Genomic DNA, 56,604 nt, shown 5'->3' on the forward strand with positions numbered 1-56,604 from the left:
CGCGACATCATCATCGCCATCGATGCCGGGCACGGAGGGGAAGACCCCGGTGCCATCGGGCCTGCCGGTACTCGGGAGAAGGACGTGGTGCTGGAGATTTCCCGCCGCCTGGCCGCAGAGGTCAATCGAACCGAAGGCTTCAAGGCGGTGCTGATTCGTGACGGTGACTACTATCTTGGCCTGCGCCAGCGTACCCAGCTGGCCCGAGAGCAGAAAGCCGATTTCTTCGTCTCCATTCATGCGGATGCTTTCACTAGCCCTCGGCCGCAAGGCAGCTCGGTGTATGCGCTTTCCCAGCGGGGGGCCACGTCGGAAACCGCTCAGTGGCTGGCCGACAGCGAAAACCGCGCCGACCTGATAGGCGGTGTCGACGGCAGTCTGTCGCTGCGCGACAAGGACCAAGTGCTGCGTGGCGTACTGCTCGACTTGACCATGACGGCCACGCTCAACGACTCGCTCTCCATCGGTGGGCAGGTGCTGGAGCAGTTGGGCCGGGTGAACCGCCTCCACAAGAGTCGCGTGGAGCAGGCCGGTTTCATGGTGCTCAAGTCGCCGGACATTCCGTCGCTGTTGATCGAGGTGGGCTTCATTTCCAATCCCGACGAAGAGCGACGGCTACGCGACCCGGTGCATCAGCAAGGCCTGTCGACGGCGATTTTCAGCGGCCTGCGCGAGCATTTTCAGAGCAACCCGCCACCGGCCAGCCTGCTGGCCTGGCAGCGCGACAATCAGCGCCGCCCCACGGGCAACGAGTATCGTATCCAGTCTGGCGATACCCTGTCGGCCATCGCGATTCGCCATGGCGTGCCGGTGAACCAGCTCAAGCAGGCCAATGACCTGAACGGCGACGTGATTCGTGTGGGTCAGGTGCTGCGTATTCCCAGCTCTTGAAACGGATGACGAGCAGGCCGAGGCAACAGCGCTATGGAAACGAAGCAACGAAAACAGGTGAGGTGAAGGTTGGCTGAATTGACTTCTGCCGCTGGGCGGATACAGGTACTGGACCCCCGTCTGGCGAACCAGATTGCGGCCGGAGAAGTAGTCGAGCGGCCTTCGTCGGTGGCCAAGGAGTTGATCGAAAACGCCATCGATGCGGGCAGCCAGCGCATCGAGGTGGATATCGAGCAGGGCGGCGCCCGCTTGATCAAGATTCGCGACGACGGCATCGGTATCGGCGAGCAGGACCTGCCGCTGGCCCTGGCGCGTCATGCCACCAGCAAGATCACCAGCCTGGAAGATCTCGAAGGCGTCAGTTCGCTGGGGTTTCGTGGGGAGGCGCTGGCCTCCATCAGCTCGGTCTCCCGGCTGGAGCTGGTATCCAATGCTGAAGACGATCCTCGCCAAGGGTGGCGGGTGGTGGCGGAAGGGCGTGGCATGGAGGCCAGAGTGACGCCTGCGCCGCACCCGCGTGGTACTAGCGTGGCGGTGCGTGATTTGTTCTTCAACACGCCGGCCAGACGCAAGTTTCTGCGCACCGAGAAGACCGAGTTCGCCCATGTGGAAGAGGCGTTCCGCCGCCAGGCCTTGTCGCGTTACGATATTGGCTGGGTGCTGCGCCATAATCAGAAAGTGGTGCATCAACTGCCGCCCGGGGATACCGCCGCCGCGCGAGAGCGGCGCATCGCTTCGCTGCTGGGCAAGAACTTCATCGAGCATGCCCGCTACATCGAGCGGGAAGCCGGGGGGCTAAGGCTCAGTGGCTGGGTGGGCCTGCCGACGCACTCGCGCTCCCAGGCGGACCAGCAGTACTTCTTCGTCAATGGGCGCGTCGTGCGTGATCGGCTGGTGGCCCACGCGGTGCGTCAGGCCTACCGAGACGTGCTCTACAACGGTCGGCATCCGGTCTTCGTGCTCTACCTGGAGCTGGACCCGGACGTGGTGGACGTCAACGTGCACCCCACCAAGCATGAAGTGCGCTTTCGCGATGGGCGCATGGTGCACGATTTTCTCTACTCCAGCCTGCATCACTGCCTGGCGGTGTCGCGGCCAAGTGAAGGTGTCGGGCCCGAGGCTGACCAAGCCCCGCGAGCCGAGTCGATTCCGTCTGATGCCGAGCCGCCTGCGGCCCCGACGCCCCGCTGGCAGCAGCAGGGCATGGCGTTGGCGGAGAGTGAGGGTCGTCATCCCGGCGCCGAGCGGGTGCGGCGGTTCATGCAGGGCTACCAGGCGCTTCACCCCGACCATGAAGAGACGCTACTGACGCCTCAGCCCAGCCCGCCATCGGCAACGATGCCTGACGCCCATCAGGTGCGCGAGGCGCCGCCCGTCATGCCCCAGCAGGATGCCACGGCCGCGCCGCCGCTCGGGTTCGCGCTGGGTCAGCTGCATGGTGTTTATATTCTGGCTCAGAACGCCCACGGGTTGGTGCTGGTGGATATGCATGCGGCCCATGAGCGCATCGTCTATGAGCGCATGAAGCAGCAGTGGTCTGCCGCGCAGGGGATCGATGCTCAGCCGCTGCTGGTGCCGGTGTCGCTGGCCGCCAGCCGCAGCGAAGTGGCGACGGCCGAAAGCGAGCGCGAGGCCATTGCGCAGCTAGGTATCGAGCTGGACGTGGCAGGGCCGGAAACGCTGCTGGTTCGCCAGTTGCCAGCCCTGCTGGCCCAGGCAGACCCCGAGGCACTGGTGCGAGAAATGTTGGAGGAGCTGTCGCGCTTTGGCCGCACTCATCAGGTAGAGGCGCGCATTCACGAGCTGCTCTCCACCATGGCTTGCCATGGCAGCGTGCGCGCCAATCGCCGCCTGACGCTGGATGAAATGAATGCGCTGCTGCGCGACATGGAGCGCACCGAGCGTAGCGACCAGTGTAACCATGGTCGCCCCACCTGGACGCAAATGAACATGAAGGCGCTCGATCGCCTGTTCTTGCGTGGCCAGTAGCCTTGAGACACCCCCTATGAACCTATTCCGTGAAGCAGGCCAGACCGATGGTTGACCAGCGCCCTTTGGCGATTTTCTTGATGGGGCCTACCGCAGCAGGCAAGACCGATGCGGCCATTGCGCTGCACGAAACCCTGGGGCACGAACTGATCAGCGTCGATTCGGCCATGGTTTACCGTGGCATGGATATCGGCAGCGCCAAACCGAGTGCTGCCGAGCTGGCCCGCGCCCCTCATCGGCTGATCGACCTGCGGGACCCGGCAGACCCCTATTCCGCCGCTGATTTTCGTGAAGATGCACTGCGCGAGATGCGGCAAATCAGCGCGGCAGGCAAAGTCCCCCTATTGGTGGGCGGTACCATGCTCTACTTCAAACGCCTGGTGGAAGGGGTGGCCAATCTGCCCGCCGCAGACCCACTCATTCGTGAGCGGCTGGCGGCCATGCAGGCAGAGCAAGGGCTGGCAGCGCTGCATCGCGAACTGGCCAGCGTGGATCCGGTCTCGGCGGCGCGCATTCATCCCAACGACCCGCAGCGGCTGATGCGTGCTCTGGAAGTGTTCCATGCCAGCGGCAGGCCGATGAGCGAGCTGTGGGCTGAACAGGAAACGGAAACCTTTCCCTGGCGGGTGCTGTCGATAGCCTTGTCGCCGCTCGATCGCTCGGTATTGCACCGGCGCATTGCCCAGCGATTTGACGCCATGCTGGATGAGGGCTTGATTGATGAGGTCGCCGCCCTCACAAAGCGTAAAGATATTCATGCGGGCTTGCCCTCCATGAAAAGTGTTGGCTACCGTCAAGTATGGGAATATCTGAATGGTGAGTATGACCGGGACGAGCTGGTGTCTCGGGGAGTGATCGCTACACGTCAACTGGCCAAGCGGCAGCTGACGTGGCTGCGTAGCTGGCCAGCACTGCGCTGGATAGATACGCAGCAGCCGGATGCGCTGGATAAGCTGCTGAAATTCGTGCGTGAAAGCGGTGCTTAGCGTAAGATAGTGATTTCGTAACAAGTGTTTTAGAGTGATTGTTTTAGAGTGGCCTTTGGCGCTCGAATCGACACTAGGCCTTTCGGGCAACAAGATTGCGGCGCAGCACCAGTAGGGCGCGCCATTTGATAACCAACCCCAACGACAGTTTAGGGAGAACAACATGTCCAAAGGGCAGTCCCTTCAAGACCCGTACCTGAATATTTTGCGCAAGGAGCGCATCCCGGTCTCTATTTTCCTGGTAAACGGCATTAAGCTACAGGGCCAGATTGAATCGTTTGACCAGTTTGTCATCTTGTTGCGCAATACCGTCAGTCAGATGGTTTATAAACACGCCATTTCCACCGTCGTGCCCTCGCGCAATGTGCGCCTGCCAGCACAGGATCCCTCAGCGGCAGACGCTGACATCTGAGACGGCTGGATGGCAAGAGAGTCCATGAGGTATTGATTGTTTTTTGAACGCCCTGAAGCCGGTGAAACGGCAGTCCTTGTTCACGTAGATTTCTATGATGAACAGGCACGAGAAGACCCGGGTGAGTTCCTGGAACTTGTGCGCTCTGCCGGTGCAGAGCCCGCGACATTGCTCACAGCCAGCCGCCAGCGACCCGATTCCCGAACCTTCATCGGAACCGGGAAGCTGGAGGAGCTGCGGGCAATGCTCGCAGCCCATGAAGCAGAACTGGTGATCTTCAACCACAGTTTAAGCCCTTCCCAGCAGCGTAATCTTGAGAAGGAACTCAAGTGCCGTGTGTTGGATCGCACTGGGCTGATTCTCGATATTTTTGCTCAGCGGGCACGAACCCATGAGGGCAAGCTGCAAGTCGAACTTGCCCAGCTAGAATACATGTCCACCCGCCTGATACGCGGATGGACCCACCTTGAGCGTCAAAAAGGTGGCATTGGCTTGCGCGGTCCTGGCGAAACACAGCTGGAGACCGACCGGCGTTTGCTGCGTGGCCGCATCAAGTCCATCCACAAGCGTCTGGACAAGGTGCGCAGCCAGCGTGAGCAGAATCGCCGCGCCCGAGCCAGGGCCGAAATCCATAGCGTGTCGCTGGTGGGGTACACCAACGCGGGTAAATCGACGCTATTCAACGCGCTGACCAGCGCAGAGGTGTATGCCGCCGATCAGCTGTTCGCGACGCTGGACCCGACGCTCAGACGGTTGGAAATAGAAGATGTCGGCCCCGTCGTGCTGGCCGATACCGTAGGCTTCATCCGTCACCTGCCGCACAAGCTGGTGGAGGCGTTCCAGGCGACCCTGCAAGAGGCTTCCGAAGCCACGTTGCTGGTCCACGTCATCGACGCCGCCGACCCGGATCGCGAATTGAACGTGGCGCAGGTGGACGAGGTGCTCAAGGAAATTGGTGCCGACAGCGTGCCGGTGCTCAAGGTCATGAACAAGATCGACAAGCTGGATAGCGCACCGCGCATCGAGTACGACGGTCATGGCGTGCCGAGCGTGGTATGGCTATCTGCTCAGCAGGGGCAGGGTCTGGAGCTGCTGCACAAAGCGCTGTCAGAGCGTCTGGCCAATGACGTGATCGGTTTTTCGCTGACCCTGGCGCCAGAACAGGGCAGGCTGCGCGCTGGCCTGCATGAGCTGAATGCCGTACGCGAAGAGAGTTTCGACGAGCAGGGGCGCTCCGTGCTGGACGTGCGCCTGCCGCGGCGTGATTTCAACCAGCTGATGGCGCAGCTGGGCGAGCGCGCCAATACCTATTTACCAGAAGCATTACGCGAATCTGACGAATGGTAGCCCTTCAAGTGCCAGCTGCCCATGGTGCAGTGTTGTGGGGGTATGGTACAAGATTGATATAGCAATAATATCAAAAGCACTCGGCCTTGCCTGAGCGTAAGGTACGGTGCAGGTGAACACCTTAGTGGAGACGAAGTATGGCCTGGAATGAGCCCGGTGGTGGCAACCAGCACGACCCCTGGAGCAGTGGGGGGCGTCGTGGTAGCAATAACGGCGGTAACAACGGCGGAGGCAATGGTGGGAACGGCGGTAACAATCAGGGGCCTCCCGATCTTGATGAAGCGCTCAAGAAGTTTCAAGACAAGCTGAACGGCATGCTGGGCGGCGGCAAGAAGAGCGGTAGCGGTGGCAACAAGGGCGGCGGCAAGCCGCGCAACTCGTTTGCACTGCCCGGGCTGCTGCTGATCGTGGCGCTGGCCATTTGGGGTGCGTCCGGTTTCTATCTGGTCGATCAGTCCGAGCGTGGCGTCGTGCTGCGTTTTGGTGAGTTCCAGGGCATCGTTAGTCCCGGTCTGCAGTGGAATCCGCCGCTGATCGACGATGTGCGTATGGTGAACGTCACCCGCGTTCGCTCCGTTGCACAGACCCAGTCGATGCTGACTCGCGATGAAAACATCGTCGAAGTCGAAATCTCGGCCCAGTATCAGGTGGCCAATCCACGTGATTTCGTACTGAACGTGCGCGACCCGGCACTCTCCATCGAGAATGCGCTGGACTCGGCTCTGCGCCATGTGGTGGGTGGCACCGACATGATCGATATTCTGACCTCGGGTCGTGAAATTCTCGGTAGCTCGGTGGCCAGCCGTCTGCAGGCCTATCTGGATGCCTATGGTGCCGGTATTCGTCTGCAGACCATCAACATCGAGTCCACCTCGGCGCCCGCGCCAGTGATCGATGCTTTCGATGATGTTATCCGTGCCCGCGAAGATCGCCAGCGGACCATCAACGAAGGTATGGCCTATGCCAACGCGATCATCCCGGCTGCACAAGGTCAGGCTCAGCGTGTGGTAGAGCAGGGGCAGGGTTATCGTGAGTCGGTCGTTGCCGAAGCACAGGGTCAGGCCAACCGCTTCAATGCGCTGTTGACCGAATACCGGAACTCACCGGAAGTGATGCGCGAGCGTATGTACCTGGATGCCATCGAAGAAGTCTTTGGGAACACGCCCAAGGTGCTGCTGGATATCAGCGACAATGCGCCCTTGATGTACCTGCCACTGGATCAGATGCGTAGTGGAAGCAGCGGCGGTTCGAGCAGCTCCAGCAGCAACGACAGCAGCGGTAACAGCAGTGACGCCCTCGACCCGCGTGTGCTCGATTCGCTGCGTACCAGTCAGGGTGGCGTTTCGTCATCATCCAGTAGTTCGTCCATTCGCAGGGAGGGTCGCTAAATGATTAATAACCGTTCCCTGCTGATCGTGGGTGGCCTGGCCGCAGTGGCCTGGCTGGCCAGCAACAGCCTGTACGTGGTGGATGAGACCGAGCGTGCCGTCAAGCTGCGCTTTGGTGAAGTCATCGAAGAGAACATTCAGCCTGGGCTTCACGTCAAGATTCCGATTGCCCAGACCGTGCGCAAGTTCGACGTGCGTCTGCTGACCCTCGATACCGATACCAGCCGTTATCTGACCCTCGAGCAGAAAGCGGTCATCGTCGACTCCTACGTCAAGTGGCAGGTGGTCAACCCCACCCGTTACTACGAGGCCACTGCGGGTGACGAGATGATGGCGGTACGCCTGATTCAGCCCCGTGTCGACGAAAGCCTGCGTAATGAGTTCGGTCGTCTCAATCTTCAGGAAATCATTGCCGAGCGCCGTGATGACCTGATGACCGGACCCACCGGCGAACTCGACGAGCTGATGCGTGAAGAGTTGGGCGTGGCGATTCGTGATATTCGTATCAAGCGGATCGACCTGCCGGAAGACGTATCCGCTGCCGTCTTCGAGCGGATGCGCTCAGAACGTGAGCGTGAAGCGCGCGAGTGGCGTGCCCAGGGTCAGGAAGAGGCCGAGCGTATTCGCGCCAACGCCGACCGCCGCCGTCAGGTTCTGTTGGCGCAAGCCAACGAGCGTTCCGAGACCCTGCGTGGTGAAGGGGATGCCGAAGCCGCCGCGATCTTCTCCCAGGCTTACAGCCAGGATCAGGAATTCTTCGCCTTCTGGCGTAGCCTGAACGCCTATCGCCAGAGCTTTTCCGGCGACGGCAACCTGCTGGTACTGGAGCCAGACAGCGACTTCTTCCGCTACCTGCGCAGCGCCATGCCGGCCAGCGACGAGTAAGCGAAGGATGCTGGTTTCCCGCTGGGCGATGCGCCCGGCGGGGTTCAACTGGGCTCCAAACGTGGTAGACTTTATCAACCGGGCGTCGCCCGGTTTTTTTGTGGCCCCATGTTACGTGCGTTATCAGGCCGGGCAGGTCAAGATGCCCACCTGGTGCCGTCGGCCGGGCCTTCATCGTCTTGCAGGATTGTTCACATGACCATCGCTGACCGCTGGCTACTGCCCGACGGCATGGATGAGGTGCTGCCGCCTCAGGCAAGCCGCATGGAAGAGCTGCGCCGTGCGCTGCTCGATCTTTATCACGCCTGGGGCTATGACCAGGTAATGCCGCCACCGGTAGAATTTCTCGACTCGCTGCTGACCGGTACCGGTACCGACCTCGACCTCCAAACCTTCAAGCTGACCGACCAGCTGACGGGTCGCATGATGGGCGCCTCGGCAGACGTCACGCCCCAGGTAGCGCGAATGGATGCGCACTCGCTGAAGCGTCAGGGGCCGGTACGCCTGTGCTATTGCACCAACGTGCTGCGTGCCAAGGCCGACCAGCACCAAGGGGGGCGCAGCCCCGTGCAGGTGGGTGTCGAGCTGTTTGGCCATGCGGGGCTTGAAGCCGACAGCGAAATCATTCACCTGGCGCTTGCCAGCCTGCATGCCGCCGGTGCCAGTGAGATCCACTTGGCGCTGGGGCATATCGGTATTTATCGCAGCCTGGTCGAAGCCGCTGCGCTCAGCGAAGAGCAGGAGCGGGCGCTGTTCGAGGCGCTGGCGCTCAAATCGCCTGGGCAGTTGGCCGAGCAAGTGGCGGCCAGCGTCAAGGATCCGGTATTGGCGGATATGCTGATGGCGCTTGGCGAACTGCACGGCAATGCCGAGGTGCTGAGCGAAGCGCGTGAGCGGTTTGCAGGCGCACCGGCGCCGGTCAATGCCGCGTTGGATCAGCTGGAAGCGCTGTACAAAGGGGTGTTGGCGCGTTTCGACGTGGCCCTGTACTTCGACCTGGCCGAGCTGCGTGGCTATCAGTACCACACCGGCATGATGTTTGCGGCTTACGTTCCCGGTTATGGCTACGCATTGGCCAAAGGGGGGCGCTATGATGATACTGGGCGTGCCTTTGGGCGTGCCCGCCCGGCGACGGGCTTCTCGATGGATCTGAAACAGCTGGCCTCCCTGGCGCCAGCGTCTCCTGACCGCAAAGCGGTGTGGGCGCCAGCCCAGCAGGATGAGTCGCTCAATGCTGCCATCGTGGCACTGCGCGAGCAGGGTGAACGCGTTATTCAAGCGCTGCCTGGGCAGCGTACTGGGCCGGCGGAGCACAACTGTGACCGCCGTCTTGAGTTTATCGACGGCCGTTGGCAGACAGCGGCCCTGACACAAGAGACGAGTGCATAATGGGTAAGAATGTCGTAGTCCTGGGGACTCAGTGGGGCGATGAAGGCAAAGGCAAGATCGTTGATCTGTTGACCGAGTCCGCTTCTGCCGTGGTTCGCTTTCAAGGTGGCCACAATGCTGGCCACACGCTGGTCATTGATGGTGAGAAAACCGTTCTTCACCTGATTCCGTCCGGCGTGCTGCGTCCGGGCAAGACCTGCGTCATCGGCAATGGCGTCGTGCTCTCTCCGGAAGCCTTGATCAAGGAGATTCGTGAGCTGGAAGCCAAGGGCGTGCCGGTGCGTGAGCGTCTGCGCCTGTCGCCAGCCTGCCCGCTGATCCTGCCGTACCACGTGCGCCTGGATCAGGCGCGTGAGAAGGCCCGCGGCGTGGCCAAGATCGGCACTACCGGTCGTGGCATCGGCCCGGCTTATGAAGACAAGGTCGCCCGTCGTGGCCTGCGCCTGGGCGATATGCTGCATCGCGAGCGTTTTGCCTCCAAGCTGGGCGAAGTTCTCGATTACCACAACTTCGTCCTGGTGAATTACCACGGCGAACCGGCGGTGGATTTCCAGGAAGTGCTCGATAGCGCCATGCAGATGGCCGAAGAGCTGCGCCCCATGGTCAGCGATACCGTCAGCATGGTCCACGACCTGCGCAAGGCCGGTGAGAACATTCTGTTCGAAGGGGCTCAAGGCTCGCTGCTGGATATCGACCACGGTACCTACCCCTACGTGACCAGCTCCAACACCACGGCCGGTGGTACCGCCACCGGCTCTGGCGTGGGTCCGCTGTACCTGGATTACGTGCTGGGTATCACCAAGGCGTACACCACGCGTGTAGGCTCTGGCCCGTTCCCCACTGAGCTGTTCGACGACCACGGCCGCCACCTGGCCGAGCGCGGTCATGAGTTCGGCGCTACCACCGGGCGTCCGCGTCGCTGTGGCTGGTTCGACGCCGTAGCGCTGCGCCACGCCGTGCAGATCAACTCGGTCTCGGGTATCTGCTTGACCAAGCTGGACGTGCTCGATGGCCTGGAGAACATTCGCGTCTGTGTCGGCTATCGCAGCAAGGACGGCGAAGTGCTCGACAATCCGGTGGACTCAGAGGGCTACGAAGCCATCGAGCCGGTCTATCACGACCTGCCGGGTTGGAAAGAGTCGACCCTGGGCGCCAAGAAGGTCGAAGATCTGCCCGCCAACGCTCGTGCCTACATCAGCTACCTGGAAGAGCAGGTAGGCACCAGCATTGATATCATCTCTACCGGCCCTGACCGCGTGGAAACCATCGTGCTGCGCAATCCCTTCGACAGCTAATACCTGCCGATGCCAGCCAAACGGGGCGACGGTGACGTCGCCCCGTTTTGTTTGCAGCCCTGGCGCGCACTCAAAAGTCGATGCCGCGCCGCGCCTGCAGGCCGTTATTGAAGGCGTGACGCAGCTCCTGCATTTCTGTCACCGTGTCGGCCATGGCCACCAGCTCGCGATGGGCATTGCGCCCCGTGATGATGACGGTTTGCTCCCTCGGTCGATTGGCCAAGGCCTGTTTGACCGTGGCGATGTCGAGATAGCCGAACTTGAGCATGTAGGTGATTTCATCGAGCACCACCAGGTAGGTGTCGGGGTCGCTCAGCATGGCCTCGGCCTGCTGCCATACGGCCTGGCAGGCAGCGGTGTCGGCCTCGCGGTTTTGGGTATCCCAGGTGAAGCCGGTGGCCATGATGGCAACGCTCAAGTGCGGGTCTTCTTCCAGGCGATTGCGCTCGCCACACTCCCATAGCCCCTTGATGAACTGCACGACGCCGACTTTATAGCCGTAGCCCAGCGCCCGGGTTACGGTGCCCCAGGCAGCCGTGGTCTTGCCTTTGCCGTTGCCCGTATTGACCAGCAGCAGGCCACGCTGCTCGGTGGCCTTGGCGACTTTCTCGTCCACGTGGGCCTTGAGTTTTTCCATGGCCGCCCTGTGGCGCGTCTCGCGATCGCTCATCAGATTTTGCGCGAGAAACCCGGTGCTTTAGCGCCGGGAGGGATAGCGCGTCGCCCGCAGGGCGACTGGGTTACGCCACCGCCTGTCCCGCTCCTCCTGTTAGGTGGGTGAAGGGTGTAAAGTGATAGCCGTAGCCATCACTCCGTTGGATGAGGGTGCAGTATTTGTGCGAGATGCCTTGCACGGCCCCCTGTTCGGTCTGGATGTTAAAACTGCCGGTTTTGCGTACCGCGACACGCCCCGTATGGGTACCTGCTTTCTTGCCAGTCGGTACCATCGCACGCACCATGTCGCCGGTTTGAAAGCCGTGCACCTGCTTCTGGCGCATCAGATAGCCACGCGGAAACCCGTGTTTCGTTAAGCGGGTGCGCTGATAGCTGCCACGCCCCATCGCCTTGATGGTTAATGTGGGCACCTGCCAAGCATGTAGTGCGTCGAACGCACCGACACAGGCCGCGTCTAGGGCATGGGTTTTAGGAATGCCCAGTCGCTGGCGGTTGTACTTGGTGCGACCGCCGGTGCCGACAGCCACCGGCAAGCTAGTCGCTTTGAGCGCATTAAACAGCGCCCAGCGCGTGGCATTGACCGCGCTGGCATCGCGCAGCGGTTGCTTGAGCTGGCGCTGCACACGCTCAAGCCGAGCGTTAGCGGTGTGGCCGTTGGCTTTCAGGCGCTTTTTCAGGCCTTTGTCAGTGGCGAAAAAATCCACCAGTGACAGTGCATCCTTGCTCTGGTTGCAGGGGTGGCAGCTTAGGGTCAAATTGCTGACACGATTCGAGCCGCCGCATGAACGCGGCACCACATGCTCGATCTCCAGCGGCGTATCGGCGGTGCCGCAATAGGCACATTCACGGCCCCATTTTTCCAGCAGGTACTCGCGTACTTCGTAGCCCAGCAGCGTGCCTTGCTGGTACTCGACGCCGTTGATCTCGGGGTTATTCAGCTTCTGCGTATCAAAGCGCACCAACTCTTGGCTGATGGCTGTTACAGGAGCCAAACGACTCAACCGGTTCACCCAGGCCATGACGGTATCGACGCGATGCTGCAGCGACGGTGCCAGCCAGCCCTTAGGTTTGATGCGATTATTGAAGCGCGGGGCGCGGTAGCGCAGGTTGGCACTGCGGCGCCGACGCCGAAAGGCGGCGCGTTGTTGTAATGCCTTTTTGATCTGAAAGCCGCGATGGATCAGTTCAAACAGGCACAGCACATGCCGCTGTTCGCTATCTGTTTCACGCATCAGCGCCAGCCCGGTCGTTTTGCTGCCAGGGTCGACGCCCAGGCTTAGTGGCTGCGTGCTACCGCCCACTCGATCTTTCAGCCGGATCGTGAACGGGTAACGCTTATGCACCACGGCACGACCACGCGCCAGCAGCAACCGAGCACGCTTTTCACTGCACGGCATCAACGGACGCTTCTGTTTGTCCAATACGAAAACCGCCATGCGATCTTCTCCTAATCAATGCCCTTACGGGCCTGGTGTCGCGGGGCTTGCGCCTCGTCTCCCCTCGGGAATGTCGATAACCGGCTCCTGCCTTGTGGCAGCGGTCAAGACCTTCGGCGTTTTACCCTGCGCCAGCATGATCTTGGCCTTTCAGCGCCACGGACTGAGGAAGCATCCGTGGGTGAGTCTTAGCGACCTGTTATCAACGTAGCGGGTTGGCTACCGCTCTCCCTGGTCAACCTAGCTTGTGGTCACAAGCTCCCGCCTTCAGGCGGGGGTAGTTGACCGAATCTCCTCGTGATGGGGTGTCGTGCCCTGTCGAATTTACGCTGAGTAAAAACTTCGGGTAACAGAATTGGCCGCTGAGTGCCTTGCTGCTCTAGAATAGGAGGCTATGTCTCGATAGGAAACAGGTCATGCCATCTTTTGATATTGTGTCAGAGTTCGATCAACACGAAGCCGCCAATGCGGTGGACCAGGCGAACCGCGAAGTGCAGTCGCGCTTTGATTTTAAAGGCGTGGACGCCAGTTTTGCACTGGAAGGCGACAAGGTACAGCTGGAAGCCGAAGTCGACTTCCAGCTCAAGCAGATGCTCGATGTGATGCGCAGTCGGCTGATCGCACGGGGTATCGATGCGCGCTGCATGGACGTCAAGGACCCGGTGCTTTCTGGAGTGAAAGCTCGTCAGGAAGTAGTGCTCAAGCAGGGGCTCGACCAGGCAGAAGCCAAGGACGTCGTCAAGCGTATCAAGGCCAGCAAGCTCAAGGTGCAGGCCCAGATTCAGGGTGAAAAGGTGCGCGTGACGGGCAAGAAGCGCGACGACCTGCAAAGCGTAATGGCCCTGCTGCGCGGCGAAGAGGGGCCCGACCTGCCGCTTCAGTTCGATAATTTCCGCGACTGATCACAACCGCATAGCCGCGTCGTGCAGCCGAAGGCTGCCATGGCGCGTTCACTTTATTGCCCACAGGAGTCACGAATCATGTCTGATCCGCAGCCGGTCTATTTAAGCGACTACCAGCCGCCCGACTATCAGGTCACCCATACCGAGCTGACGTTTGATCTTGACCCCACCGCGACCCGTGTCAAGGCACGTTTGACCATTGAGCGCCATGCCCAGGCCGCGCCGCAGGCGCCGCTAGTGCTCAATGGCGAGCATTTGACCCTGCGCTCGCTCGAACTCGACGGTCGCTCGCTGGCAGAGAGCGAGTACCAGTTGAGCGATACCCAGCTCACCATTGGTGAGGTGCCCAAGGCGTTCGTGTTGGAGAGTGAGGTCGAGATTTCACCCAGCACCAACACCGCTCTGGAAGGGCTCTATCAATCCAACGGCATGTACTGTACCCAGTGCGAGGCTGAGGGGTTTAGGCGTATCACCTTTTATCCTGACCGCCCCGACGTCATGGCCACTTACAAGGTCACGGTGGTGGGCGATGCCGAAAGCGAGCCGGTGCTGCTGGCCAACGGCAACCCCGTCGAGCGTGGCGAGTTGCCTGGCGGGCGTCACTTCGTCACCTGGCAAGACCCGCATCCCAAACCCTGCTACCTGTTTGCCCTGGTGGCGGGCAATCTGCACAAGGTCGAGGATCACTTCACGACCCTGAGCGGTCGTCGCGTGACCCTGCAGCTTTGGGTGGAGCAGGAAAACCTGAACAAGACCGATCACGCCATGGCATCGCTGAAGCGCTCCATGGCCTGGGATGAGCAGACCTACGGGCGTGAGTATGACCTGGACCTGTTCATGATCGTGGCGGTGAACGATTTCAACATGGGGGCCATGGAGAACAAGGGGCTGAACATCTTCAATTCGGCAGCCGTGTTGACCCACCCGGATACGGCTACCGACGCGGCTTTCCAGAACGTGGAAGGCATCGTGGCCCACGAATACTTCCACAACTGGTCGGGTAACCGGGTCACTTGTCGGGACTGGTTTCAGCTGTCGCTGAAAGAGGGCTTCACGGTCTTCCGGGACCAGTGCTTTTCGGCGGACGTCAACTCGGCGCCGGTCAAGCGTATTCAGGACGTATCGTTTTTCCGTACGGCGCAGTTTGCCGAAGATGCTGGCCCCACGGCTCACCCCGTACGCCCAGACCACTATATCGAAATCACCAATTTCTACACCCTGACCATTTACGAAAAGGGTGCTGAAATCGTACGCATGCTGCGCAACCTGCTGGGCTGGGAGGCGTTCCGTCGCGGTGCCGACCGCTACTTCGAGCGCTTCGACGGTCAGGCCGTGACCATCGAAGACTTCGTCGGCTGCATGGCCGAGGTCTCGGGGCTGGATCTGGAGCAGTTCATGCGCTGGTACGCCCAGGCAGGCACCCCCGAGATAGACGCCAACGGCGAATACGACTATGCCAATGCGGTGTACCGCCTGACGCTGCGCCAGCGTACCCCGGCGACACCCGGCCAGCCGGTGAAGCAGCCGCTGCACATCCCCGTGCGTATGGGGTTGGTCGGCACCAAGTCGGGCCACGACCTGCCCCTGACGCTGAACGGCGAGTCGCTGGGCAAGGATGCCGTGGTGCACTTGACCGACGATGAGCAGACGTTTGTGTTCACCGACGTTCCTGAAGCGCCAGTACCTTCGCTGTTGCGCGATTTCTCGGCCCCGGTGAAGCTGCACTTCCCCTACTCACGGGAAGAGCTGGCGTTCTTGCTGACCCACGACAGCGATGGCTTCAATCGTTGGGATGCCGGTCAGCGGCTGGCCATGCTGGCGCTGGACGATCTGATCGCTGCTCATCGCAACGGGGTCGAAAAAGTCATGGACGGTCGCGTGGTGGAGGCCTTCAGAACCCTGTTGACGGGCCCCATGCAGGACAAGGCCGTGCTGGCCGAGATGCTCACGCTGCCCTCCGAGGCCTACATTGCCGAGCTGCAGCCGATCGTCGATGTGGATGCCATCCATGCGGCGCGAGAATTCGTTCGCCAGTCGTTGGCGCTGGCCCTGCGCGAGGAGTTCCTGGCGGTCTACCAGGATAATCTCAGTGATGCGGCCTATGCACCTTCGGCTGAACAAATTGCCCAGCGCAGCCTCAAAAACGTGGCGCTCTCCTATCTGATGTCGATCGAGGATGACGAGGCCGTGGCGCTGTGCGAAGCGCAGTTTACGGCGGGACACAACATGACCGATGTGCGGCACGCCCTGACGCTGCTGGCGCACAGCGACCGTGACGACCTGGCGGCGCCTGCCCTGAAAACGTTTGGCGAAAAGTGGGCCCACGACCCGCTGGTCATGGACCAGTGGTTTACCATCCAGGTTACCCGGCCTCAGGCGGATGTGCTGGAGCGGGTACGCTACTTGATGCAGCACCCGGCCTTCTCGATCAAGAACCCCAACAAGGTGCGTGCGCTGGTGGGGGCATTTGCTCAGAATCGGGTGAACTTCCATCGCCTGGACGGGCAGGGCTATGCATTGCTGGCCGATGTGGTGATCGAGTTGAATCGACTCAACCCGGAAATTGCTGCGCGGCTGGTCACGCCGTTGACCCGCTGGCAGCGCTTTGACGAGGCTCGCCAGCAGTTGATGCGCCAGGAGCTGATGCGCATTCGCCAGGAGCCGCTCTCGGCGAACGTCTACGAAGTGGTCGAAAAAGCGTTGGCTTAAGATCGTTCTTGCGGTTTAACCAGGGAAAGGAAACGCGCCAGTGACAGATCCGAACAAGCACTATCTACTGATCATCAACGGAAAATCAGCGGGCAACCCTGAGCTGCGCGAGGCGGTAGCCGCCCAGCGCAAGGCAGGGGTTGCCATCACGGTACGCGCGACCTGGGAAGGGGGCGATGCCGCCGACTTTGCGGCCGACGCAGAGGCTTTGGGGGCGACCCACGTGGTGGCCTGTGGCGGTGATGGCACGGTCAACGAGGTGGTCAATGGATTGATGCGCCTGCCCCATGACCACCGCCCCCCGCTGGGCATCGTTCCTCTGGGCAGTGCCAATGATTTCGCCACGTCGGTAGGGCTGCCCCTGGAGCCCGGACCTGCGCTGCAAGCGGCTGTGTCGCTTGCAGCGGCGCCCATCGACGTGATTCGCATGACGGCGGAAGCCAACGGTGAGCAGTCGATCAACTACTACGTCAACATGATGACGGGGGGCTTTGGGGCCGAAATTACCTCTTCGACCCCGAAAACCCTCAAGCGCATGTTGGGCGGGGGTGCCTACTCGCTGATGGGCGCGCTCAAGGCGTGGCGACACCGCAGTTATCGCGGCACGCTGCATTGGGCCGACAGCGAACAGGCCGCTTCGCTGCTGCTGCTGGCGCTGGGCAATGGGCGTCAATCGGGGGGCGGTCAGGTATTGGCACCCAGGGCCCGATTGGATGATGGGCGTCTGGATGTCCTGCTGGTCAAGGATTTCCGTTCGGTGCTGGAACTGCCTGCCTTGTTAGGCGAGCTGCAGCATTTTCCGCCGGACGGCCGCTACGTGCGCTACTTCACGGCCAGCCAATTGACCGTGACCACCAGACCGGAGGATGACCCCTGGCCGCTGACCCTGGATGGCGAAGCGAAGCGCTACGAGCGCTTCACGGCCGAGGTAGTGCCGTTGGCGCTCCAGGTACTGCTGCCCGAAGGGTGTGCGCTGTTGTCGGCCAATGAACGCCCCTAGCCGGTCATTATTGAGCCATTGACTACGAATTTAAGGAGCTATACGCGATGGTGAATCGACTCTGGATCCCTGTGCTGGCCAGCTTGGCGCTGTTACTCAGTGCCTGTGGCGACAGCCAGGAAGAAGCCAACGTTGCCCCGGAAGAGCCCCCTGCCACGCTGACTGACGAGGAGGGGGCTGCCACCTCGGAGGCGGCGCAGGACGACGGGGAGGACGAGGTGCCGGACCCGCAGGAGGTCGAGGACGATATTGAAGCGCGTCAGGCCGCGGAGCAGTTGGAAGCCGCCGAAGCGATGCGCGAGGGCGATGAGCAAGAACCCGGCGTGCCGGAAGCCAGCGAGCTGCAGGCCGGTGAAGAGACGCTGGGGGCCGACCCCGACGACGCTCTGGACGAGGCCAGTGCCATGCCGGGGGAAACCACGCGTTCTGACGTAGACGACATGATCGCCGAAACCGAGCGCCGCTTCGAAGAGGCCCAGCGCCAGCTCGAAGAGCAGTTTCAGGAAGTGGAGCAGCAGCGTCCCGAGCTGGAGCCCATGGAGAGCGAGACCTCATCGAGCGACTGGGAAACGGACAGCGCCATTACGGAGGGAGCGCCGCTGGACGATGGTCTGGAAGTGACCGACGTGGATGCCCTGATCGAAGATACCGAGCGCCGTTTTGAAGAAGCCCAGCGCCGCCTGGAAGAGCAGTTCGAAGAGCTGGAGCGGGAACGGCTGGAGACATCAGGCGCTGGCAACGATACCACGTCGCCCTGATACTACCTCTGATCAAGCTGGCTTCATGGCAGCGCATAAAAGAAGGCCCGCCGGAGCGGGCCTTCTACATTGGCCTGGGTTATACCGGGCGAATGTTGGACGCCTGAAGGCCTTTCTTACCCTGAGTCACTTCGAAGCTGACCTTTTGACCATCCTGCAAGGTCTTGAAGCCTTCAGCCTGAATTTCGGAGAAGTGGGCAAAGAGATCGTCACCGCCGTCATCGGGAGAGATGAAGCCGTAACCTTTCGTATCGTTGAACCACTTGACAGTACCAGTTGCCATCATTCATATCCTTAACGTGCTTGATGATAAGACGGGCATTCACGGTGTTTGCCCGCCAAATTCACTTTAGAAGCAAATAGCCGGGTCGTCCAGTGGCCCTAAGCCCTTCCCGATAACGCCTTTTGCGAGCCTGATACGCATGCCTTTTACCTTGATCGACGCGCAGTTCATCCCGTTTCTGGTGGCCATTACGCTGCTCTCTATCAGCCCCGGGGTGGATACCCTGCTGGTGATTCGCAATACGGCACGCGGTGGCCTGCGCGACGGTATTGCCACCAGCGTGGCCATCTGCTGCGGCCTCTTCGTGCACGCAACGGTGTCGGCGCTGGGCATTTCGCTGATTCTTCTGCAATCGGCTTGGGCATTCAATGCGCTCAAGCTGGCCGGGGCGGCCTATCTGATCTGGCTGGGGGTTTCCAGTTTGATGGCCGCCCGCAGAGGAACGCCGCTGCCCGTCAAAGGCGTCATGCAGAACGCTGCGCCTGTCCCGCTCTGGCAGCCCATCAAGGAAGGGTTGCTGTCGAACGTGCTGAACCCCAAGACCGTGGTGTTTTACATGGCCTTTCTGCCGCAGTTCATCGCGCCCACCGACCCCGCCCTGCTGAAGTCGCTGTGGCTGGCAAGCATTCACTTCGTGATTGCCAACGTCTGGCAGATCAGCGTGGTATTGATGGTCGGGGGTGCCAGCAAATGGCTGGCCAGCGCGCGCTTTGCACAAACCCTGAATGCGGCCACGGGGGCGGTGCTGGTCATGTTCGGGCTGCGGCTAGCGCTGGAGCAGCGCCCGGTGTGACCGGGCGCGGGAGGGGAGCGGAGACAGGCTTAGCGTTGAACCAGCGCGCGGTCGTAGCGAACGCTCTGCTCGCTGTCGTTTAATAGCGAGACACCTTCGCTGCTACCGCCGTTGGCCAGGCTCTCGAAGATGACCCGATAGCTCAGCACGGCCTGCACGTAATCGCGGGTTTCGCGGAAGGGGATGCTCTCCACGAACAGGTCGAACGACTCCATGCTGTTACTGCCCAGCCACTGGTCTACGCGACCAGGGCCGGCATTGTAAGCTGCCGTCGCGGCAAGGCGGTTGCCACGGTAACGGTCGAGCTTGTCACGCAGGTAGGTGCTGCCCAGGCGAATGTTCAGTTCGGGGTCGAGCACGCCGTAAGGCCCGGGGTCGCTGAGTCCCAGTTGGCGACTGACCTGCGTGGCGGTGCCGGGCATCAGCTGCATCAGGCCGCGTGCGCCAGCCGGCGACAGCGCCACGGGGTTGTAGGCGCTCTCCCGACGGGTGATCGCCATCAGCAGGAAGGGGTCTACCCCCGTCATGCGGCCCCAATGCAGAAAACTGTCCCGGTAGGCGGGTGGGAAGCGCCACTCCAGGGCATCCCACATCTCACCGGCAATCGTGGTTTGTACCAGCCGGGCATGCCACTGCTGCTGGGCAGCGTAGTCGGCGAGGGCGCGAGCCTGGTAAGGCGACGCTTCGCGCACGGCATGCAGCCACTCGCTGTTGGCCAGGCCCTCTTCACCAATGCGCAGCAGCGCTTGCGTGCGCTGTACGGCGGGCAGTCGCGCGATATCCTCGCGGGTGGCTTCGTCGAAGTGGTGGCGCTCGTGGTTGAGTCGGTACGGCTGGCCGATTTTTTCAGCGGCGGCAAAGCCATAGAAGCTACGGTCCAGAGCGGCCTGCTGGTAGCGCGCCTGAGCAGCTTCCTGATTACCCAGCTGTTCGTTGGCGCGTCCCAGCCAGTACTGCCAGCGGCTGCTCTCCTGCTGGCTGGCGGGCATCTCTGCAATCCAGTGGATGACATCGGTCCATTGGCGCTCCGCCAGGGCGCGGCGCACCCGAAGCTCCAGCACCCGTTCGCTCTGCAAGGAAGGCAGCACGCTGTCTACCCAGCTCAGCGTGCCGGGCACGTCGCGCACCAGGGCGTAGAAGGCCAGCTCCTCCTCGATGACCTGCTGGTCGCTGGGCGCCAGCGTCAGGCGCGGGGCGATCTGTTGCCAGGCGGCAAAGGCACGGGGCGTGTCTTCGCGGGTATAGCGCTGCATGGCCGCCTGATAGAACGCTGCCGTGGCGGCGCATTCAGGCCCCAGGCAAGTGGGGGCCGTGGTCAGGCTGTTGAGGCTTGTGTTGGCCCGCTCCGCCGTATCGATGGCCGTTTGCCACTGGCCGCTGAGCAATCCTCCCAGGTAAGTGCTCAGGCGCTGCTCGCCTGCTTGCCAGGCCAGCATCTTGCGCTCCCAGATGGCGGTGGCATCGATGGTGCCATCCGCGCGCAGGCGGCTGAACAGGGCGTTGCAGGCGTCCGGCTGTGAGCTGCCCACGCGCCACAGCGCCAGGCCCGCCGTGCGTGCCTGTTCGGGGGCGCGGTCGAGGAGTGCCGTGTAGTAGTAGCACTGCCGTGCCGTACCGGCGGGTTCGCCATCGGCGACGGCCAGCAGGTCGCTGAAACGGCCCGCATAGCCGTAGTTGGCAATGGCCTGGCCGCGCAGCCACTCGCCCAAGGGGGAGTCACCGTGCTGCTCGATGAACTGCAGTACCTGGCTGACAGAGACGTTGGGCAACTGCTGGCGTAGCCGGTGATACTCCACATAGCCGCTGAGGATATGCCCGTCGATGGCGCTCTGGTCGATTTGTTGCCACTGCTGCTGGCGGGCGGCGTTCAATGCATCGCGCATGGCCTCGTCCGAGGCGGCCCAGGACGCAGATGGCAGGCCGATCAGTGCCGCGGCACACAGCGTGCGAAGGGTAGAACGAAATGGCGTTGCCTGCATGGCACTCCCTCTTTAACTGGAACTGGCTGATATGACGGTCGAGTAGGTGATGGCCACCGTCGCGTGGCCGTCGCGATCATGAACTATTTGGCCAAATGACGTTCTGACCATTGTACCCTGAGAGGATTCCCTGACGATGGCACGATTATCTAGCTGGTGGTTGTTTCGTCGCTTGAAAGGTCGGGCCTGGGCCATCAAACGAGTAGCCCGTGCACTCACGCTTTTCCTGCCCATGACCCGCGACGTACTGCGTGGCAGTTTCAGGCCGGTGCCTTGGGCCGCCTTCGGTACCATGGCTCTGGCACTGGCCTATCTGGTCATGCCCTTTGATCTCATCCCTGATTTCCTGGTCATCATTGGCCTGGTCGACGATGTGCTGATCGTCGGTTGGCTGTTGAACCGTGTGGATCGCCACCTGGCCGAATATCGCGCCTGGAAGGCCGAGAACGAGGCAGCGTCGACGGCTGCCTGATCGGCGCGGCTGGTTGGCTAGCGCTTGAAATCCCATCACTTATCCCCATATTGCCTTCATCCTGTTTGACGCCTCTGCCTGGCTGGCAGAGGCGACACGCCACACGAAATAGATGAGGGCTAAGCGCATGACCACGGCGAACCACGAAGAAACCCTTGGCTTTCAAACCGAAGTCAAGCAGCTTCTGAACCTGATGATCCACTCCCTGTACTCCAACCGGGAGATATTCCTGCGTGAGCTGATTTCCAACGCAGCGGATGCGTGCGACAAGCTGCGCTATGCAGCCCTGGACAACGACGCCCTGTACGAAGGTGACAGCGAGCTGCGCATCGAAATCGAGCACGACCGTGATGCCAACACCATTACCTTGCGTGACAACGGTATCGGCATGAATCGCGAAGATGTCATCGCCAACCTGGGGACCATCGCCCGTTCAGGCACCGCCGAGTTTCTCAAGCAGCTTTCCGGTGAACAGCAGAAGGATGCCAAGCTGATCGGTCAGTTCGGTGTCGGTTTCTATTCTGGCTTCATTGTGGCAGACGAAGTCACCGTGCGCACTCGCAAGGCGGGCACCGCCGCGTCGGAAGGCGTCGAGTGGCGCTCGCGGGGCGAAGGTGAGTTCACCGTGGCCGATATCGAGCGCGAGGTGCACGGCACCGAGATCACCCTGCACCTGAAAGAAGATGCCAAGGAGTTTGCCGACGACTACCGCCTGCAAAGCCTGGTGCGCAAGTACTCCGATCACATCGAAGTGCCGGTGCGCATGCCCAAGGTCGAGACCGCCCGTGACGACGAGGGCAACGAGATCGAAGGCAGTGAAGTCACCACCTGGGAAGCCGTCAACGAAGCCACGGCGCTGTGGGCACGTCCCAAGAGCGACGTGTCGGACGACGAATACAAGGCATTCTACAAGCACGTGGCCCACGACTTCAGCGACCCGCTGACCTGGAGCCACAACAAGGTCGAGGGCAAGCTGGAGTACACCAGCCTGCTCTACGTGCCGGGCCGTGCACCGTTCGACATGTTCGACCGTGACGGTTCCCGAGGCGTCAAGCTGTACGTTCAGCGGGTATTCATCATGGATGACGCCGAACAGTTCCTGCCGCTCTACCTGCGTTTCATCAAGGGCGTGCTGGACACCCGCGACTTGTCGCTGAACGTCTCTCGTGAGCTGCTGCAGCAGGATCCCAAGGTCGACAAGATCAAGGGCGCCTTGACCAAGCGTGCCCTGGACATGCTCAAGAAGCTTTCCAAGGATAGCGAACAGTACCAGACGTTCTGGAACACCTTTGGCAGCGTGCTTAAAGAAGGGCCGGGTGAAGACTTCGCCAACCGGGAGAAGATCGCCGGTCTGCTGCGCTTTGCTTCCACGCATACCGACACGTCCGCCCAGGAGCATTCTCTGGCCGAATACGTCGAGCGCATGAAGGAAGGTCAGAAGAAGATCTATTACGTGGTGGCCGACAGCTTCAATGCCGCGAAGAACAGCCCTCACCTGGAGATCTTCCGCAAGAAAGGCATCGAGGTGCTGCTACTCTCCGATCGTATCGATGAGTGGCTGATGAGCCACCTGACCGAGTTCGATGGCAAGTCTTTCGCCGACGTGGCCAAAGGCGAGCTGGACCTGGGCGATGTCGAAGACGAAGCCGAGAAGCAGGCTCAAGAAGAGACCGCCAAGGCAAAAGAGGCGCTGGTCAAGCGCGTTCAGGAAGCGCTGGGCGAGCACGTGCAGTCGGTGAAGGTCACTCACCGCCTGACCGACTCGCCTGCCTGTGTGGTGCTGCCGGAGCATGAAATGGGCTATCAGATGCGGCGCATCATGGAGGCCGCGGGGCAGAAGCTGCCCGACGTGAAGCCCATTCTCGAGCTCAACCCCGATCATCCGCTGGTGGCAAGACTCGAAGGCAGCGAAGGCGAGCTGTTTGCCCAGCTGGCGCATATTCTGCTCGATCAGGCGATCATCGCCGAAGGTGGCCACCTGGACGACCCGGCGGCTTACGTGAAGCGGCTGAACAGCGTGCTGACCGCGTGATGCCCATCCGTTGAGGGATGCGGCCCGCCTGGCCTGCCAGGCGGGCCGTTTGTTTTTCGGCCTGTTTTGAACGGCGCAGGCGGCCGTTGGTGATAAAGTAGGTGATCACTATGAATGCTAAACGATCAGGATATCCTCATGGCGGATGAGCAACAGATTAAGGTCGCCGTGCTGGGCGGGGGGAGTTTTGGTACCGCCCTGGCCAGCATTGCGGCAGACAACGGTGCCCAGGTGCGCCAGTGGATGCGTGACGAAGCGCTGGTGGCGCAGATCAATCAGGAGCACCGTAATGGCCGCTACCTGCCCGATTATCCGATCAACCCTGCCGTCGAGGCGTCCACTGACCTGGAAGCCGTCCTGGTGGGCGCGGAGCTGGTGCTGATCGCCATTCCCTCCAAGGCGTTTCGCAGCGTGGTGCAGGCGGCCAAACCGTGGCTGACCGCCCAGCAGATTCTCGTCAGTACCACCAAGGGGATCGAGCAGGAGAGTTTTCTGCTGATGAGCCAAGTGCTGGAGCAGGAGACCGGCTTTAGCCATATTGGCGTGATTGCGGGCCCTAATCTGGCCTCCGAGATTGCCGATAAACAGCTGACCGCGACCGTGATTGCCAGCGCCGATGCCCTGACGCGTACCCGGGTGCAGCAGGTGCTGGGGTGTCGCTATTTCCGCGTTTACGCCAGTAATGACCGGCACGGCGTCGAACTGGGCGGGGCACTCAAGAATATCTATGCCATCGCCGCAGGCATGGCAGCGGCACTGGGCATGGGTGAAAACACCCGCAGCATGCTGATGACCCGTGCTCTGGCGGAGATGAGCCGGTTTGCCGTGGCCCAGGGGGCCAATCCGATGACGTTTCTGGGGTTGGCGGGAGTAGGTGACTTGATCGTGACCTGCTCCTCGAACCTGTCGCGTAACTATCGGGTGGGGTATGCGCTGGGCGAGGGGCGTGACCTGGAGGCTGCGGTAGAAGCGTTGGGGCAGGTCGCGGAAGGGGTCAATACCGTCAAGCTGGTGTGCGCCAAGGCTGAGGAGTTGGGCGTTTACATGCCGCTGGCGGAAGGGCTGAAGCGGGTGCTGTTCGATGGCGTGCCCGCCCAGGAAATGGCGCGCACGCTGATGCTGGGTGAGCAAAGCAGCGACGTCGAATTCATTCTGCCCCGTGAGGCCGTACAGCAGGCGCACCGGGAACAGACATCGCCCCCTCGGGTGGCGGTCAGCAAAGGAGATGTTCATGAGTGACCAGGAAAATCAGGCGCTGCGCCATGGCGGCGCGAGCCCTCTGCTGATCATGCGGCATGGTGAGGCCGCTCCTGGCTTTCCAGACCCGGTGCGTGCGCTGACTCGCCGCGGCGAACAGGAGGCGGGCGCCATGGCGCGCTGGCTGGCCGCGCGGGTCAGTGAAGGAGAGCTTGCCACCCCGTGCTGTATGCCAGCCCGTATGTGCGTGCGCAGCAAACCGCTGAGCATATCCGTGATGTCCTTGGGCATTCCCTTGAATACCTTGCCGTTCATCACGCCAGACGATTCCGCCAGCGACGTGGCCGAGTGGCTGATGGCACAACAGCCCCAAGGGCCCATCATGCTGGTCAGCCATATGCCGCTGGTGGGCGAGTTGGCAGGGTTGTTGATCGAAGGCTCGCCGAGCCAAGGGCTGGGTTTCCCCACGGCGGCCATTGCCGAGCTGGAGGCCGATGTCTGGGCGGCAGGATGCGCTCAGCTGCAGCGCTTCACCCAGCCCAGCCAGCTGTAGCGGCTGGTTGTAGAGAGTAGCTGTAGAGAATAGCTGTTGAAAATAGCTGAGCGAGTCCCTCGCCACGCAAAGCGGCTGCCGAAGCAGCCGCTCATGTTGATGCGCTGGCAATGGGCGTGCGTTACAGCAGAGCGTCCAGCTTGGTCTTGAGCAGGTCGTTCACTTGTTGAGGATTGGCGGTGCCGCGAGAGGCCTTCATGACCTGGCCCACGAAGTAGCCGATCATCTTGCCGCGCTTCTCGGGCTCCGAATCGCGGTACTGGGCGACTTGGGCCGGGCTCTCGGCGATGACCTGATCGATCATGCCTTCGATGGCGCCAGTGTCGGTCACCTGCTTCAGCCCTTTGGCATCGATGATGGCATCGGCGCTCTCCCCCTGGCCATTCCACAGTGCCTGGAAGACCTGCTTGGCGGCCTTGCCGTTGATGGTCCCATCGAGCACGCGGCGTACCACTTCGCCCAGCTGCTGGGCCGAGACGGGGCTGTTCTGAATGCTCAGGTTTTCCCGGTTCAAGGCGCCGGACAGCTCGCCCTGAACCCAGTTGGCCGCCTGTTTGGCATCGCCGCACACCCGGTGGACTTCCTCGAAGAACTCCGCCATTTCGCGGCTGGCCGAGAGTACGCTGGCATCGTAAGCCGATAGCCCCAGCGCGTCCTGGAAACGAGCGCGCTTGTCGGCAGGCAGTTCCGGCAACTGGCTGCGCAGATGCTCCAGGTACGCTTCATCGAGGACCACGGGCAGCAGGTCGGGGCAGGGGAAGTAGCGGTAATCGTTGGCTTCTTCCTTGGTGCGCATGCTGCGGGTCTCATCGCGCTCCGGGTCGTACAGGCGGGTTTCCTGCACCACGCTGCCGCCATCTTCGATCAGCTCGATCTGACGCTCGACTTCGAAGGCAATGGCGCGCTCCACGAAGCGGAACGAGTTGACATTCTTGATTTCCGCACGCGTGCCGAACGCTTCCTGGCCTTTGGGGCGCACCGAGACGTTGACATCACAGCGCATCGAGCCTTCGGCCATGTTGCCGTCGGAAATGCCCAGGTAGGTCACGATGGAGTGGATGGCCTTCAGATAGGCCGCCGCTTCCTTGGCGCTGCGCATGTCCGGTTCGGAGACGATCTCCAGCAGCGGGGTGCCTGCGCGGTTCAGGTCGATGCCGGTCATGCCGTGGAAGTCTTCGTGCAGCGACTTGCCTGCGTCCTCTTCCAGGTGGGCATGGTGGATGCGGATGCGCTTGGTGGTGTCGTCGTCCAGGGTGATTTCCACCTCGCCAGCGCCCACGATGGGGTGATACATCTGGCTGGTCTGGTAACCCTTGGGCAAGTCAGGGTAGAAGTAGTTCTTGCGGTCGAAGACCGATACTTCCGGGATCTCGGCATGGACGGCCAGGCCGAACTGAACGGCCATGGCGACCGCCTGTTCGTTCAAGACGGGCAGTACGCCAGGTAGGCCCAGATCAACGGCGCAGGCCTGGGTGTTCGGCTCGGCGCCAAACGCCGTCGAGGCGCCGGAAAATATCTTGGAACGCGTTGCAAGCTGAACGTGGACCTCGAGCCCAATCACGGTTTCCCATTGCATCAGGCGTTCTCCTCGGCAAAGGCAGGCAGTTTGAGATGCCAGTCGGTGGCTTGCTGGAACTGGTGAGCGACGTTGAGCAGCTGCGCTTCGGCAAAGTGCGTGCCGAGAATTTGCAGGCCCACCGGGCGGCCGCCCGCAAAGCCCGCCGGAACGCTGATGCCGGGAATGCCCGCCAGGTTCACGGCAATGGTGTAGATATCCTGCAGGTACATCGACACCGGGTCCTTCTTCGCGCCCAGGTCGAAGGCGGGCGTGGGCGATGCGGGTCCCATCAGCACATCGACATCTTCGAAGGCGTCGAGGAAGTCCTGACGAATCAGGCGACGCACCTTCTGGGCCTTGGTGTAATAAGCGTCGAAGAAGCCTTCCGACAGAGTGTGGGTGCCAATCAGGATACGCCGCTTGACCTCCTCGCCAAACCCTTCGGCCCGCGAGCGGGTGTAAAGATCGATCAGGTCGGCAGGCGCCTTGCAGCGGTGGCCAAAGCGCACGCCGTCGAAGCGCGACAGGTTGGAGGAAGCTTCGGCGGGGGCAATCACGTAATAGGCCGGGATGGCGTAGTGCGTGTGCGGCAGGCTGACTTCGCGCACCGTGGCACCCAGCGATTCGTAGACCTTGATGGCGTCACGCACGGCTTGCTCGACGCCCGGGTCGAGGCCGTCGCCAAAATACTCCCTGGGCAGACCGATTTTCAGGCCTGACAGCGGCGCGTTGAGGGTTTCGGTGTAGTCAGGCACGCCACGGGCGACGCTGGTGGAGTCGCGCAGGTCGTGCCCGGCAATCACGTTGAGCAGCAGGGCACAATCTTCAGCCGTGCGTGCCATCGGGCCTGCCTGGTCGAGGCTGGAGGCGTAGGCAATCATGCCGTAACGGGAGACGCGCCCATAGGTGGGCTTCAATCCGGTGATGCCGCAGAACGCGGCCGGCTGACGAATGGAGCCGCCGGTGTCGGTGCCCATGGCCGCAGGTACTAGCCCTGCCGCTACCGCCGCCGCGCTACCGCCGGAGCTGCCGCCGGGGACTGCCGTCAGGTCCCAGGGGTTCTTGACCGCGCCATAGTGGCTGTTTTCGTTGGACGAGCCCATGGCGAACTCGTCCATATTGGTCTTGCCGAGACTGATGGTGCCAGCGGCCGCCAGCTTTTCCACCACGGTGGCATCGTAAGGCGCGATGAAATTATCGAGCATTTTGGAGCCGCAGGTGGTCTTGACGCCCTGGGTGCAGAAAATGTCTTTCAGCGCCAAGGGGATACCAGCCAGCTTGCTCGCCTTGCCTGCCGCGCGTGCCTGGTCGGCGGCTTCGGCCTGGTTCAGCGCCTGCTCGGCGGTCACCGTGATGAAGCTGTTGAGCTTGCCATCGGCTTTTTCGATGCGCTGCAGAAAGTGGGAGGTCAGCTCTCGGCTGGAGAGTTCACCGCTGTCCAGGGCGGCGGCGAGCTGCGTTACGGTTTTATCGTGCATGACCCGGAAGCTCCGTTCGGGGGCGAATGAAATAAGCAGAAACGAGCGGGGTGCGGCGGTTATTCAACCACGCGAGGCACCAGATACAGGCCGTTTTCCACTGCCGGAGCACAGCGCTGAAAAGCGTCGCGCTGATTGGTTTCGGTGACTTCGTCGGCGCGCAGGCGCTGCGTGGCATCCAGCGGGTGGGCCAGTGGCGCCACGCCTTCGGTATCCACGCTCTGGAGCTGGTCGACCATGTCCAGAATGCGGCTGAGATCGTCGACGAAGCCACTGGCTTGGTCATCGCTGACGGCGAGTCGGGCCAGATGTGCGGCCCGGCGCACATGAGATTCTTCAAGCGCCATGATCGAGGTTTCCTCGCAAACGTGATGGAACATATTCCGCTTTGAGCGGTATACATACGGTCATCTTAAATTCGTCTTGTGGAACAGACGTGGAAAATAGCCGCAAAAGGTACCACATATTGCCCCCCTCGGGCACTATTGGGCACGACTCGTGCTTGCTGCCAAGGGGTTGCGGTGATACCGTTTGCATCCGCACAGGGTTCCCGGTCTGCACTAGGTAACAACATCCATGTTCAAACGTTTGAGGGGGCTGTTTTCCAGCGATCTGTCGATCGACTTGGGTACGGCCAACACACTGATTTATGTACGCGGTCGTGGCATCGTGCTCGATGAACCGTCCGTAGTCGCCATCCGCCAATCCGGTAGCATGCGCAGCGTGGCTTCGGTCGGCGCCGACGCGAAGCGTATGCTCGGTCGCACGCCTGGCAATATCACGGCCATTCGACCCATGAAGGACGGCGTCATTGCCGACTTTACCGTTACCGAGCAGATGCTCCAGCACTTCATTCGCAAGGTGCATCAGAGCACGTTTCTGACGCCCAGCCCGCGTGTGCTGGTCTGCGTGCCTTGCATGTCGACCCAGGTGGAGCGCCGCGCCATCCGTGAGTCCGCCGAAGGGGCGGGTGCCCGGGAAGTCTTCCTGATCGAAGAACCCATGGCTGCGGCCATCGGCGCAGGCCTGCCGGTAGAAGAAGCGCAGGGGTCGATGGTGGTGGACATTGGTGGCGGTACCACCGAGATCGCCATCATCTCACTCAACGGGGTAGTCTATTCCGAATCGATCCGCGTAGGCGGTGACCGTTTTGACGAGGCGATCACCGCGTACGTGCGCCGCCATTACGGTAGCCTGATCGGCGAAGCCACGGCCGAGCGCATCAAGGAAGAGATCGGGTGTGCCTACCCGGGTGGCGAGCTGCGCGAGATCGACGTGCGCGGCCGTAACCTGGCAGAGGGCATCCCGCGAAGCTTCACGCTCAACTCCCACGAGATTCTCGAGGCGCTCCAGGAAACGCTGGGCTCTATCGTATCTGCCGTCAAGAGCGCGCTGGAGCAGTCGCCCCCCGAGCTTGCCTCGGACATCGCTGAACGCGGCCTGGTGCTGACCGGCGGTGGCGCGCTGCTGCGTGACCTCGACAAGCTGATCGCCGAAGAGACGGGCCTGCCGGTCATCGTGGCCGAAGATCCGCTGACCTGCGTGGCGCGTGGCGGTGGCAAGGCGCTGGAGATGATTGACCAGCATACCTTTGAGTTACTGTCGAGCGATTGATCGCAGCGGTTTGACGCGGGGGATTGCCTATTAAACCGCTGTTTTCACACGGGCCGTTACCCGGTTACCGGCTTTTCTTCTGTGTGCTGGCGGCAAGCGTGCTGATGTTTGTCGACCAGCGTTTCACGCGCATGGAAGATATTCGCGCCCAGATGACCATGGTCGTTGCCCCCATTCAGTGGGTGGTGAGCGTGCCCAGCGACGTCTTGAACTGGGGGGCGCTGGCGCTCTCTGACCAGCAAGCACTGGTGGATGAGAATCGCCGCCTGCGTGAGCAGATCCTGACGCTGTCCCATCGTGGGCAGCGGCTCGCCAACCTGACCGCCGAAAACGCCGAACTGCGCACGCTGCTTAAGGCGGCCGAGCGTCGTGAGATTCCTTATATCACGGCCGAATTGCTGTCGCTGGACAATGACCCCTTTACTCATCAAATGGTGGTCGACCGAGGGCATCGTAATGGCGCCTACGTCGGGCAGCCGGTGATCGATGCCTCTGGGCTGGTGGGGCAGGTGACCGCGGTATCGGCCTACTCCAGCCGTGTGCTGCTGCTGGTGGATGCAAGTCATGCCTTGCCGGTTCAGGTCAATCGAAACGGCCTGCGTTTCATCGTGCAAGGCACTGGGCGCTATGGCAGCGTCAGCGTGCTGCACGTGCCGGATACCGCCGACATTCGTGAAGGGGATTTGTTGACCACCTCCGGGTTGGCGGGCCGTTTTCCGCCAGGGTATCCCGTGGCGCGCGTCACCGAGGTGTATCACGACCCCGGCCAGCCTTTTGCTCGTGTCATGGCCGAGCCTGCTGCACAGCTGCAGCGCTCGCGGCATTTCCTGATGCTATTTCCAACGCCCCGCGAAGAGTTCGACGCGTCTGACTGGGATGAGTCCATGGATATCTCGGCGCAGGCAGTGCATGCCGCTCAGCGTCTGGCTGAGTCTCATTCACAGGAGGCGCCTTGATGGCCAGGGTTCCCGTTGTGCCGTTGTTGGCCGTTTGGCTTAGCCTGTTGTTGGCCCTATGCTTGCAGGTCATGCCCTTGGCGGATGGCTGGCAGGTGTTTCGCCCCGAGTGGGTTGGCTTGATGCTCATCTACTGGAGCATGCGCTCACCGGATCGAGTGGGGGTCTTTCACGGCTTCGTGGTGGGTCTGCTGCTGGACCTGATCGAAGGGACCGCGCTGGGCCAACACGCGCTCATCTTGTCGCTGTTGGCGTTTCTGGCTGCCATGGTCTATCCACGTTTTCGCGCTTACTCGCTGGTGCAGCAGGCCGTGCTGGTGCTGGTGCTGCTGGGGCTGGTGCAGCTGGTCGAGCAGTGGTTGCGTACCTTGACCGGCGAGTTTTCGATCCACCTCTCTTTCCTGATTCCCTCGCTGATGAGCGCGTTGCTGTGGCCCTGGCTGGCCACCATGCTGGTGGCTCTGGAGCGGCGTATGATGAGCAGTGGATCATGAGCGAGGTGATTTGCGGCGCATCCTCCCCGCCGGTGCTCTGTCTGGCGTCTGCGTCGCCGCGTCGCAAGGCGCTGCTGGCGTCGATTGGCGTGCCTGTCAGTGTGCTGCCCAGCGATATTGATGAAACGCCGCTGGCCGATGAGTCGGCCTTGGCGTATGTGGAGCGACTGGCCATCGCCAAGGCCAGCGCGGCCCTGGGCCGAACGCACTTGCCGGTGCTCGGCTCGGACACGGCAGTCGTGGTAGCAGGCGAGATTCTGGGCAAGCCTCGGGACCAGCAGCACGCTGCCGAGATGCTGAGGCGGCTTTCAGGGGGCACGCATCAAGTGCTGACGGCAGTGGCGGTGAGTGGGCCGCTGGGTATACTCTCATGCTGTGTCACCACGCATGTCACCATGCGCTCATTGAGCCGCGAGGAGATCGCCTGTTACTGGCAGACCGGGGAGCCCGTGGACAAGGCCGGTGGCTATGCCATACAGGGGCTTGCGTCGGTGTTCGTCGAAGAGATTCAGGGCAGCCACTCTGCCGTCGTGGGGCTGCCGCTATTTGAAACCACGCGCTTGCTTGTCCAGCAGGGAGTGCCCGTCTGGGCGGGCCGATATCCAACGTAGCGATTGGGCCCGCACTGGCACCTAGCGACGACCGCTGCGCTGGCAAGGAACCGGATATTCAATAAGGAATTGTGCATGAGCGGTGAAGTCCTCATCAATTTGACGCCCATGGAGACCCGCGTTGCGCTGGTGGAGAATGGCGTGCTGCAGGAGGCGCTCATCGAGCGTTCTCGTCGCCGTGGGATCGTGGGTAATATCTACAAAGGCAAAGTGGTTCGCGTACTGCCTGGCATGCAGGCTGCCTTTGTCGATATTGGCCTTGAACGCGCCGCCTTCATCCATGCCCATGAAGTGATGCCGCCCGGCACCCCCAGCGATGAGCAGCAGACCATCGGGCAGTTGCTGCACGAAGGCCAGGCGCTGGTCGTGCAGGTCACCAAGGACCCTATCGGCACGAAAGGGGCGCGGCTGACTACCCATCTCTCGATTCCTTCGCGTTACCTGGTCTACATGCCGGACTCGCCTCACCATGGCGTTTCCCAGCGTATCGAAGACGAACGCGAGCGTGAGCGGCTGAAAGCGCTGCTGGACAAGAGCATCGCAGAACAGACCATCGACGTGACGGGTGGCTTCATCGTGCGCACGGCGGCAGAAGGCGTGGGCGATGAAGAGCTGGCCAGCGACATGTACTTTCTGCTGCGTATCTGGCGCAAGGTCAGCGAGCGCAAGATCACCGCTTCCCCGCCTAGCGTGATCTACGACGACTTGCCGCTGTTCATGCGCACCCTGCGTGACGTTATGTGCGATGATATCGAAAAAGTACGCATCGACTCCCGGGAAAACTTCATCAAGCTGGTCGAGTTTGCCGAAGAGTTCATGCCTGATGCGGTGGACCGTATCGAGTACTACCCGGGCGAGCGACCGATTTTTGATCTCTACAGCGTCGAAGACGAGATTCAGAAAGCCCTGGGGCGCAAGGTGCAGCTCAAGTCTGGTGGGTATCTGGTCATCGATCCTACCGAGGCCATGACCACCATTGATGTCAATACCGGTGGGTACGTTGGGCATCGCAATCTGGAAGAGACCATTTTCAAGACCAACCTGGAAGCCGCGACGGCCATTGCCCGTCAGCTACGGCTGCGCAACCTGGGCGGTATCATCATTATCGACTTCATCGACATGGTGGATGTCGAGCATCAGCGTCAGGTGCTCCGCGTATTGGAAAAGGCGCTGGAGCGTGACCATGCAAAAACCAAATGTACCGGGGTAACCGAGCTGGGGCTGGTGCAGCTGACCCGTAAGCGTACGCGGGAAAGCCTCGAACAAACCCTGTGCGAGGCCTGCCCGACCTGTGCGGGCCGGGGTACCTTGAAGACCCCCGAAACCATCTGCTACGAAATCTTCCGCGAAATCCTCCGTGAAGAGCGTGCCTACAGCGCAGAAACCTACATGGTGCTGGCCTCTCAGCCGGTGGTGGATCGTTTGTTGGATGAGGAGTCGGCGGCCGTGGCTGACCTGGAAACCTTCATCAACAAAACCATTCGCTTTCAGGTCGAGGCGCACTACTCCCAAGAGCAGTACGACATCGTATTAATGTGATGGCTGCGCTAAGCCCTTTCCCCCGCTTTTTGCTGCGCGCTGGACTCGTGACGCTGGCAGTCCTATTGGGTCTGCTGGCGCTGCTGCTGGTGACGCTGCGCGTGGCTGTCAGCCAGGGTGATGCGCTCGCGCCACGCATCGAAGCCGTGCTGGAAGCCAGAATCGGTGCGCCGGTGAGTATCGGGCAAGTATCGCTCTCGTTGGCGCGCAATGATCTGCGTTTCCTGCTCGAAGACCTGCGTATCGATACCCCTCAAGGCGACCCGCTGGCTGCCGTCGAGCGCGTGCATTTACGCCTGGATGGTTTGGCGAGCCTGCGCCATTGGGCACCCATTTTCAGCGATGCCCGCATGGCGGGCCTCGAGTTCCACCTCTATCAAACCCCTGGAACCACCTGGGGATGGCCGGCGCCCGCCAGGCTTCCCTTGGGCATGGCCCCGCAGCCGGATATCGATCTGGCGTTGATCGACGCCTGGGCAGGGTTGTTGCTCCGGCAGCGTCTGTGGGTAGACAACAGCCGCGTGCTGCTGCATGGGCGTGAGCAGACGGTGCTATTGCATGCACCCTCGCTGGTGCTGGATGGCGATGAGCGCCGGACGCGGCTCTCTGGCGAGCTGACGGTGGTGGAAGACCCCGCCCAGGCAGCCTCGGCGCTGCCGGCCATCACTATGGGCGCCGAGATGCAGCCCGGTGCGCGTGGCTTGAGTGATTTTTCGGCGGCCCTGCAGATGAATATGCAATTGGATCACCTGGTGGTGCTGGCGGCGCTGTTTCGTCCAGAGCAGATGCCCTATCTGGAGCAGGTGGGCGGTCAAGTTCAATTGTGGGGGCGTTGGCGGGAAGGGCGTCTGGAGGATGCGCGGTTGGCGGTCGATATGCCCGAGCTGACGCTGCGCCGAGACGTGGAGTACGCCGTGTTGCGCAACATCCAGGCCTCCGGGCAGTGGCAGCGCAACGGGGAGGGCGGTGAGGCCTGGCTGAGCGGCAACGCAGAAAGCGTCGAGTGGGCCCAGCCAGAGGGCATCAGTGACGGCCCTGCCTTGCCTTACCACTGGTACCTGGCCCATGAGCCGGGCCGTTGGGAGCTGCGTACCAGTGCCTTCGAATTGGCCTCGCTGGCCGCCTGGCGCGAGTACGCCCTGTTACCCGAGTCGCTGACGCGGGTGCTGCAAACCCTGGCTCCCAGGGGGCAGGTGCAGGGGCTGCGGCTGGGGCAGCGGAAAGGACGTTGGGGCGTCGATGCCGCCTTGACCAACGTGGCGGTCGACCCGTGGCAGCAAGCGCCGGGCGGTGGCCCGCTGGATGCCTGGGTGCAGGCGCGTGACCTGCGCGGCCGGGTGACTTTCAGCAGTGCGGGTAGCAGCGAACTCTATTTTCCCCAGCTGTTCGACGCGCCCATGCAGCTGGGGCACGCCGAAGGTGTGGTGGAGTGGGTTTACGATGGGCCACGGACCATGATCAGCGGGCGTGAGCTGCACGTCGATTGGGATGGTGCGCGTATCGCGGGCGGCTTCGGCCTGATTACGGGGCAGCAGCGTGGTCAGTTTGGGCTCGACCTCGCCTTTGAGAATGTCGATGCCGTCGAGCGCCCGTTAGGCCAATGGCTGCCGCTTGGCGCCTTCGAGCCGGCGCTGCGGGAATGGTTGCAAAAAGACATCGGTGGCCGAGTGCCGCAGGGGGCGCTCAAAATGAGTCTGCCGTTTGGAGAGCCCGGTAGCGCGCCGCCATTCTCTGCCACGCTGGCACTGCTGGTGCGCGAGGGCTACTTGCCGATAGCTGACGGTTGGCCGCTGCTGGAAGAGATCGATGGCCGCTTGATATGGCAGGGGGGAGAGCTGAAGGCGCAGGTGGCGAGTGCCCAGAGTCAAGGGGTCCAGCTGTCTGATGGAGCCGTCCAGCTGGGTGAAGACAACATGCTGCGGCTGTCGGGGCAATTGCACAGCGATGGTGCCTCGCTGTTGCGCTTTCTCAAGGCCATGCCAGAAGCGGGCGAGTTGCCGCTCGACGAGCTCAGCGCTGAAGGCGTGGTCGACGGCAGCCTGGCGGCGGTGGTGCCTTTGGAGCATCCAGAAGGGCTGTCGCTGGATATCAACGTGGTGCCTTCTCTGGAGGTCGTGCGCTACCCACCGATGCCTGTGTCACTGCGCCAGGTCGAAGGCGAGGTGAGCTGGCAGCAGTCGGGCGAGCAGCGGGCGCTGCTGGGCAATCTGCAGGGGCGTTGGCAAGGCGGGGGAATCCGCGCCGACTTTGATGAAGATCAGCAGCGGGTGCGGCTCAGTGGTGAGGTGGATAGCGCGGCGCTCTGGGCGCTGGCGGGCATGCCGGACACGGCACAAGAGGTGCTGCGCGGGCGCACGGCCTGGGAAGGCGTGGTGAACTGGGAAGACACCCCGACCTTGAGTGTGCAAAGCCAGCTGGTTGGGCTGAGCAGTCAGCTGCCCGAGCCGTTCGATAAACGCGCCGAGCAGCCCTGGCCGTTACGGGTGCGCGCTGATTTTTCCAGTGCCAGAGGAGAGGTGCGGATGGCTGATCTGCTGGCCATGCGTCTGGCGCTCAGAGAGCCAGAAGGTGTGATGGGCGAGGTCGCGCTGGGCAGCGTGGCACCGTTGGTGGAATGGCCCCAGCAGCCAGGCTGGAAAATCGATGCATCGCTAAACACCATTGACCCCTTGGCCTGGCAGCAGGCCTTGTCGCCGCTGTTCGACAAGGGGGCGGGGGGGCGCCGACGTCCGGGGCGTTGCCGACCCTCGAAGCCGTGCTGAGAACCTCCTGCTTGCGTTATCGCGACGAGTGTCTGGGCGCCATGACGGCTTACGGTAGCGCCGAGACGGATCGGGCACAGCTGCAAATCAACGGTGAGCTGCTCTCCGGTCGTGTGCACTATCAGCCACGGGAGTCGCGCCCACTGGACGTGGTAGTGAGCTATCTGGCCGCTGACCGTTTGCTTGATTTGCCCAGCGAAGAGGCCGCGAGCAAGGCGTCATCGAGAGAGGTGCCCACGCCGGGTTCCTGGGTCGACGAGATCACTACCGAATACGCCGCCCCAGCCGCTATCCCCGATTGGCTGGCATCCGTACCCAATGGACGGCTGCGACTGGCCGAGCTCAATGTGGGTGACGGGCTTTATGGCCCCCTGACCGCTTATTGGCAGACCAGCGCTCAGGGGCTTTCCATTGCGCCGGTGGGCCTGACCCTGGGGCAGCTCTCAGCGCGTGGGGAGCTGCATTGGGAGGGTAATCCGGTGAGCAGTCGCACCCGAGCTGACCTGACGATTCAGGGCGGCGATCTGGGCACCGCCCTGGAGCGCCTGAGCCAACCCGTGGCCATGCGCAGCCGTACCACCAACGTTGCCGCTGAGCTTGCCTGGCCGGGGGCACCTTGGCAGTTTACGCTGGCCCGCGCAGGTGGAGAACTGAGCACGGATATTCGTGACGGGCGCTTCGTGATGCTCGACTCGGCACCTGCTCGGCTGGTGGGGCTGCTCAACTTCGATAACATTCTGCGCAGGCTGCGGTTGGATTTTTCGGATGTCACCGGGCAGGGAACGGCGTTCGATCGGGTGCATGGCACGGCGGACGTGGCCCAGGGGCAGCTATTGCTGCGTGGCCCCCTACAAATTGATGCCCCTGCCACGACCTTTACGCTGGCAGGAAATGTTAACCTCTTGCAGCGCGAACTCGATCAGCGTCTTGGCGTCACACTGCCGGTGAGCCAAGGTCTGCCTATCGCGGCACTCGCGGTGGGTGCCCCTATCGTCGGCGGGGCGCTCTTCATTGCCGACCGACTTTTTGGTGATGCACTGGCGCAGGCCACCACCATTCATTATCGCGTGCGAGGTCCTTGGACCTCGCCGCAGGTTACTTTAGAAGGCCCTCAATGACCGCACACACAAGCGATATAGAGTCTGCAATTTCCATTTTGCTAACGCCGGGTGGTCTCGATCTGGAAGCCCTGGATACGGGCCTTGGCTACGCCATGGGGGCAGGCATCGATTATGCTGACCTTTACTTTCAGCGCACCTGGCAGGAGGGGTGGGTGCTGGAAGACGGTGAGGTCAAGGAAGCGAGTTACAACATCGATGGCGGGGTCGGTGTGCGGGCGCTGGCCGGCGAAAAAACCGGCTTTGCCTACTCCAACCAGATTACTGCCGATGCTCTGATGGATACCGGACGCACCGCGTCGGGCATCGTGCGCAGTGGCAAGCAGTTGCCTGGCCAGCGTGTCGTGCCGGTAAGCGCAGCGGCGCGCTATGCAGGTATCGACCCGCTGGCAGGGCTGAGCGCCGAGGAGAAGGTGGCCATGCTGAAGCAGGCCGACCGCGTCGCGCGCGCTGCCGACCCCAGCATCAGCCAGGTCAGTGCCTCGCTGTCCGGCACCTACGAAGTCGTGCTGGTGCGCGCTAGCGACGGTACCCTGGCGGCGGACGTGCGACCGCTGGTACGTTTCAATGTCAGCGTGATCGCGGCCAAGAATGGCCGTCGGGAGCGGGGTAGCGCCGGTGGCGGTGGGCGCTACTCCATGGCTCGCCTGCGCGATGAGGGGGTGGCCGAGCGCTATGCCCAAGAGGCCGTGCGTCAGGCGCTTGTCAACCTGGAAGCGGTGGATGCACCTGCTGGACAGATGCCCGTGGTGCTTGGCGCTGGATGGCCTGGCATCCTCTTGCACGAGGCGGTCGGGCACGGCCTGGAGGGTGACTTCAATCGCAAGGGCAGCTCGGCCTTCGCCGGGCGAATGGGCCAGCGCGTGGCGGCCAAGGGCGTCACTGTGGTAGACGATGCCACGGTCATGGATAGCCGCGGGGCGCTCAGCGTCGATGACGAGGGCACGCCGGGCCAGTACACCCCTCTGATCGAGGATGGCATTCTCACCGGCTACATGCAGGACAAGCTGAACGCGCGATTGATGAACATGGCGCCAACCGGGAACGCGCGGCGTGAGTCCTTTGCCCACCTGCCGATGCCACGTATGACCAACACGGTGATGCTGGCCGGGCAAGATGCGCCGGAAGACATCATCAAGAGCGTCAAGCGCGGCCTTTACGCGGTCAGCTTCGGTGGCGGGCAGGTAGATATCACGTCGGGCAAGTTCGTGTTTTCAGCCAGCGAAGCCTACCTGATCGAAGATGGCCGTATCACCTCGCCAGTCAAGGGCGCCACGCTGATCGGCAATGGCCCTGAGGCGATGGGACGAGTGTCCATGATTGGCCATGACCTGGCCATGGATACCGGGATTGGGGTATGCGGCAAGGAGGGCCAGGGCGTGCCGGTAGGCGTTGGGCAGCCCACCCTCAAGCTGGACGAGCTGACCGTCGGTGGCACGCAATCCGGCTAGTCAGACAGCGCAGCTCGTCATCGTTGGTGTGGGGGTCAGAGCGCCAGCGTATCGCGCAAGTGCTTGAACAGCTTGCGCGCGCTGGTCGGCGGTTTACCTTGCTCACGCTCCTTGCGGGCGTTACGCACCAGCTGACGCAGGGTCTGGCGGTCGGCATCGGGGTAGTCGGCAAGGAACAGGTCGACGGCGTCGTCACCCTCGTCGACCAGCCGATCACGCCATTTTTCCAGTCGATGAAAGGCATGGTCGCGCTGCTCTTTCTCTTGCTCGATGGCATCGAATACCCCCTGGATGGCGGCTAGATCCTCCTTGCGGATCAACTTGCCCACGTACTGCATGTGGCGGCGGCGGCCTTCATGGGAGCGGATGCGCGAGGTTTCCTCGATGGCCCGCAACATGTCGTCAGACAGCGGAAAGCGCGCTCGTTCGGCGGGTTTCATGGCAATCAAGGTTTCGCCAAGCGCCTGAAGAGCATGCATTTCACGCTTGAGCTGGGATTTACTGGGACGCTCTTCCTGCTCGTCAATATCGAGGGGCTCGGGGCGTTGCTTAGGCATACAGACACTCACTGATTTGGATTCGTCGGCAGCATTATATCAGGCTGCGACCATAACATTGATTCGCCAATGCAATTGAGGCGAAAAGGAGACCACATGGCACAGGCATTTGATGCAGCAGCGCAACAGGCGCTACTGGCGCAGCGGGCGGAAGAAGCCCTTGGCCTGGCGAAAACGCTGGGCGCCGATGCCGCTGAAGTAGGCGCCAGTGTCGACCAGGGGGTGGGCGTCAGCGTACGGCTCGGCGAGGTCGAGACCGTCGAGCTTTCCCGTGACCAGGGAATCGCCATTACGGTCTACGTTGGCCAGCGCAAGGGGAGCGCCTCCTCCACGGATGCCAGCAGCGCCTCGCTGCGCGCCACGGTGGAAAAGGCCTTGGCAATTGCGCGCTATACCGGCGAAGACCCTGCTGCCGGGTTGGCAGACGCTGCGCTGATGGCGACCCGGTTGCCGGATCTCAAGGTGCACCACCCGTGGGCGCTCTCGACCGAGCAAGCCATCGAGCTGGCGCTGCGCTGTGAACAGGCCGGGCGCAGCGTGGACGGTATTCACCAGTCCGAAGGTGCCTCGTTGTCCAGTGGCGAGGGCGTGCGGGTCTACGCCAATAGCCATGGCTTTCTAGGTACCCAAAAGGGCAGCAGCCATTCGCTGTCCTGCATGCTGATCGCCCAGGATGACAAGGGTATGCAGCGCGACTATGACTACACGTCGGCACGCAATCCCGTACATCTGCGTGACCCGGAGGACGTCGGGCGCGAAGCGGCCGCACGCACCCTGCGGCGGCTGGGTGCGCGCAAGCCGCCCACCGGTACGTTTCCCGTGCTGTTCGACCCAACCCTGGCCGCAGGCCTGGTAGGCCACCTGATGGGCGCGTTGGCGGGCGGGGCGTTATATCGTGAAGCATCGTTCTTGTGTGATCGCCTGGGCAGCCCGCTTTTCCCGGAGTGGATGGGGCTGGAGGAGCGCCCCATGGAAGTCGGCGCCACGGCCAGCTCGCCCTTCGACGCCGAGGGTGTGCAGACCCGAGATAACCGTTTCATCGAGCAGGGCAGGATCGCCAGCTACATGCTGTCTGCCTACAGCGCGCGTCGCCTGGGTATGCAGTCGACGGGGAACGCTGGCGGAGCGCGTAACCTGCGTCTGTTGGCCCCGCTGACACCGCGTCACGAGCTGTTGCAGCAGATGGGGCGGGGTATTTGGGTCACCGAGCTGATGGGGCAGGGGGTCAATGCTGTGACGGGTGACTACTCTCGCGGTGCGGCCGGTTTCTGGGTGGAGAATGGCGAGGTACAGTACCCCATCGAAGAGTTCACCATTGCCAGCAATCTCAACACCATGTTCGCTGGCCTGATGGGGATTGGCGATGATACCGATACGCGTGGCAGCATTCATACCGGCAGCTGGCTGGTGGACGCCATGACGGTGGCGGGCAGCTGACGAGGGTTACTGATCCTCGTCGAAGCGGGCGTCGAACAGGGCCTGGATGGCATCGAGGGCCTGGTCGGCGTCTTCACCTTCTGCGGTAATGGTGAGTGACGTACCGCAGGGGGCCGCCAGCATCAGCAGCGACATGATGTTGGCCGCATCGGCCTTTTGCTGCTGTTTGTACACGTGAATGCGGGCTGAAAACTGCTGGCCGCACTTGACCAGTTTGGTGGCGGCGCGGGCATGAAGGCCGCGTTGGTTGGTCAGCGTTAAGGTTCTTTCAGGCACTCTGGTTCCTTTTTGCCGAGTGATATCAGGGCGACGTCGTGTCGCTGGGAGGGGTGGAAGAAACGGCATCGACGGTAGCGGGTAATTCGCTCAGCGTGTACTGCAAGCCCAATTCCCGGTGTCTGAGCTGAATAGCGCCAGTGTGCTTGACCAGCGATTGCGCTAATTGCTCGACCATGTAGACAGAGCGATGCTGTCCGCCGGTACAGCCAATGGCCACGGTCATATAGCTGCGTTGACTGCTTTGGTAAGCAGGTAGCCATTTCTCCAGCCAGGCATGAATATCGTCACGCATGTCATCGACGATGGGGTAGCCGCTCAAGAAGGCCTTGATGTTGGCGTCGCGTCCGGTGAACTGCCGCAAGCTGGGGTCCCAATAGGGGTTGGGCAGGCAGCGCACGTCGAACACGATATCGGCATCCATGGGTACGCCCCGTTTGTAGCCGAAAGATTCGAACGTCAGGGTCAACTGGTCACGCCGCTGATGAGCAACCTGATCGGTGATGCGGCGGCGTAGGTCGTGTACCGAAAGACGCGACGTGTCGATCAGCAGGTCAGCCAGGTCCCGAATCTCGAGCAGGGTTTCTTCTTCCTTGTTGATGGCCTCTTCCAGGGTCATGTCGCTATCCCGCGTCAGCGGGTGGCGCCGACGGGTAGCCGAGTAGCGCTCCAGCAGAATGCGAGCGTCCGTGGTCAGGTAGATGACCTGAAAACGGATCTGACGCTGGCGTAGTTCTTCCAGCAGAGCAGGCAACTGTTCCAGTGCAGTAGGCAAGTTGCGCGCATCGATGCTGACGGCCAAATGAGTACGCCCCCCCTGTTGACGCAGTTCATCGACCAGCGAGCCCAGCAGCATGGCAGGCAGGTTGTCGATGGCGTAATAGCCAAGATCTTCCAGCGCCTGTAGGGCGATGGACTTACCGGACCCTGAACGGCCGCTAATGATCACCAGCTGCATAGCGCATCTCTCTTGGCTTGAGAAGGAATAGGGGGTTACCGACGGCCTTGCTGCCCAGCAAAGGCTGCGCTAGGCAGCCTGCTCGCGAATCTTGTCGGTCAACAGCGTCAGCAGTTCACGCTGGCTGCTGACATTGCGCAATTGCTGGCGTGTGGCTGCGTCGTTCATGATGGTGGCGACCTGACCCAATAGCGCCAAATGCGTATCATCGGCTTCTTCGGGTACCAGCAGCACGAACACCAGATCGACGGGGTCACCATCGATGGCATCGAAGTCGACGGGCTCGGCTAGCTTGAGAAAGCCAGCAATGGGCGTGCTGCAGTGAGGACTGCGTGCATGGGGGATGGCTACGCCATTGCCGATACCAGTGCTGCCCAGCCGTTCACGGCCAATCAGGCGACTGAAGACTTCCTGACTGTCCAGGCTGGGCGTGTTCTGAGCGATAAAGGTGCTGAAAAACTCCAGCACCCTTTTTTTGCTGCCCCCGGGCACGTCGTACAGCACGCGCTCCGGGGGGAGTATGGTTTCCAACGTCATCGGTTTAACGCACGCCAGCGCCTTGGGCGCGGGCTTGTGCTTTTTCCTTGTGTTTTACCAGCTGACGGTCGATTTTGTCCGCCAGGGCGTCAATGGCCGCGTACATGTCATTATCCTGCGCTTCCGCATGCAGGTCTGCTCCTGCGGCATGCAGCGTGCAAGCCGCTTGCTGGCGCTCCTTTTCGACAGATAAGGTGACCTGGACGGTCGTGATGTTGTCGTAGTGACGCTCAACGCGTTCCAGCTTTTCGTTTACGTAGTCACGCAAGGCGTCAGTCAGTTCAACGTGATGACCAGTGATGTTTACTTGCATTGACGTGCTCCTTATCCATCGGACTGTACTTCGATTGTAACCCTTTTTGGGCCATTGCAAAGCCCTCGTCGAGAGTTTGTTGGGCGAGAGCGTTTAACTAGCGTAAACGACGGCGCTCACTCGACGAAGGTATACCCATCGACTCACGGTACTTGGCCACGGTGCGGCGGGCCACGGTGATGCCGCCCGCTTCCAGCAGGGTGACCAGACGGCTGTCGGAGAGTGGCTTGCCCGGAGGCTCGTCCTGAATCAGTTTCTTGATGCGTGCTCGAATGGCCGTGCTGGAATGGCTGTCGCCACCTTCCTGGCCGCTGACTTGGCTGGAGAAGAAGTACTTGAGCTCGAACACCCCGCGCGGGGTATGAATGTATTTCTGGGTAGTGACCCGCGAGATGGTCGATTCATGCATCTCCACCGCTTCGGCGATATCGGCCAGAATCAGTGGTTTCATGGCTTCTTCGCCATGCTCCAGAAAGCCGATCTGCCGAGCAATGATCTCGCGCCCCACGCGCAGCAGGGTGTCGTTGCGGCTCGAAAGGCTTTTGATCAGCCAGCGAGCCTCCTGGAGATGCTCTTTCAGAAACTGGTTGTCCTGGCTCTTGTCGGCGCGTTTGATCAGGCTGGCGTAGTCGGGCTGAATACGCAGTCGGGGCAGCGCTTCCGGGTTGAGTTCCAGGTGCCAGCCCTCGTGATCGTGGCGTACCACCAGATCTGGCGTGACATAGCTGTCGTCGGTGATGCCATAGGCGCTTCCAGGCCTGGGGTCAAGGCTGCGAATTAAACGGATGACATCGTCCAACTGCTCGTCGTCGAGGCTCAGGCGTCGCTTCAGCAAGCGCATGTCGTCCTTGCCAAGGGCTTCGAGAAACTGGCGTACCAGGCGTTTGGCAGGCATCAGCAGCGGGGTGTCTTCGGGCAGCGAGGCCAGCTGCAGCATCAGGCACTCCCGCAGGTCACGGGCAAATACTCCGGTGGGTTCGAACTGCTGAAGGCGCAGCAGGGTGTTTTCGACCTCGCGCTGGCTCAGGCCGTCGTGGCCTTGTGCCTTGAGCCCCTCGCGAATGTCGTTGAGAGGCTGGGTCAGGTAGCCGTTGGCATCCAGCGCATCGATGAGGCTTTCGGCGATGGCATGTTCACGGGAGGAGAAGTCGGTCATGGCCAATTGCCAAAGCAGGTGACCGTGCAGGCTCTGCCCCGCCGCCTGACGCTCGAAGTCCGGGCCTTCGCTGCTGCCGCCCATGCTCCCCATGTCCTGATACGTGTCGGACCAGTCGCTGTCTACGGAAAGCTCGCTGGGGATGCTGTCTGCCCACTCGGCTTCCTGAGGCTCGCTGACGGCCTGTTCGCCAAACTCATCTTCCTGCTCGAGCATGGGGTTGGCATCCAGCGCCTGCTGAATTTCTTGACGAAGGTCCAGCGTCGATAGCTGAAGCAGCGCAATGGCCTGCTGCAGCTGAGGTGTCATGGTCAGCTGTGTGCCGATGCGCAGTTGAAGAGAAGCTTTCATGACCATCTGAGAACCACTCGTTAATCAGAAAGCTCCACCCTAGAGCGAGTCTCCGTTTGGTGCAAGTGCAATAAGCATGCCACTAAATAAAATGTCTTCGTGGGCCATTGTTTAAAGCCGGAAGTCGGCGCCCAGATAGACGTCGCGTACCTTCTGGTTATTGAGGATTTCCTGGGGGTTTCCACTGGCGATGATGTGTCCGTCGCCAACAATGTAGGCAATATCGCAGATATCCAGAGTTTCACGCACGTTGTGGTCGGTGATGAGGACGCCAATATGACGCTTCTTGAGGGCGCGTATGATCGATTTGATATCGCCCACGGAAATGGGGTCGACGCCGGCAAATGGTTCATCCAGCAGAATGAAGGCAGGTTCGGTGGCCAGCGAGCGAGCGATTTCCACCCGCCGCCGCTCGCCGCCCGAGAGGCTCATGCCCAGGTTGTCGCGAATGTGGGTGATGTGAAAATCTTCCAGCAGAGATTCGAGCTTGGCTTCTCGGCTGCTGCGGTCCAGCTCACGACGCGTTTCCAGAATGGCCATGATATTGTCGGCCACCGACAGTTTGCGAAAGATCGATGCTTCCTGAGGCAGGTAGCCGATGCCTGCCAGGGCACGCTCATGCATCGGCGCCCGGGTCAGGTCGAGATCGTCGATGCCCACTTTGCCAGCATCGGCCTTCACCAGGCCGACGATCATGTAGAACGAGGTGGTCTTGCCTGCGCCGTTGGGGCCTAGCAGGCCAACGACACTGCCTTGGGCAATTTCCAGGTTGATATCCTTGACCACGCGGCGGCGCTTGTAACTCTTGGCCAGATGCTGTGCATGGAGCGTCTTGACCGCTGCAGTGTCGGGGCTGATGGCTGTCACGAGGGGCTCTCTCTATTGCTCGGGCTGTAAGGTCATGCGGATGCGTTGCGGTGCGCTGCCGCTGACATCGGAGCGTGCTTGGACCACCCCGCGGTCAATGAAGTATTCGAGCCGTCCACCCTGGAAGCGATCCCCTTGCTGGGTCAGTTCGGCCTGGTCGATCAGCTCTACACGCCGCTCGGACACATGGTAGACGATGCGCCGCGCCCAGCCTTCCATGGGCGTCGTCTGGTCTTCCAGCTGGTTGCGCAGGTAGGCACGCTCGCCCGTGGCGACGGCCCGGGAGAGCTCGCCCGCCTCGTTGCGATGAATTTCGACACGCTCTCCGCGCAGCTGCATTTCACCTTGGCGAATGTCGACGTTGCCGGTATAGACCGCCGTGCCCGCACGTTGGTCCAGGTCCAGGCGGTCGGCTTCCACTTCAACGGGGGCCTGTTGTTGAGCGGCGGCAGGCAGTACGCCTACCACCATGGGAACGGCAAGGGCGAACAGTGCCGTACGAAGCAGGGCGTTCATGGCGACTCCTGAGAAGATTGGGGGGCGGGCGGATGCACGCCGCGCACGTTATCGATCAAACTGACACGGCTGTCGTCCAGCCAGACATCCATGCGTGAGGCTTCGATGCGTTGAGGTGGCTGCTGCAGCACCACAGGGGTGTCGCTCCAGGCATGACGCTCCAGTCCATCATAGTGCAGCAGGTCGGTATCCAGCTGCCAGCCTTCGTCCGGCGCCAGCAGGCGCGCGGATCCGGCCAGGGTCAGCGCCTGGGAGTCCATGTTCAAGGTGCCGGTGTCGGCAATGGCCAGCCATTCACGCTGCTCGCTGTCGAACAGGGTGGCGCGTGGTGACGTGACGTGGGTCATGGCCGCCTGCGGGGTATGTACCAGACGCGGTGCCACCAAGGATTGCTGAAGCGTGCCGTCTTCACCGAACAGGGTGATTTCGGCATTTTCCAGCACGTGTCCGGGCTCTTGGGCCTGGGCCTCAGGATCTACCTCGCGCTGCTGGGGCGCGCGGGGGTCCAGCCAAACCAGCAGTCCCCCCAGGGTGATGACCAGCCCCGTCAGCCAGACGCGCTTTTTCACCCTGATGCCCATTCAGGTGGAGCCGTGTAGGTAAGTGTCGAGCACGGCGTCCCAGTGCCCCTGGCTGGTCAGCAGCGTGTCGCAAATTTCGCGAACGGCGCCATGTCCGCCCAGACGGTCGGTAATCCAGTCGGCGTGGGTATGCATGTAGTCCGGTGCGTTGGGGACGGTGATGCCGATGCCCGAGCGTTTGATCGGCGCCAGGTCCGGGAGGTCATCGCCGCAGAAGGCGACCTGCTCCAGGGTGATACCGAGCCGCTGGCAGAGCCCACGCAGGGTGGCGAGCTTGTCTTCACAGCCTTGATGAACATGGCTGATGCCCAGCGCTGCGGCGCGCTGGCTCACCATGGGCGAGTCACGGCCGGTAATCAGCGCGACATGGATGCCGACGCGCTTGAGCAGCTTCAAGCCGTGGCCATCCTGGGTATGAAAGGCCTTGATTTCGACGCCGTCGGCCTGGAAGTAAAGGCGACCATCGGTCAGCACGCCGTCCACGTCCAGGGCCAGCAGTTTTACACGGCGTATACGATCTAAAAGTGCGTCAGGTAGGGCCATAGAGCCTCCGTATCATCCATCATTGGATCATGGGTTAGATAACGCCGCTTGCCAGCAGGTCATGCATGTGCAGCGCGCCAATCGGGCGCTGCTGTTCATCGACCACGGCCAGCGCCGTGATACGACTATCTTCCATTATACGCACGGCTTCGGCCGCCAGGACGTCGGGGCCGATGCGTTTGCCGGGCCGCGTCATGACGTCGTCTACCTTGACGTCGCGCAGGTCGTGAAACTGGTCCAGCGTGCGGCGCAGGTCGCCGTCGGTATAGACCCCGGCAAGCCGACCCTCATTGTCGATGACACAGGTAAAGCCGAGCCCCTGGCGCGTAATTTCCAGCAGGGCATCGCGCAGCGGGCTGCCCAGCGCCACCCGAGGCAGCCGCGCGCCGTCGTGCATCAGGTCGCGTACCCTTAGCAGCAGGCGTTTGCCCAGGCTGCCGCCGGGGTGTGACAGGGCGAAGTCTTCGGCTGTGAAGCCACGTGCTTCCAGCAGTGCGACGGCCAGCGCGTCACCCAGCGCAAGCGCTGCCGTCGTCGAGCTGGTGGGGGCCAGATCCAGAGGGCAGGCTTCTCGCTCTACGCCGCTGTCCAGGTGGGCCTCGGCATGGCGTGCCAGGGTGGAGTCCGGGCGCCCCGTCATGCTGATCAAGGGGGTTCCCAGGCGCTTGAGCAGCGGCAGCAGGGCGGTGACTTCGGCGGTTTCACCCGAGTTCGACAGGGCCAGCACCACATCGCCCCGGGTAATCATGCCGAGGTCGCCGTGGCTGGCTTCGCCGGGGTGAACGAAGAACGCGGGCGTGCCGGTACTGGCCAGGGTGGCTGCCAGCTTGCCGGCGATATGGCCGGATTTGCCCATGCCGGTCACCACCACACGACCCTTGCAAGCCAGGATCAGCTGGCAGGCGCGGTCGAAGCTCTCGTCCAGCTTGGCTTGCAAACCACCAATGGCCGCTTGCTCTATCTGCAGTGTCCGCAGCGCGCTTTCACGCAGTAAGCTGGGTGGGGTGGGAGATTGGGGCATGGTCGGTCTCGTTCTCGTCATCACGGTTGATAGCCTTCAAGAATAACACCTTGCGGCGGCTTTTAGCCAAACTGCGGGCAGGCGCTGGGCAGCAGGCCAGGTGCGCGTGGCTGTTCCTGTGGGTAGCGTTAGGATACGATGTTCGATAATATTTCGAAAACACTGTTTTTTAAACCGCCGGGGTGGGTCTGAAAGGCCTGCACTGGCGAGCGAGCGAGGGGTGTGATGCCCATGACGGATATGCCCTTTATCCAGGTGGAAGATGTGTACTTTTCCCGCGGCGACCACGATATCTTTCGTGGCGTGAGCATGAGCATTCCGCGTGGCAAAGTCACTGCCATCATGGGGCCCAGCGGAACCGGCAAGACCACCCTGTTGAAATTGATCGGTGGGCAGCTGGTGCCTGATCGGGGGCGCGTGCTGATCGATGGGCAGGATGTGCATCGGCTGTCTCGCAAGGCGCTGTTTGCGCTGCGCAAACGAATGGGCATGCTGTTTCAGAGTGGCGCGCTGTTTTCCGATCTGGATGTCTTCGAGAACGTGGCTTTTCCACTACGCGTGCATACCGACCTGCCCGATACCATGATTCGAGATCTGGTGTTGATGAAGCTGCAGGCCGTGGGCCTGCGCGGCGCGCGTCATCTGTCGCCCGCCGAGCTTTCAGGGGGCATGGCCCGCCGGGTGGCGCTGGCACGGGCCGTGGCGCTGGACCCGGAGCTGATTCTCTATGATGAGCCCTTTGTGGGCCAGGACCCTATTTCCATGGGCGTACTGGTGCAGCTTATCAAGCGCTTGAACCAGGCCATGTCGCTGACCTCTGTAGTGGTTTCCCATGACATCAAGGAGACCTTGAGCATTGCCGACTATCTCTACCTGATCGCCGATGGCCAGGTGGTGGCGCATGGCACGCCGGCGTCACTGGATGTCAACGAGGACCCCAGAGTCAGTCAGTTCATGCATGGTGAGCCGGACGGCCCTGTGCCGTTTCACTATCCTGGCAACACCCTTTACCGAGACATTCTCGGTCACGATCCAGCAAGCGGGGCAGGGTAAATGCAGTCAAGACTCTTACAGTGGGTAGCGCCCATCACGCGATTGGGGCGCAAGGGATGCGAGATGGTGGAAGCGCTGGGGCGCGCGGCCGTTTTTCTGGCGCAGTCGGCGGTGGGCGTGCCCTCCCGTGAAGGGTGGGCTCTGTGGCTTCGTCAAATGCATTTTGTCGGCGTGCTTTCTCTGGCCATCGTGCTGGTGTCCGGGCTGTTCATCGGCATGGTGCTGGCGCTTCAGGGCTACACCATTCTGGTGGACTTTGGTGCCGAGCAGGCATTGGGGCAGATGGTGGCGCTGTCGTTGCTGCGGGAGCTGGCGCCGGTGGTGGCAGCGCTGCTTTTTGCAGGGCGGGCTGGTTCGGCGTTGACCGCCGAAATTGGTTTGATGAAGGCCACCGAACAGTTGACCAGCATGGAAATGATTGGCGTCGACCCGCTGCGTCGCGTAGTGGCCCCGAGGCTTTGGGCCGGGTTCGTGGCGCTGCCGATTCTCACCGTGGGATTCAGTGTGGTGGGTATCTGGGGCGGCTATCTGGTGGGCGTCGAGTGGCTGGGCGTTTTCGAAGGTTCCTACTGGAGCAACATGCAGTCCAGCGTCTCGTTCATCAACGATGTCGGTAACGGCATGATCAAGAGCCTGGTGTTTGCCCTGGTGGTGACCTGGATCGCCGTGTTCCAGGGCTATGATCTGATTCCCACGTCCGAAGGCATTTCTCGGGCGACCACCCGCACGGTGGTGTACTCATCGTTGGCGGTGCTGGGGCTGGATTTCGTTTTAACCGCCGTCATGTTCGGCGGCCTTCAATAGTTGGGGTGGTGTCATGAAGCGCAGTAAAACCATGGAGTTTGGCGTTGGTCTGTTCATGTTGGCGGGGATCATCGGCCTGGTCTTTCTGGGGCTGAGAGTCAGCGGTTTGACGCTTTCGGGCGCGTCTGACACGTTCCGCCTGGAAGCCAACTTCTCCAATATCGGCGGCCTCAAGCCGCGTGCCCGCGTCACCATGGCGGGCGTGACCGTTGGACGTGTCGAGGCCATCGAGCTGGACCGGGAGTGGTACGACGCCCGCGTAGTGCTAAGCCTGAACAGTGACCTGGAAGGCCAGCTTTCCCAGGATACCACGGCGGCCATTCTGACGGCGGGGCTGCTGGGCGAGCAGTACATTGGTTTGAGTGTGGGCGGCGCCCCGGAGGTGCTACAGGATGGTGACACGATTCGCGATACGCAATCCGCGCTGGTGTTGGAAGAACTTATTCAGCAGTTCGTGTCCAATATGGTCAGCAACTAAGCGTCAATGGTGATGGTGCCAGATTACAGAGGTGTAATGATGCAGAAAATGACAGTGATTTTTCCCGGTGGGTTGCCCTTGCCATGCTGTTGATGGCCTTGCCTGCCTTGGCCAAGGCGCAATCTCAATCGCCCGAACAGATGATTCGCAACAACATCGACGAGTTCATGGCGCAAATCGACGGGCGTGAAGACTATTACGCCAATAACCTCGATGAGCTGAAGGCACTGGTCAACGATAGCCTGGATGATATTGCCGATTTCCGTTACATCGGCGCCAGCGTCATGGGCAGTTACTTCCGCAACGCTACGCCAGAGCAGCGCAGCCGCTTTGCGGATGTCTTCCGCCAGACGCTGATCGATACCTACACCCGAGGTCTGGTGACTTTCGACTACGATGAGCTGCGTGTGTTGAGTCAGCAGCGTGCCCAGCGTCATGAAGATCAAGCCAGCGTCGATATGGAAGTGGTGGCCAACAACGGCCAGGTCTACCCGGTTACCTATAGCCTGCGGCTGGCCAATGGTGAGTGGCGTGTGGTCAACGTGATCGTCAATGGCATCAACCTGGGCCTCACGTTCCGCAATCAGTTCGATCAGGCCATGCGTGAAAACAATCGCGATTACGATGCGGTCATTCGTGGCTGGTCGCCGGACATCGGCGTCGAAGAGCTGGAGAAAGGGGGCGATGCGTGAGCACGCTGCTCGACCGCCCGAATGTCTCGCTGGCCGAGCAACCGGATGGGTTGGTGGTGTCCGGTGACTTGAGCATGAACGCCGCCGCCGATGTGGCGGCGGCAGGAGTGAGCTGGCTGCGAACCACCCGAGCCACGTCGGTTCAGTTCGACTTCAGCGGTGTCGATGGTGCCAGTAGCGCTGCCTTGAGCGTGATGTTCGAGTGGCTGCGAGCCAGCCAAGCCAGGCAGTTGCCGGTGAGCGCGATCGTGCTATCGCCGCCGCTCCAGCGTCTGGCGACGCTGGCAGAGCTGGAGCCCTTGATAGCTCAGCACAGCCCCGTGCAGTAATCCTTCTCCATAAAGCAGCCTGCGGGCTGCTTTCTTCTATCCGTCATGCTGCCAACATCGCCAAGTGTGATGCTTTTCTTTATCATGTGGCTTTTCCGCACATTCTTTTCGACCCCAAAGGAGTTTCCTGGCTTATGCAACCCAACGAGGTCAAAGCACTGCTTGAATCCCGCATCGATGGGTGTGAGTTTCACATCCAGGGTGAAGGCTGCAATTTTCAGGTGATTGCGGTTGGCGAAGCCTTTGAAGGTCTCTCACCAGTGAAGCGTCAGCAGCTGGTCTATGCCGCACTGAGTGATGAAATCGCGTCCGGTGCCCTCCACGCTATCAGCATCAAAACGTTTACCCCGACGCAGTGGCAAACTGCATCGCAAAGTGCTGAGTAACGGCCTGCCCATGGATAAGCTGATTATTACCGGCAACGGTTGCGTTGACGGAGAAGTGTGGGCCAGTGGTGCCAAGAACGCAGCGCTGCCCATTCTGTGTGCCAGCCTGTTGGCCGATGGCCCCGTGGTGATCGGCAATTTGCCGCATTTGCAGGATATCACCACGACGCTGGAGCTGTTGGGCCGGATGGGCGTCGAGCCCGTCATGGGCGAGAAGCTGAGCATTCAGTTGGACGGCTCTCAAGTGACCCAGTGCCATGCGCCTTACGAGCTTGTCAAGAAAATGCGCGCCTCGATTCTGGTGCTGGGCCCGTTGCTGGCGCACTTCGGCAAAGCCGATGTTTCGCTGCCTGGTGGGTGTGCCATTGGCTCGCGGCCGGTGGATCTGCACCTGCGTGGCCTCGAGGCCATGGGTGCCGAAATCCACGTGGAAGCGGGCTATATTCGTGCGCGCGTAGAGGGTCGCCTCAAGGGGGCCACGATCTTCTTCGATACGGTGACCGTGACGGGCACCGAGAACCTGCTGATGGCCGCGACCCTGGCCGATGGCCGTACCGTTCTTGAAAATGCTGCCCGTGAGCCCGAGGTCGTGGACCTTGCCGAGTGTCTGATCAAGATGGGCGCGAAGATCAAGGGGCATGGCACCGATACCATCATCATCGATGGGGTGCCTTCCCTGCACGGCTGTGAACACGATGTGATGCCGGACCGTATCGAAACCGGAACGTTTCTGGTGGCGGCTGCCATGACCGGTGGGCGCGTCAAGGTCAAGCGTACTCGTGCCGATATCCTCGAGGCAGTGCTGGCCAAGCTGGAAGAGGCCGGTGCCGAGATCACCAGTGGTGACGACTGGATCGCGCTGGATATGCATGGCAAGCGCCCCAAGGCCGTCAATATTCGTACCGCGCCTTACCCGGCATTTCCCACCGACATGCAGGCGCAGTTCGTGGCCATGAATGCGGTGGCAGAAGGGCACTCTCGCGTGGTGGAGACGATCTTCGAAAACCGTTTCATGCACGTGCAAGAGCTCAATCGCATGGGGGCCAATATCGTGCTGGAGGGCAACGCTGCCCTCATCAAGGGCGTCGACAAACTGTCCGGTGCGCCGGTCATGGCCACGGACTTGCGCGCCTCGGCGTCTCTGGTGATCGCGGCCATGATGGCCGAAGGCGAGACGCTGGTAGACCGCATCTACCATATTGATCGCGGCTATGAATGCATCGAGGAAAAACTTCAGCTGCTGGGGGCGAAGATTCGTCGCATCCCCGGCTAAGCCATGTGACCAACCATTGGCCTTACACCATGAGTAAGCAATTGATCCTGGCCCTCTCGAAAGGGCGTATTCTGGACGAAACGCTGCCGCTGTTGGCAGATGCGGGCATTACGCCCGCAGAAGATTTGAGCAAGAGTCGCAAGCTGCTGTTCGATACCAACCTGCCGGATGTGAAGCTGGTCATCATTCGCGCCACCGATGTACCGACCTATGTACAGTTGGGGGCCGCCGACGTGGGCGTGGCGGGCAAGGATGTACTGCTGGAGCATGGTGCCGAGGGGCTGTACGAGCCGCTGGATCTGGACATTGCCCGCTGCAAGCTGATGACGGCAGGCGTGACCGGGCAGCCCCCGGCGCGAGCCCGTCGCCGGGTAGCGACCAAATTCGTCAACGTGGCGCGCCGCTACTACGCCGAGCAGGGCATTCAGGCAGAGGTGATCAAGCTGTACGGCGCCATGGAGCTGGCGCCGTTGATGAACCTCGCCGACGAGATCGTCGATATCGTCGATACCGGCAATACGCTGCGTGCCAACGGCATGGAGCCGAGGGAGTTGATTGCCCATATCAGCACCCGCCTGGTAGTTAACAAGGCGGCCATGACCATGAAGCATGATCGTATCAAACCGCTACTGGCGCGTTTGGAAAGTGCCGTAAAGCAACGTCAATTGCTGCCTGCCGAATGACACGAGGTTCGCCATGAGTGAGACAACCACTGCCACCATTGCTCGGCTCTCTACCACTGAGCCGGGCTTCCACCGTCAGCTGGATGCGCTGCTGGACTGGGAGGGCGTGTCCGATAGCGCCGTGCAGGCCCGTGTCGATGAAATACTGGCGGACGTCAAACAGCGCGGTGATCAGGCCGTCATCGATGCCACCAACCGCTTCGATCGGCTGGCCGTCGACTCCATGGAGCAATTGCGCCTGTCGCCCGAGCAGTTGAAAACAGCGTATGAGGGGCTGCCGTCGGAACAGCGTGAAGCGCTGGCCGTGGCAGCGGAGCGCATTCGTCGTTACCACGAGCGGCAGAAGCCGGAGTCCTGGCAGTATCAAGAGGCCGATGGCACGGTGCTGGGACAAAAGGTGACGCCACTGGACCGCGCTGGTATCTATGTGCCGGGCGGCAAGGCGGCCTATCCTTCTTCGGTGCTGATGAATGCGATACCCGCCCACGTGGCTGGCGTGCGTGAGATCGTCATGGTGGTGCCGACCCCTGACGGTGTGCTGAACGATCTGGTGCTGGCGGCGGCACACCTGGCCGGTGTCGATCATGTCTTCACCATCGGTGGGGCGCAGGCAGTTGCAGCCTTGGCTTATGGCACCCAGAGCGTACCCCGTGTCGACAAGATCGTGGGCCCCGGCAATATTTACGTGGCCACCGCCAAGCGTGCGGTCTTCGGGCAGGTAGGTATCGACATGATTGCCGGGCCGTCAGAAATCATGGTGGTCTCCGATGGGCAGACCGACCCTGATTGGTTGGCCATGGATCTGTTCTCCCAGGCTGAGCATGATGAAGATGCCCAGGCGATTCTGGTCAGTTGGCACGCCGAGCACCTGGATGCCGTCGCGGCTTCCATCGAACGACTGCTGCCTACGCTGGAGCGCGAGGAGATTGCGCGTGCTTCGCTCAAGCGCCGGGGGGCGCTGATTCTCTGTCAGCACCCGGCCGACGCCGTCGAGATGATCAACCGCATAGCGCCGGAGCACCTGGAGCTTTCCGTGGCCGAGCCCGAGGCGTGGCTAGAGGAGATCCGCCATGCAGGCGCCATCTTCATGGGGCGTCATACGTCGGAGGCCCTGGGTGACTACTGCGCGGGCCCCAATCACGTACTGCCGACGTCCGGCACGGCGCGCTTCTCGTCACCGCTGGGGGTTTATGACTTCCAGAAGCGCTCTTCGATCATTCACTGCTCTCCTGAAGGAGCGTCCGAACTGGGCAAAGTGGCGTCGGTCCTCGCCCGAGGCGAATACCTGACGGCCCATGCACGCTCGGCCGAGTATCGTATTCGCAGCAAGTAAGGTATGGGGGAGCGGCTTCAGGAGCCGCTCTGCCGATCTTCGGACGTCGCATTGGTGGGCACGGGGCGCTCGCCCACTTCCAGGGTGACCTCCATGCGCTCACCGCTGCGCACGATGGTCAGCGGTAGCCTGGTGCCCGGTGGGATGGAGGCAATCTCGCTCATGGTGGCGCGTGCATCCATGATCACCTGATCATCGATGGAGAGCAGCACATCGCCAGGCTGAAGACCTGCTTCCGCTGCAGGGCCGCCGCTGACCACGCCAGCCACGATGAGGCCTTGGGGAGTGCGTAACCCAAACGAGGCGGCCAGTTCCCGCGATAGCGCCTGAGCCTCGATGCCCAGCCAGCCGCGAATCACCCGTCCCCGGGTGACCAGTTCGTCAAGGATGCTGTGGGCAAGGTTGGCCGGAATGGCGAAGCCTATTCCCTGTGAGCCTCCCGAGCGTGAAAAGATCGCCGTATTGATGCCTACCAGTGAACCGTCAGGGTTGACCAGTGCTCCGCCTGAGTTGCCCGGGTTGATGGCCGCGTCGGTTTGGATGAAATCTTCATAGGCATTCAACCCCAGGTGGCTGCGCCCCGTGGCGCTAATAATGCCCATGGTCACTGTCTGGCCAACCCCAAAGGGGTTGCCTATTGCCAGCGCCACATCGCCCACGGCCACTTCCTTCGAATCAGCCAGTTCGATCACAGGTAGGTTGTCCAGTTGAATGCGCAACACTGCCAGATCGCTTTCCGGGTCGGTGCCAATCACTTGGGCCAGGGTTTCGCGGCCGTCGCGCAGCGCCACTTGTATCTGGTCGGCGCCGCTGATCACGTGATGATTGGTAAGCACATAGCCGTCATCACTGACGATGACCCCGGAACCCAGGCTGGACAGCATGCGTTGGTGGGTCGTGGCGTCGTCACCGCCGAAAAACTGCTGGAAGAACGGGTCAGACATCAGCGGGTGCTGGTCCCGCGACACGATGCGCGACGAATAAATGTTGACCACCGCTGGCGCGGCCTGGTTGACGGCGTTGGCGTAGCTGGCAGGTCCCTGGCTACGCGAAAGTGGCGCGGCCTGGCGTATTTCGGGGGCGGGCCGGTTGGCCGTCGACTCGCTATTGGTCGCGACCAGCGCTGGCTGGGGTTCTACGCTGGCAGGGGGAGATTGACGAAACGGGTTGGGAATCTGTTGAGGGAAGGCCAGCAGAATGACTGCGGCCAGCAGAAGGCCCGTGGTAATGGGCCAGAGATAGGGCAGCACAAGGCGGTGCATGCAAGCATTCCTCAGCGGATGGCGGTCTTCAGCAGGTCGCGAGGTTCGCGATAACGTGCAGCGAGTTTACAATGGAGGTTATGGTAACACTTTACGCTGCGCTTCCCCACGGGGCAGCGGCAACAATTAAGGAGACCACGTGAACCATCGCGATCAACTCGTCGCTGCATGTGACCACCAGCTCCGCGCTGGTCAATTCAAGGATTACACCATCAATGGCCTGCAAGTCGAGGGGCGAGAGACGGT

The 56,604-nt window shown here is 61.7% G+C and carries 56 protein-coding genes (1 of these 56 running past the window's edge); 37 read left to right on the forward strand and 19 right to left on the reverse strand.

Annotation, left to right across the window (positions count from 1 at the left end):
• The 9 genes from B7L71_RS07065 to B7L71_RS07105 form a co-directional block, all read left to right on the forward strand.
• Positions 1–891 (forward strand): N-acetylmuramoyl-L-alanine amidase (locus tag B7L71_RS07065; RefSeq protein ID WP_139790081.1); only part of this gene is annotated, 891 nt, incomplete at its 5' end.
• 78 nt (positions 892–969) lie between these two features.
• Positions 970–2,880: a DNA mismatch repair endonuclease MutL gene (gene mutL, locus B7L71_RS07070; RefSeq protein ID WP_081136971.1), complete on the forward strand. Its 1,911-nt coding sequence runs from the start codon at positions 970–972 to the stop codon at positions 2,878–2,880.
• 47 nt (positions 2,881–2,927) lie between these two features.
• On the forward strand, positions 2,928–3,866 hold the full coding sequence (gene miaA, locus B7L71_RS07075; RefSeq protein ID WP_081136973.1) for a tRNA (adenosine(37)-N6)-dimethylallyltransferase MiaA: 939 nt from the start codon (positions 2,928–2,930) through the stop codon (positions 3,864–3,866).
• Between the two features lie 163 nt (positions 3,867–4,029).
• Positions 4,030–4,278 carry an RNA chaperone Hfq gene (gene hfq, locus B7L71_RS07080; protein ID WP_016913446.1) on the forward strand — a complete coding sequence of 83 codons (249 nt, stop codon included), beginning with the start codon at positions 4,030–4,032 and terminating at the stop codon, positions 4,276–4,278.
• A gap of 36 nt (positions 4,279–4,314) precedes the next feature.
• The gene (gene hflX / locus B7L71_RS07085; protein WP_081136975.1) at positions 4,315–5,625 is read left to right on the forward strand and encodes a ribosome rescue GTPase HflX; all 1,311 of its coding nucleotides are present in this window, start codon (positions 4,315–4,317) and stop codon (positions 5,623–5,625) included.
• A gap of 137 nt (positions 5,626–5,762) precedes the next feature.
• Positions 5,763–7,013: an FtsH protease activity modulator HflK gene (hflK, locus tag B7L71_RS07090; RefSeq protein ID WP_081136977.1), complete on the forward strand. Its 1,251-nt coding sequence runs from the start codon at positions 5,763–5,765 to the stop codon at positions 7,011–7,013.
• On the forward strand, positions 7,014–7,898 hold the full coding sequence (gene hflC / locus B7L71_RS07095; protein ID WP_016913449.1) for a protease modulator HflC: 885 nt from the start codon (positions 7,014–7,016) through the stop codon (positions 7,896–7,898).
• A 195-nt stretch (positions 7,899–8,093) separates the two neighbouring features.
• On the forward strand, positions 8,094–9,287 hold the full coding sequence (locus tag B7L71_RS07100; RefSeq protein WP_081136979.1) for an ATP phosphoribosyltransferase regulatory subunit: 1,194 nt from the start codon (positions 8,094–8,096) through the stop codon (positions 9,285–9,287).
• On the forward strand, positions 9,287–10,582 hold the full coding sequence (locus B7L71_RS07105) for an adenylosuccinate synthase (RefSeq protein ID WP_081136981.1): 1,296 nt from the start codon (positions 9,287–9,289) through the stop codon (positions 10,580–10,582). The genes B7L71_RS07100 and B7L71_RS07105 overlap by 1 nt, the downstream gene beginning before the upstream one ends.
• A 70-nt stretch (positions 10,583–10,652) precedes the next feature.
• Here the strand turns inward: B7L71_RS07105 and cobO are convergent, their stop codons facing one another.
• A complete protein-coding gene (gene cobO, locus B7L71_RS07110) occupies positions 10,653–11,252 on the reverse strand; it encodes a cob(I)yrinic acid a,c-diamide adenosyltransferase (protein WP_081136983.1) in 600 nt (199 codons plus the stop codon).
• A 70-nt stretch (positions 11,253–11,322) separates the two neighbouring features.
• The gene (iscB, locus tag B7L71_RS07115; protein WP_081136985.1) at positions 11,323–12,693 is read right to left on the reverse strand and encodes an RNA-guided endonuclease IscB; all 1,371 of its coding nucleotides are present in this window, start codon (positions 12,691–12,693) and stop codon (positions 11,323–11,325) included.
• Between the two features lie 416 nt (positions 12,694–13,109).
• Between iscB and B7L71_RS07120 the strand changes: the two genes are divergently transcribed.
• The 4 genes from B7L71_RS07120 to B7L71_RS07135 all read left to right on the forward strand — a co-directional run bounded on the left by B7L71_RS07120 (position 13,110) and on the right by B7L71_RS07135 (position 18,062).
• Entirely contained in the window at positions 13,110–13,595 is a 486-nt protein-coding gene (locus B7L71_RS07120) for a YajQ family cyclic di-GMP-binding protein (protein WP_039177529.1), read from the forward strand.
• Positions 13,596–13,673: 78 nt separating this feature from the next.
• Positions 13,674–16,304 carry an aminopeptidase N gene (gene pepN / locus B7L71_RS07125; protein WP_081136987.1) on the forward strand — a complete coding sequence of 877 codons (2,631 nt, stop codon included), beginning with the start codon at positions 13,674–13,676 and terminating at the stop codon, positions 16,302–16,304.
• Between the two features lie 40 nt (positions 16,305–16,344).
• Positions 16,345–17,304 (forward strand): lipid kinase YegS, encoded by a 960-nt coding sequence (gene yegS, locus B7L71_RS07130; protein ID WP_081136989.1) that lies wholly within the window; start codon positions 16,345–16,347, stop codon positions 17,302–17,304.
• A 47-nt stretch (positions 17,305–17,351) separates the two neighbouring features.
• Positions 17,352–18,062, forward strand: a complete 711-nt coding sequence (locus B7L71_RS07135) for a hypothetical protein (RefSeq protein WP_081136991.1) — start codon at positions 17,352–17,354, stop codon at positions 18,060–18,062.
• A 79-nt stretch (positions 18,063–18,141) separates the two neighbouring features.
• Here B7L71_RS07135 and B7L71_RS07140 read toward each other — a convergent pair whose 3' ends face one another.
• The gene (locus B7L71_RS07140) at positions 18,142–18,345 is read right to left on the reverse strand and encodes a cold-shock protein (protein ID WP_016913457.1); all 204 of its coding nucleotides are present in this window, start codon (positions 18,343–18,345) and stop codon (positions 18,142–18,144) included.
• 139 nt (positions 18,346–18,484) lie between these two features.
• Here B7L71_RS07140 and B7L71_RS07145 point away from each other — a divergent pair, with 139 nt between their 5' ends.
• Positions 18,485–19,138 carry a LysE family translocator gene (locus B7L71_RS07145; RefSeq protein ID WP_081136993.1) on the forward strand — a complete coding sequence of 218 codons (654 nt, stop codon included), beginning with the start codon at positions 18,485–18,487 and terminating at the stop codon, positions 19,136–19,138.
• Between the two features lie 29 nt (positions 19,139–19,167).
• Here the strand turns inward: B7L71_RS07145 and B7L71_RS07150 are convergent, their stop codons facing one another.
• Complete coding sequence (locus B7L71_RS07150) at positions 19,168–21,117, reverse strand: transglycosylase SLT domain-containing protein (RefSeq protein WP_081136995.1); 1,950 nt, start codon at positions 21,115–21,117, stop codon at positions 19,168–19,170.
• Positions 21,118–21,253: 136 nt separating this feature from the next.
• Here B7L71_RS07150 and B7L71_RS07155 point away from each other — a divergent pair, with 136 nt between their 5' ends.
• From B7L71_RS07155 to B7L71_RS07170, 4 genes are all read left to right on the forward strand, one after another.
• Positions 21,254–21,589 carry a YkvA family protein gene (locus B7L71_RS07155; protein WP_016913460.1) on the forward strand — a complete coding sequence of 112 codons (336 nt, stop codon included), beginning with the start codon at positions 21,254–21,256 and terminating at the stop codon, positions 21,587–21,589.
• A 127-nt stretch (positions 21,590–21,716) separates the two neighbouring features.
• Positions 21,717–23,621, forward strand: a complete 1,905-nt coding sequence (gene htpG / locus B7L71_RS07160) for a molecular chaperone HtpG (RefSeq protein ID WP_081136997.1) — start codon at positions 21,717–21,719, stop codon at positions 23,619–23,621.
• 138 nt (positions 23,622–23,759) lie between these two features.
• Positions 23,760–24,860, forward strand: a complete 1,101-nt coding sequence (locus B7L71_RS07165) for an NAD(P)H-dependent glycerol-3-phosphate dehydrogenase (protein ID WP_052196376.1) — start codon at positions 23,760–23,762, stop codon at positions 24,858–24,860.
• Entirely contained in the window at positions 24,853–25,371 is a 519-nt protein-coding gene (locus tag B7L71_RS07170) for a SixA phosphatase family protein (RefSeq protein ID WP_249273199.1), read from the forward strand. Before B7L71_RS07165 ends, B7L71_RS07170 begins: the two co-directional genes overlap by 8 nt.
• Before the next feature lie 121 nt (positions 25,372–25,492).
• Here B7L71_RS07170 and gatB read toward each other — a convergent pair whose 3' ends face one another.
• From gatB to gatC, 3 genes are read right to left on the reverse strand one after another with little or no spacing between them, the layout of a single operon-like run.
• Complete coding sequence (gene gatB / locus B7L71_RS07175; RefSeq protein ID WP_081136999.1) at positions 25,493–26,947, reverse strand: Asp-tRNA(Asn)/Glu-tRNA(Gln) amidotransferase subunit GatB; 1,455 nt, start codon at positions 26,945–26,947, stop codon at positions 25,493–25,495.
• Positions 26,947–28,407, reverse strand: a complete 1,461-nt coding sequence (gene gatA / locus B7L71_RS07180) for an Asp-tRNA(Asn)/Glu-tRNA(Gln) amidotransferase subunit GatA (RefSeq protein WP_081137001.1) — start codon at positions 28,405–28,407, stop codon at positions 26,947–26,949. The genes gatB and gatA overlap by 1 nt, the downstream gene beginning before the upstream one ends.
• A 59-nt stretch (positions 28,408–28,466) precedes the next feature.
• Complete coding sequence (gene gatC / locus B7L71_RS07185) at positions 28,467–28,754, reverse strand: Asp-tRNA(Asn)/Glu-tRNA(Gln) amidotransferase subunit GatC (protein ID WP_016913466.1); 288 nt, start codon at positions 28,752–28,754, stop codon at positions 28,467–28,469.
• A gap of 229 nt (positions 28,755–28,983) precedes the next feature.
• On the opposite strand from gatC, the gene B7L71_RS07190 reads away from it, so the two are divergent.
• The 8 genes from B7L71_RS07190 (at position 28,984) to tldD (ending at position 38,952) form a co-directional block, all read left to right on the forward strand.
• Positions 28,984–30,021: a rod shape-determining protein gene (locus tag B7L71_RS07190; protein WP_039177500.1), complete on the forward strand. Its 1,038-nt coding sequence runs from the start codon at positions 28,984–28,986 to the stop codon at positions 30,019–30,021.
• A 23-nt stretch (positions 30,022–30,044) separates the two neighbouring features.
• On the forward strand, positions 30,045–30,977 hold the full coding sequence (mreC, locus tag B7L71_RS07195; RefSeq protein WP_081137003.1) for a rod shape-determining protein MreC: 933 nt from the start codon (positions 30,045–30,047) through the stop codon (positions 30,975–30,977).
• Positions 30,977–31,471 carry a rod shape-determining protein MreD gene (gene mreD, locus B7L71_RS07200; RefSeq protein WP_081137005.1) on the forward strand — a complete coding sequence of 165 codons (495 nt, stop codon included), beginning with the start codon at positions 30,977–30,979 and terminating at the stop codon, positions 31,469–31,471. Before mreC ends, mreD begins: the two co-directional genes overlap by 1 nt.
• Complete coding sequence (locus tag B7L71_RS07205) at positions 31,468–32,082, forward strand: Maf family protein (protein ID WP_081137007.1); 615 nt, start codon at positions 31,468–31,470, stop codon at positions 32,080–32,082. The genes mreD and B7L71_RS07205 overlap by 4 nt, the downstream gene beginning before the upstream one ends.
• A 75-nt stretch (positions 32,083–32,157) precedes the next feature.
• Complete coding sequence (rng, locus tag B7L71_RS07210; protein ID WP_016913471.1) at positions 32,158–33,621, forward strand: ribonuclease G; 1,464 nt, start codon at positions 32,158–32,160, stop codon at positions 33,619–33,621.
• A gap of 47 nt (positions 33,622–33,668) precedes the next feature.
• Positions 33,669–36,383, forward strand: coding sequence for a YhdP family phospholipid transporter (locus B7L71_RS07215; protein ID WP_446497395.1), 2,715 nt, complete (start codon positions 33,669–33,671; stop codon positions 36,381–36,383).
• An 11-nt stretch (positions 36,384–36,394) separates the two neighbouring features.
• Positions 36,395–37,501, forward strand: a complete 1,107-nt coding sequence (locus B7L71_RS17995) for a YhdP family protein (RefSeq protein ID WP_446497397.1) — start codon at positions 36,395–36,397, stop codon at positions 37,499–37,501.
• Positions 37,498–38,952 (forward strand): metalloprotease TldD, encoded by a 1,455-nt coding sequence (gene tldD, locus B7L71_RS07220; protein WP_039177484.1) that lies wholly within the window; start codon positions 37,498–37,500, stop codon positions 38,950–38,952. The genes B7L71_RS17995 and tldD overlap by 4 nt, the downstream gene beginning before the upstream one ends.
• A gap of 35 nt (positions 38,953–38,987) precedes the next feature.
• On the opposite strand, the gene yjgA is transcribed toward tldD, so the two are convergent.
• A complete protein-coding gene (gene yjgA, locus B7L71_RS07225) occupies positions 38,988–39,509 on the reverse strand; it encodes a ribosome biogenesis factor YjgA (RefSeq protein ID WP_016913474.1) in 522 nt (173 codons plus the stop codon).
• A gap of 96 nt (positions 39,510–39,605) precedes the next feature.
• Between yjgA and pmbA the strand changes: the two genes are divergently transcribed.
• Complete coding sequence (pmbA, locus tag B7L71_RS07230) at positions 39,606–40,946, forward strand: metalloprotease PmbA (RefSeq protein WP_081137009.1); 1,341 nt, start codon at positions 39,606–39,608, stop codon at positions 40,944–40,946.
• Between the two features lie 6 nt (positions 40,947–40,952).
• On the opposite strand, the gene B7L71_RS07235 is transcribed toward pmbA, so the two are convergent.
• The 10 genes from B7L71_RS07235 to B7L71_RS07280 form a co-directional block, all read right to left on the reverse strand.
• A complete protein-coding gene (locus B7L71_RS07235; protein ID WP_039177479.1) occupies positions 40,953–41,222 on the reverse strand; it encodes an HPr family phosphocarrier protein in 270 nt (89 codons plus the stop codon).
• 25 nt (positions 41,223–41,247) lie between these two features.
• Positions 41,248–42,180 carry an RNase adapter RapZ gene (rapZ, locus tag B7L71_RS07240; protein WP_081137011.1) on the reverse strand — a complete coding sequence of 311 codons (933 nt, stop codon included), beginning with the start codon at positions 42,178–42,180 and terminating at the stop codon, positions 41,248–41,250.
• A gap of 69 nt (positions 42,181–42,249) precedes the next feature.
• Positions 42,250–42,717 (reverse strand): PTS IIA-like nitrogen regulatory protein PtsN, encoded by a 468-nt coding sequence (gene ptsN / locus B7L71_RS07245; protein ID WP_039177474.1) that lies wholly within the window; start codon positions 42,715–42,717, stop codon positions 42,250–42,252.
• 4 nt (positions 42,718–42,721) lie between these two features.
• The gene (gene hpf, locus B7L71_RS07250; protein ID WP_016913479.1) at positions 42,722–43,030 is read right to left on the reverse strand and encodes a ribosome hibernation-promoting factor, HPF/YfiA family; all 309 of its coding nucleotides are present in this window, start codon (positions 43,028–43,030) and stop codon (positions 42,722–42,724) included.
• Positions 43,031–43,127: 97 nt separating this feature from the next.
• The gene (locus B7L71_RS07255) at positions 43,128–44,543 is read right to left on the reverse strand and encodes an RNA polymerase factor sigma-54 (protein WP_081137013.1); all 1,416 of its coding nucleotides are present in this window, start codon (positions 44,541–44,543) and stop codon (positions 43,128–43,130) included.
• Positions 44,544–44,648: 105 nt separating this feature from the next.
• Positions 44,649–45,395, reverse strand: coding sequence for an LPS export ABC transporter ATP-binding protein (gene lptB / locus B7L71_RS07260; protein WP_039177787.1), 747 nt, complete (start codon positions 45,393–45,395; stop codon positions 44,649–44,651).
• Between the two features lie 21 nt (positions 45,396–45,416).
• Positions 45,417–45,920, reverse strand: a complete 504-nt coding sequence (lptA, locus tag B7L71_RS07265) for a lipopolysaccharide transport periplasmic protein LptA (protein ID WP_039177461.1) — start codon at positions 45,918–45,920, stop codon at positions 45,417–45,419.
• On the reverse strand, positions 45,917–46,501 hold the full coding sequence (gene lptC, locus B7L71_RS07270) for an LPS export ABC transporter periplasmic protein LptC (RefSeq protein WP_081137015.1): 585 nt from the start codon (positions 46,499–46,501) through the stop codon (positions 45,917–45,919). The genes lptA and lptC overlap by 4 nt, the downstream gene beginning before the upstream one ends.
• Positions 46,502–47,044 (reverse strand): KdsC family phosphatase, encoded by a 543-nt coding sequence (locus B7L71_RS07275; RefSeq protein ID WP_016913484.1) that lies wholly within the window; start codon positions 47,042–47,044, stop codon positions 46,502–46,504. It abuts the gene before it with no gap.
• 34 nt (positions 47,045–47,078) lie between these two features.
• Positions 47,079–48,065 (reverse strand): KpsF/GutQ family sugar-phosphate isomerase, encoded by a 987-nt coding sequence (locus B7L71_RS07280; RefSeq protein WP_081137017.1) that lies wholly within the window; start codon positions 48,063–48,065, stop codon positions 47,079–47,081.
• Positions 48,066–48,296: 231 nt separating this feature from the next.
• On the opposite strand from B7L71_RS07280, the gene B7L71_RS07285 reads away from it, so the two are divergent.
• From B7L71_RS07285 to hisD, 9 genes are all read left to right on the forward strand, one after another.
• Entirely contained in the window at positions 48,297–49,118 is an 822-nt protein-coding gene (locus B7L71_RS07285; RefSeq protein ID WP_040460708.1) for an ABC transporter ATP-binding protein, read from the forward strand.
• A complete protein-coding gene (gene mlaE / locus B7L71_RS07290; RefSeq protein WP_039177449.1) occupies positions 49,119–49,922 on the forward strand; it encodes a lipid asymmetry maintenance ABC transporter permease subunit MlaE in 804 nt (267 codons plus the stop codon). It abuts the gene before it with no gap.
• A 13-nt stretch (positions 49,923–49,935) separates the two neighbouring features.
• Positions 49,936–50,400, forward strand: coding sequence for an outer membrane lipid asymmetry maintenance protein MlaD (gene mlaD, locus B7L71_RS07295; protein ID WP_016913488.1), 465 nt, complete (start codon positions 49,936–49,938; stop codon positions 50,398–50,400).
• Between the two features lie 83 nt (positions 50,401–50,483).
• A complete protein-coding gene (locus B7L71_RS07300) occupies positions 50,484–51,092 on the forward strand; it encodes an MlaC/ttg2D family ABC transporter substrate-binding protein (RefSeq protein WP_081137019.1) in 609 nt (202 codons plus the stop codon).
• On the forward strand, positions 51,089–51,421 hold the full coding sequence (locus tag B7L71_RS07305) for an STAS domain-containing protein (protein ID WP_081137021.1): 333 nt from the start codon (positions 51,089–51,091) through the stop codon (positions 51,419–51,421). The genes B7L71_RS07300 and B7L71_RS07305 overlap by 4 nt, the downstream gene beginning before the upstream one ends.
• A gap of 134 nt (positions 51,422–51,555) precedes the next feature.
• Positions 51,556–51,807, forward strand: a complete 252-nt coding sequence (locus tag B7L71_RS07310) for a BolA family protein (protein WP_016913491.1) — start codon at positions 51,556–51,558, stop codon at positions 51,805–51,807.
• Between the two features lie 10 nt (positions 51,808–51,817).
• The gene (murA, locus tag B7L71_RS07315) at positions 51,818–53,080 is read left to right on the forward strand and encodes a UDP-N-acetylglucosamine 1-carboxyvinyltransferase (RefSeq protein ID WP_081137023.1); all 1,263 of its coding nucleotides are present in this window, start codon (positions 51,818–51,820) and stop codon (positions 53,078–53,080) included.
• Between the two features lie 29 nt (positions 53,081–53,109).
• On the forward strand, positions 53,110–53,763 hold the full coding sequence (hisG, locus tag B7L71_RS07320; RefSeq protein WP_026001641.1) for an ATP phosphoribosyltransferase: 654 nt from the start codon (positions 53,110–53,112) through the stop codon (positions 53,761–53,763).
• Positions 53,764–53,776: 13 nt separating this feature from the next.
• Entirely contained in the window at positions 53,777–55,096 is a 1,320-nt protein-coding gene (hisD, locus tag B7L71_RS07325) for a histidinol dehydrogenase (protein ID WP_081137025.1), read from the forward strand.
• Between the two features lie 17 nt (positions 55,097–55,113).
• On the opposite strand, the gene B7L71_RS07330 is transcribed toward hisD, so the two are convergent.
• The gene (locus B7L71_RS07330) at positions 55,114–56,358 is read right to left on the reverse strand and encodes a Do family serine endopeptidase (protein ID WP_081137027.1); all 1,245 of its coding nucleotides are present in this window, start codon (positions 56,356–56,358) and stop codon (positions 55,114–55,116) included.
• 139 nt (positions 56,359–56,497) lie between these two features.
• On the opposite strand from B7L71_RS07330, the gene B7L71_RS07335 reads away from it, so the two are divergent.
• Positions 56,498–56,604, forward strand: partial view of a Nif3-like dinuclear metal center hexameric protein gene (locus tag B7L71_RS07335; protein ID WP_081137029.1) — the 5' portion only. 655 nt of this gene lie beyond the right edge of the window; 107 of the gene's 762 nt are visible here — the first part of the coding sequence; it begins with the start codon at positions 56,498–56,500; the stop codon falls past the right edge of the window.

The organism is Halomonas sp. BC2 (assembly GCF_002078115.1).
GTDB classification, from domain to species: domain Bacteria; phylum Pseudomonadota; class Gammaproteobacteria; order Pseudomonadales; family Halomonadaceae; genus Vreelandella; species Vreelandella stevensii.

Bases quoted from the DNA above. Each gene is read 5' to 3' on its own strand.
- miaA (WP_081136973.1), top strand. From the start codon at position 2,928: ATGGTTGACCAGCGCCCTTTGGCGATTTTCTTGATGGGGCCTACCGCA.
- hfq (WP_016913446.1), top strand. From the start codon at position 4,030: ATGTCCAAAGGGCAGTCCCTTCAAGACCCGTACCTGAATATTTTGCGC.
- hflK (WP_081136977.1), top strand. From the start codon at position 5,763: ATGGCCTGGAATGAGCCCGGTGGTGGCAACCAGCACGACCCCTGGAGC.
- hflC (WP_016913449.1), top strand. From the start codon at position 7,014: ATGATTAATAACCGTTCCCTGCTGATCGTGGGTGGCCTGGCCGCAGTG.
- B7L71_RS07100 (WP_081136979.1), top strand. From the start codon at position 8,094: ATGACCATCGCTGACCGCTGGCTACTGCCCGACGGCATGGATGAGGTG.
- B7L71_RS07105 (WP_081136981.1), top strand. From the start codon at position 9,287: ATGGGTAAGAATGTCGTAGTCCTGGGGACTCAGTGGGGCGATGAAGGC.
- cobO (WP_081136983.1), bottom strand. From the start codon at position 11,252: ATGAGCGATCGCGAGACGCGCCACAGGGCGGCCATGGAAAAACTCAAG.
- iscB (WP_081136985.1), bottom strand. From the start codon at position 12,693: ATGGCGGTTTTCGTATTGGACAAACAGAAGCGTCCGTTGATGCCGTGC.
- B7L71_RS07120 (WP_039177529.1), top strand. From the start codon at position 13,110: ATGCCATCTTTTGATATTGTGTCAGAGTTCGATCAACACGAAGCCGCC.
- pepN (WP_081136987.1), top strand. From the start codon at position 13,674: ATGTCTGATCCGCAGCCGGTCTATTTAAGCGACTACCAGCCGCCCGAC.
- B7L71_RS07135 (WP_081136991.1), top strand. From the start codon at position 17,352: ATGGTGAATCGACTCTGGATCCCTGTGCTGGCCAGCTTGGCGCTGTTA.
- B7L71_RS07140 (WP_016913457.1), bottom strand. From the start codon at position 18,345: ATGGCAACTGGTACTGTCAAGTGGTTCAACGATACGAAAGGTTACGGC.
- B7L71_RS07145 (WP_081136993.1), top strand. From the start codon at position 18,485: ATGCCTTTTACCTTGATCGACGCGCAGTTCATCCCGTTTCTGGTGGCC.
- B7L71_RS07150 (WP_081136995.1), bottom strand. From the start codon at position 21,117: ATGCAGGCAACGCCATTTCGTTCTACCCTTCGCACGCTGTGTGCCGCG.
- B7L71_RS07155 (WP_016913460.1), top strand. From the start codon at position 21,254: ATGGCACGATTATCTAGCTGGTGGTTGTTTCGTCGCTTGAAAGGTCGG.
- htpG (WP_081136997.1), top strand. From the start codon at position 21,717: ATGACCACGGCGAACCACGAAGAAACCCTTGGCTTTCAAACCGAAGTC.
- B7L71_RS07165 (WP_052196376.1), top strand. From the start codon at position 23,760: ATGGCGGATGAGCAACAGATTAAGGTCGCCGTGCTGGGCGGGGGGAGT.
- B7L71_RS07170 (WP_249273199.1), top strand. From the start codon at position 24,853: ATGAGTGACCAGGAAAATCAGGCGCTGCGCCATGGCGGCGCGAGCCCT.
- gatB (WP_081136999.1), bottom strand. From the start codon at position 26,947: ATGCAATGGGAAACCGTGATTGGGCTCGAGGTCCACGTTCAGCTTGCA.
- gatA (WP_081137001.1), bottom strand. From the start codon at position 28,407: ATGCACGATAAAACCGTAACGCAGCTCGCCGCCGCCCTGGACAGCGGT.
- gatC (WP_016913466.1), bottom strand. From the start codon at position 28,754: ATGGCGCTTGAAGAATCTCATGTGCGCCGGGCCGCACATCTGGCCCGA.
- B7L71_RS07190 (WP_039177500.1), top strand. From the start codon at position 28,984: ATGTTCAAACGTTTGAGGGGGCTGTTTTCCAGCGATCTGTCGATCGAC.
- mreD (WP_081137005.1), top strand. From the start codon at position 30,977: ATGGCCAGGGTTCCCGTTGTGCCGTTGTTGGCCGTTTGGCTTAGCCTG.
- B7L71_RS07205 (WP_081137007.1), top strand. From the start codon at position 31,468: ATGAGCGAGGTGATTTGCGGCGCATCCTCCCCGCCGGTGCTCTGTCTG.
- rng (WP_016913471.1), top strand. From the start codon at position 32,158: ATGAGCGGTGAAGTCCTCATCAATTTGACGCCCATGGAGACCCGCGTT.
- tldD (WP_039177484.1), top strand. From the start codon at position 37,498: ATGACCGCACACACAAGCGATATAGAGTCTGCAATTTCCATTTTGCTA.
- yjgA (WP_016913474.1), bottom strand. From the start codon at position 39,509: ATGCCTAAGCAACGCCCCGAGCCCCTCGATATTGACGAGCAGGAAGAG.
- pmbA (WP_081137009.1), top strand. From the start codon at position 39,606: ATGGCACAGGCATTTGATGCAGCAGCGCAACAGGCGCTACTGGCGCAG.
- rapZ (WP_081137011.1), bottom strand. From the start codon at position 42,180: ATGCAGCTGGTGATCATTAGCGGCCGTTCAGGGTCCGGTAAGTCCATC.
- ptsN (WP_039177474.1), bottom strand. From the start codon at position 42,717: ATGACGTTGGAAACCATACTCCCCCCGGAGCGCGTGCTGTACGACGTG.
- hpf (WP_016913479.1), bottom strand. From the start codon at position 43,030: ATGCAAGTAAACATCACTGGTCATCACGTTGAACTGACTGACGCCTTG.
- B7L71_RS07255 (WP_081137013.1), bottom strand. From the start codon at position 44,543: ATGGTCATGAAAGCTTCTCTTCAACTGCGCATCGGCACACAGCTGACC.
- lptA (WP_039177461.1), bottom strand. From the start codon at position 45,920: ATGAACGCCCTGCTTCGTACGGCACTGTTCGCCCTTGCCGTTCCCATG.
- lptC (WP_081137015.1), bottom strand. From the start codon at position 46,501: ATGGGCATCAGGGTGAAAAAGCGCGTCTGGCTGACGGGGCTGGTCATC.
- B7L71_RS07275 (WP_016913484.1), bottom strand. From the start codon at position 47,044: ATGGCCCTACCTGACGCACTTTTAGATCGTATACGCCGTGTAAAACTG.
- B7L71_RS07280 (WP_081137017.1), bottom strand. From the start codon at position 48,065: ATGCCCCAATCTCCCACCCCACCCAGCTTACTGCGTGAAAGCGCGCTG.
- B7L71_RS07285 (WP_040460708.1), top strand. From the start codon at position 48,297: ATGACGGATATGCCCTTTATCCAGGTGGAAGATGTGTACTTTTCCCGC.
- mlaE (WP_039177449.1), top strand. From the start codon at position 49,119: ATGCAGTCAAGACTCTTACAGTGGGTAGCGCCCATCACGCGATTGGGG.
- mlaD (WP_016913488.1), top strand. From the start codon at position 49,936: ATGAAGCGCAGTAAAACCATGGAGTTTGGCGTTGGTCTGTTCATGTTG.
- B7L71_RS07300 (WP_081137019.1), top strand. From the start codon at position 50,484: ATGCTGTTGATGGCCTTGCCTGCCTTGGCCAAGGCGCAATCTCAATCG.
- B7L71_RS07310 (WP_016913491.1), top strand. From the start codon at position 51,556: ATGCAACCCAACGAGGTCAAAGCACTGCTTGAATCCCGCATCGATGGG.
- murA (WP_081137023.1), top strand. From the start codon at position 51,818: ATGGATAAGCTGATTATTACCGGCAACGGTTGCGTTGACGGAGAAGTG.
- hisG (WP_026001641.1), top strand. From the start codon at position 53,110: ATGAGTAAGCAATTGATCCTGGCCCTCTCGAAAGGGCGTATTCTGGAC.
- hisD (WP_081137025.1), top strand. From the start codon at position 53,777: ATGAGTGAGACAACCACTGCCACCATTGCTCGGCTCTCTACCACTGAG.
- B7L71_RS07330 (WP_081137027.1), bottom strand. From the start codon at position 56,358: ATGCACCGCCTTGTGCTGCCCTATCTCTGGCCCATTACCACGGGCCTT.